Source organism: uncultured Friedmanniella sp. (assembly GCF_964244285.1).
In the GTDB taxonomy this organism is placed as follows: Bacteria; Actinomycetota; Actinomycetes; order Propionibacteriales; family Propionibacteriaceae; genus Microlunatus.
Genome location: NZ_CAXTHT010000005.1, coordinates 257523 through 309259, shown reverse-complemented (window position 1 = coordinate 309259; position 51737 = coordinate 257523). Strand labels below are relative to the sequence as shown.

At 66.0% G+C, this 51737-nt stretch carries 70 protein-coding genes and 1 tRNA gene (1 of these 71 only partly in view); 17 read left to right on the top strand and 54 right to left on the bottom strand.

Going from position 1 to position 51737, the window contains the following annotated elements; translation table 11 throughout:
- The 5 genes from ACFE7W_RS14645 to ACFE7W_RS14625 all read right to left on the bottom strand — a co-directional run.
- Window positions 1-34: the 5' end (the start) of a hypothetical protein gene (locus ACFE7W_RS14645; protein WP_375425541.1), read on the bottom strand. 401 nt of this gene lie to the left of the window's left edge; only the first 34 of its 435 coding nucleotides appear in the window; it begins with the start codon at window positions 32-34; the stop codon falls past the left edge of the window.
- A 476-nt stretch (window positions 35-510) separates the two neighbouring features.
- Entirely contained in the window at window positions 511-696 is a 186-nt protein-coding gene (locus ACFE7W_RS14640) for a hypothetical protein (RefSeq protein WP_375425540.1), read from the bottom strand.
- 408 nt (window positions 697-1104) lie between these two features.
- Window positions 1105-1362: a hypothetical protein gene (locus ACFE7W_RS14635; protein WP_375425539.1), complete on the bottom strand. Its 258-nt coding sequence runs from the start codon at window positions 1360-1362 to the stop codon at window positions 1105-1107.
- 103 nt (window positions 1363-1465) lie between these two features.
- Window positions 1466-1672 (bottom strand): hypothetical protein, encoded by a 207-nt coding sequence (locus ACFE7W_RS14630; protein WP_375425538.1) that lies wholly within the window; start codon window positions 1670-1672, stop codon window positions 1466-1468.
- On the bottom strand, window positions 1669-1833 hold the full coding sequence (locus ACFE7W_RS14625) for a hypothetical protein (RefSeq protein ID WP_375425537.1): 165 nt from the start codon (window positions 1831-1833) through the stop codon (window positions 1669-1671). The genes ACFE7W_RS14630 and ACFE7W_RS14625 overlap by 4 nt, the downstream gene beginning before the upstream one ends.
- 271 nt (window positions 1834-2104) lie before the next feature.
- On the opposite strand from ACFE7W_RS14625, the gene ACFE7W_RS14620 reads away from it, so the two are divergent.
- Entirely contained in the window at window positions 2105-3172 is a 1068-nt protein-coding gene (locus ACFE7W_RS14620; protein ID WP_375425536.1) for a DNA methyltransferase, read from the top strand.
- A gap of 12 nt (window positions 3173-3184) precedes the next feature.
- Window positions 3185-4114: a hypothetical protein gene (locus ACFE7W_RS14615; protein ID WP_375425535.1), complete on the top strand. Its 930-nt coding sequence runs from the start codon at window positions 3185-3187 to the stop codon at window positions 4112-4114.
- A 6-nt stretch (window positions 4115-4120) separates the two neighbouring features.
- Here ACFE7W_RS14615 and ACFE7W_RS14610 read toward each other — a convergent pair whose 3' ends face one another.
- From ACFE7W_RS14610 to ACFE7W_RS14595, 4 genes are all read right to left on the bottom strand, one after another.
- Window positions 4121-4645 carry a hypothetical protein gene (locus ACFE7W_RS14610; protein ID WP_375425534.1) on the bottom strand — a complete coding sequence of 175 codons (525 nt, stop codon included), beginning with the start codon at window positions 4643-4645 and terminating at the stop codon, window positions 4121-4123.
- A gap of 31 nt (window positions 4646-4676) precedes the next feature.
- Entirely contained in the window at window positions 4677-5291 is a 615-nt protein-coding gene (locus ACFE7W_RS14605) for an MT-A70 family methyltransferase (protein ID WP_375425533.1), read from the bottom strand.
- A 237-nt stretch (window positions 5292-5528) separates the two neighbouring features.
- Window positions 5529-6317: a hypothetical protein gene (locus ACFE7W_RS14600; protein WP_375425532.1), complete on the bottom strand. Its 789-nt coding sequence runs from the start codon at window positions 6315-6317 to the stop codon at window positions 5529-5531.
- Window positions 6318-6541: 224 nt separating this feature from the next.
- A complete protein-coding gene (locus ACFE7W_RS14595) occupies window positions 6542-6781 on the bottom strand; it encodes a hypothetical protein (protein WP_375425531.1) in 240 nt (79 codons plus the stop codon).
- A gap of 76 nt (window positions 6782-6857) precedes the next feature.
- Between ACFE7W_RS14595 and ACFE7W_RS14590 the strand changes: the two genes are divergently transcribed.
- Window positions 6858-7175 (top strand): hypothetical protein, encoded by a 318-nt coding sequence (locus ACFE7W_RS14590; protein ID WP_375425530.1) that lies wholly within the window; start codon window positions 6858-6860, stop codon window positions 7173-7175.
- A gap of 146 nt (window positions 7176-7321) precedes the next feature.
- Here the strand turns inward: ACFE7W_RS14590 and ACFE7W_RS14585 are convergent, their stop codons facing one another.
- From ACFE7W_RS14585 to ACFE7W_RS14555, 7 genes are all read right to left on the bottom strand, one after another.
- Window positions 7322-7552: a hypothetical protein gene (locus ACFE7W_RS14585; RefSeq protein WP_375425529.1), complete on the bottom strand. Its 231-nt coding sequence runs from the start codon at window positions 7550-7552 to the stop codon at window positions 7322-7324.
- Window positions 7549-7749, bottom strand: a complete 201-nt coding sequence (locus tag ACFE7W_RS14580; RefSeq protein ID WP_375425528.1) for a hypothetical protein — start codon at window positions 7747-7749, stop codon at window positions 7549-7551. The genes ACFE7W_RS14585 and ACFE7W_RS14580 overlap by 4 nt, the downstream gene beginning before the upstream one ends.
- Window positions 7746-8033 carry a hypothetical protein gene (locus ACFE7W_RS14575; protein WP_375425527.1) on the bottom strand — a complete coding sequence of 96 codons (288 nt, stop codon included), beginning with the start codon at window positions 8031-8033 and terminating at the stop codon, window positions 7746-7748. The genes ACFE7W_RS14580 and ACFE7W_RS14575 overlap by 4 nt, the downstream gene beginning before the upstream one ends.
- 107 nt (window positions 8034-8140) lie before the next feature.
- Window positions 8141-8512 carry a hypothetical protein gene (locus tag ACFE7W_RS14570; protein WP_375425526.1) on the bottom strand — a complete coding sequence of 124 codons (372 nt, stop codon included), beginning with the start codon at window positions 8510-8512 and terminating at the stop codon, window positions 8141-8143.
- Between the two features lie 148 nt (window positions 8513-8660).
- A complete protein-coding gene (locus ACFE7W_RS14565; protein WP_375425525.1) occupies window positions 8661-8789 on the bottom strand; it encodes a hypothetical protein in 129 nt (42 codons plus the stop codon).
- Window positions 8790-8815: 26 nt separating this feature from the next.
- On the bottom strand, window positions 8816-9343 hold the full coding sequence (locus ACFE7W_RS14560; protein WP_375425524.1) for a hypothetical protein: 528 nt from the start codon (window positions 9341-9343) through the stop codon (window positions 8816-8818).
- Window positions 9340-9525: a hypothetical protein gene (locus ACFE7W_RS14555; protein WP_375425523.1), complete on the bottom strand. Its 186-nt coding sequence runs from the start codon at window positions 9523-9525 to the stop codon at window positions 9340-9342. Before ACFE7W_RS14555 ends, ACFE7W_RS14560 begins: the two co-directional genes overlap by 4 nt.
- Window positions 9526-9746: 221 nt before the next feature.
- Between ACFE7W_RS14555 and ACFE7W_RS14550 the strand changes: the two genes are divergently transcribed.
- Together ACFE7W_RS14550 and ACFE7W_RS14545 are read left to right on the top strand one after the other, a co-directional pair.
- Window positions 9747-10490, top strand: a complete 744-nt coding sequence (locus ACFE7W_RS14550; RefSeq protein ID WP_375425522.1) for a hypothetical protein — start codon at window positions 9747-9749, stop codon at window positions 10488-10490.
- Window positions 10491-10495: 5 nt separating this feature from the next.
- Window positions 10496-10798 (top strand): hypothetical protein, encoded by a 303-nt coding sequence (locus tag ACFE7W_RS14545; RefSeq protein ID WP_375425521.1) that lies wholly within the window; start codon window positions 10496-10498, stop codon window positions 10796-10798.
- Between the two features lie 118 nt (window positions 10799-10916).
- On the opposite strand, the gene ACFE7W_RS14540 is transcribed toward ACFE7W_RS14545, so the two are convergent.
- The 9 genes from ACFE7W_RS14540 to ACFE7W_RS14500 form a co-directional block, all read right to left on the bottom strand.
- Entirely contained in the window at window positions 10917-11327 is a 411-nt protein-coding gene (locus ACFE7W_RS14540; protein WP_375425520.1) for a hypothetical protein, read from the bottom strand.
- A 183-nt stretch (window positions 11328-11510) separates the two neighbouring features.
- On the bottom strand, window positions 11511-13856 hold the full coding sequence (locus tag ACFE7W_RS14535; RefSeq protein ID WP_375425519.1) for a hypothetical protein: 2346 nt from the start codon (window positions 13854-13856) through the stop codon (window positions 11511-11513).
- Window positions 13857-13955: 99 nt separating this feature from the next.
- A complete protein-coding gene (locus ACFE7W_RS14530; RefSeq protein WP_375425518.1) occupies window positions 13956-15524 on the bottom strand; it encodes a DnaB-like helicase C-terminal domain-containing protein in 1569 nt (522 codons plus the stop codon).
- On the bottom strand, window positions 15521-16414 hold the full coding sequence (locus ACFE7W_RS14525; RefSeq protein WP_375425517.1) for a hypothetical protein: 894 nt from the start codon (window positions 16412-16414) through the stop codon (window positions 15521-15523). The genes ACFE7W_RS14530 and ACFE7W_RS14525 overlap by 4 nt, the downstream gene beginning before the upstream one ends.
- On the bottom strand, window positions 16411-16617 hold the full coding sequence (locus tag ACFE7W_RS14520; protein ID WP_375425516.1) for a hypothetical protein: 207 nt from the start codon (window positions 16615-16617) through the stop codon (window positions 16411-16413). Before ACFE7W_RS14520 ends, ACFE7W_RS14525 begins: the two co-directional genes overlap by 4 nt.
- Window positions 16618-17411: 794 nt before the next feature.
- Window positions 17412-17508, bottom strand: a tRNA-OTHER gene (locus ACFE7W_RS14515).
- Window positions 17509-17959: 451 nt separating this feature from the next.
- Window positions 17960-18148, bottom strand: a complete 189-nt coding sequence (locus ACFE7W_RS14510; RefSeq protein ID WP_375425515.1) for a hypothetical protein — start codon at window positions 18146-18148, stop codon at window positions 17960-17962.
- On the bottom strand, window positions 18145-18549 hold the full coding sequence (locus tag ACFE7W_RS14505) for a hypothetical protein (protein ID WP_375425514.1): 405 nt from the start codon (window positions 18547-18549) through the stop codon (window positions 18145-18147). The genes ACFE7W_RS14510 and ACFE7W_RS14505 overlap by 4 nt, the downstream gene beginning before the upstream one ends.
- Before the next feature lie 279 nt (window positions 18550-18828).
- Window positions 18829-19170: a hypothetical protein gene (locus ACFE7W_RS14500; RefSeq protein WP_375425513.1), complete on the bottom strand. Its 342-nt coding sequence runs from the start codon at window positions 19168-19170 to the stop codon at window positions 18829-18831.
- Between the two features lie 126 nt (window positions 19171-19296).
- Between ACFE7W_RS14500 and ACFE7W_RS14495 the strand changes: the two genes are divergently transcribed.
- Together ACFE7W_RS14495 and ACFE7W_RS14490 are read left to right on the top strand one after the other, a co-directional pair.
- Window positions 19297-19662: a hypothetical protein gene (locus ACFE7W_RS14495; protein WP_375425512.1), complete on the top strand. Its 366-nt coding sequence runs from the start codon at window positions 19297-19299 to the stop codon at window positions 19660-19662.
- 206 nt (window positions 19663-19868) lie between these two features.
- A complete protein-coding gene (locus ACFE7W_RS14490) occupies window positions 19869-20213 on the top strand; it encodes a hypothetical protein (protein ID WP_375425511.1) in 345 nt (114 codons plus the stop codon).
- A gap of 53 nt (window positions 20214-20266) precedes the next feature.
- Here ACFE7W_RS14490 and ACFE7W_RS14485 read toward each other — a convergent pair whose 3' ends face one another.
- The 3 genes from ACFE7W_RS14485 to ACFE7W_RS14475 form a co-directional block, all read right to left on the bottom strand.
- Window positions 20267-20542, bottom strand: a complete 276-nt coding sequence (locus ACFE7W_RS14485; protein ID WP_375425510.1) for a hypothetical protein — start codon at window positions 20540-20542, stop codon at window positions 20267-20269.
- Window positions 20539-21558, bottom strand: coding sequence for an AAA family ATPase (locus ACFE7W_RS14480; protein ID WP_375425509.1), 1020 nt, complete (start codon window positions 21556-21558; stop codon window positions 20539-20541). Before ACFE7W_RS14480 ends, ACFE7W_RS14485 begins: the two co-directional genes overlap by 4 nt.
- A 325-nt stretch (window positions 21559-21883) precedes the next feature.
- Window positions 21884-22426 carry a hypothetical protein gene (locus tag ACFE7W_RS14475; RefSeq protein WP_375425508.1) on the bottom strand — a complete coding sequence of 181 codons (543 nt, stop codon included), beginning with the start codon at window positions 22424-22426 and terminating at the stop codon, window positions 21884-21886.
- A 62-nt stretch (window positions 22427-22488) separates the two neighbouring features.
- Here ACFE7W_RS14475 and ACFE7W_RS14470 point away from each other — a divergent pair, with 62 nt between their 5' ends.
- On the top strand, window positions 22489-22740 hold the full coding sequence (locus tag ACFE7W_RS14470; protein ID WP_375425507.1) for a hypothetical protein: 252 nt from the start codon (window positions 22489-22491) through the stop codon (window positions 22738-22740).
- Between the two features lie 4 nt (window positions 22741-22744).
- Here the strand turns inward: ACFE7W_RS14470 and ACFE7W_RS14465 are convergent, their stop codons facing one another.
- The 22 genes from ACFE7W_RS14465 to ACFE7W_RS14360 all read right to left on the bottom strand — a co-directional run bounded on the left by ACFE7W_RS14465 (window position 22745) and on the right by ACFE7W_RS14360 (window position 43023).
- On the bottom strand, window positions 22745-23335 hold the full coding sequence (locus ACFE7W_RS14465; RefSeq protein WP_375425506.1) for a hypothetical protein: 591 nt from the start codon (window positions 23333-23335) through the stop codon (window positions 22745-22747).
- Between the two features lie 51 nt (window positions 23336-23386).
- Window positions 23387-23731, bottom strand: a complete 345-nt coding sequence (locus ACFE7W_RS14460) for a hypothetical protein (protein WP_375425505.1) — start codon at window positions 23729-23731, stop codon at window positions 23387-23389.
- Window positions 23728-25977, bottom strand: a complete 2250-nt coding sequence (locus tag ACFE7W_RS14455) for a collagen-like protein (RefSeq protein WP_375425504.1) — start codon at window positions 25975-25977, stop codon at window positions 23728-23730. The genes ACFE7W_RS14460 and ACFE7W_RS14455 overlap by 4 nt, the downstream gene beginning before the upstream one ends.
- Before the next feature lie 87 nt (window positions 25978-26064).
- Window positions 26065-27357 carry a hypothetical protein gene (locus tag ACFE7W_RS14450; RefSeq protein WP_375425503.1) on the bottom strand — a complete coding sequence of 431 codons (1293 nt, stop codon included), beginning with the start codon at window positions 27355-27357 and terminating at the stop codon, window positions 26065-26067.
- Window positions 27358-27507: 150 nt separating this feature from the next.
- Window positions 27508-27900, bottom strand: a complete 393-nt coding sequence (locus tag ACFE7W_RS14445; protein ID WP_375425502.1) for a hypothetical protein — start codon at window positions 27898-27900, stop codon at window positions 27508-27510.
- Entirely contained in the window at window positions 27897-28280 is a 384-nt protein-coding gene (locus ACFE7W_RS14440) for a hypothetical protein (protein ID WP_375425501.1), read from the bottom strand. The genes ACFE7W_RS14445 and ACFE7W_RS14440 overlap by 4 nt, the downstream gene beginning before the upstream one ends.
- Window positions 28273-28725, bottom strand: a complete 453-nt coding sequence (locus ACFE7W_RS14435) for a hypothetical protein (protein WP_375425500.1) — start codon at window positions 28723-28725, stop codon at window positions 28273-28275. The genes ACFE7W_RS14440 and ACFE7W_RS14435 overlap by 8 nt, the downstream gene beginning before the upstream one ends.
- A gap of 42 nt (window positions 28726-28767) precedes the next feature.
- On the bottom strand, window positions 28768-29001 hold the full coding sequence (locus ACFE7W_RS14430) for a hypothetical protein (RefSeq protein WP_375425499.1): 234 nt from the start codon (window positions 28999-29001) through the stop codon (window positions 28768-28770).
- Window positions 29001-30185, bottom strand: a complete 1185-nt coding sequence (locus tag ACFE7W_RS14425) for a hypothetical protein (protein ID WP_375425498.1) — start codon at window positions 30183-30185, stop codon at window positions 29001-29003. The genes ACFE7W_RS14430 and ACFE7W_RS14425 overlap by 1 nt, the downstream gene beginning before the upstream one ends.
- A gap of 8 nt (window positions 30186-30193) precedes the next feature.
- On the bottom strand, window positions 30194-30568 hold the full coding sequence (locus tag ACFE7W_RS14420; protein WP_375425497.1) for a hypothetical protein: 375 nt from the start codon (window positions 30566-30568) through the stop codon (window positions 30194-30196).
- Between the two features lies 1 nt (window position 30569).
- On the bottom strand, window positions 30570-33917 hold the full coding sequence (locus ACFE7W_RS14415) for a hypothetical protein (RefSeq protein WP_375425496.1): 3348 nt from the start codon (window positions 33915-33917) through the stop codon (window positions 30570-30572).
- A gap of 253 nt (window positions 33918-34170) precedes the next feature.
- Window positions 34171-34608: a hypothetical protein gene (locus tag ACFE7W_RS14410; RefSeq protein WP_375425495.1), complete on the bottom strand. Its 438-nt coding sequence runs from the start codon at window positions 34606-34608 to the stop codon at window positions 34171-34173.
- 87 nt (window positions 34609-34695) lie between these two features.
- Window positions 34696-35643, bottom strand: coding sequence for a hypothetical protein (locus tag ACFE7W_RS14405; protein ID WP_375425494.1), 948 nt, complete (start codon window positions 35641-35643; stop codon window positions 34696-34698).
- 55 nt (window positions 35644-35698) lie between these two features.
- A complete protein-coding gene (locus ACFE7W_RS14400; protein ID WP_375425493.1) occupies window positions 35699-36142 on the bottom strand; it encodes a hypothetical protein in 444 nt (147 codons plus the stop codon).
- Window positions 36139-36498 carry a hypothetical protein gene (locus tag ACFE7W_RS14395; RefSeq protein WP_375425492.1) on the bottom strand — a complete coding sequence of 120 codons (360 nt, stop codon included), beginning with the start codon at window positions 36496-36498 and terminating at the stop codon, window positions 36139-36141. The genes ACFE7W_RS14400 and ACFE7W_RS14395 overlap by 4 nt, the downstream gene beginning before the upstream one ends.
- Entirely contained in the window at window positions 36498-36860 is a 363-nt protein-coding gene (locus tag ACFE7W_RS14390; protein WP_375425491.1) for a phage head closure protein, read from the bottom strand. Before ACFE7W_RS14390 ends, ACFE7W_RS14395 begins: the two co-directional genes overlap by 1 nt.
- Before the next feature lie 2 nt (window positions 36861-36862).
- Window positions 36863-37195, bottom strand: a complete 333-nt coding sequence (locus tag ACFE7W_RS14385) for a hypothetical protein (protein ID WP_375425490.1) — start codon at window positions 37193-37195, stop codon at window positions 36863-36865.
- Window positions 37196-37291: 96 nt separating this feature from the next.
- Complete coding sequence (locus ACFE7W_RS14380; RefSeq protein ID WP_375425489.1) at window positions 37292-38149, bottom strand: hypothetical protein; 858 nt, start codon at window positions 38147-38149, stop codon at window positions 37292-37294.
- Window positions 38150-38220: 71 nt separating this feature from the next.
- A complete protein-coding gene (locus ACFE7W_RS14375; protein ID WP_375425488.1) occupies window positions 38221-38844 on the bottom strand; it encodes a hypothetical protein in 624 nt (207 codons plus the stop codon).
- A gap of 167 nt (window positions 38845-39011) precedes the next feature.
- Window positions 39012-40001, bottom strand: coding sequence for a phage minor head protein (locus ACFE7W_RS14370; protein ID WP_375425487.1), 990 nt, complete (start codon window positions 39999-40001; stop codon window positions 39012-39014).
- A gap of 2 nt (window positions 40002-40003) precedes the next feature.
- A complete protein-coding gene (locus tag ACFE7W_RS14365) occupies window positions 40004-41515 on the bottom strand; it encodes a hypothetical protein (protein WP_375425486.1) in 1512 nt (503 codons plus the stop codon).
- A 71-nt stretch (window positions 41516-41586) separates the two neighbouring features.
- On the bottom strand, window positions 41587-43023 hold the full coding sequence (locus ACFE7W_RS14360) for a phage terminase large subunit (RefSeq protein WP_375425485.1): 1437 nt from the start codon (window positions 43021-43023) through the stop codon (window positions 41587-41589).
- Between the two features lie 56 nt (window positions 43024-43079).
- Between ACFE7W_RS14360 and ACFE7W_RS14355 the strand changes: the two genes are divergently transcribed.
- From ACFE7W_RS14355 to ACFE7W_RS14320, 8 genes are all read left to right on the top strand, one after another.
- Complete coding sequence (locus ACFE7W_RS14355; protein WP_375425484.1) at window positions 43080-43718, top strand: hypothetical protein; 639 nt, start codon at window positions 43080-43082, stop codon at window positions 43716-43718.
- Between the two features lie 170 nt (window positions 43719-43888).
- Window positions 43889-44266: a hypothetical protein gene (locus ACFE7W_RS14350; protein WP_375425483.1), complete on the top strand. Its 378-nt coding sequence runs from the start codon at window positions 43889-43891 to the stop codon at window positions 44264-44266.
- Between the two features lie 163 nt (window positions 44267-44429).
- Window positions 44430-44612: a hypothetical protein gene (locus tag ACFE7W_RS14345; protein ID WP_375425482.1), complete on the top strand. Its 183-nt coding sequence runs from the start codon at window positions 44430-44432 to the stop codon at window positions 44610-44612.
- Window positions 44612-44734 carry a hypothetical protein gene (locus tag ACFE7W_RS14340; RefSeq protein ID WP_375425481.1) on the top strand — a complete coding sequence of 41 codons (123 nt, stop codon included), beginning with the start codon at window positions 44612-44614 and terminating at the stop codon, window positions 44732-44734. Before ACFE7W_RS14345 ends, ACFE7W_RS14340 begins: the two co-directional genes overlap by 1 nt.
- A complete protein-coding gene (locus ACFE7W_RS14335; protein WP_375425480.1) occupies window positions 44731-44949 on the top strand; it encodes a hypothetical protein in 219 nt (72 codons plus the stop codon). Before ACFE7W_RS14340 ends, ACFE7W_RS14335 begins: the two co-directional genes overlap by 4 nt.
- A 100-nt stretch (window positions 44950-45049) precedes the next feature.
- Window positions 45050-45262 carry a hypothetical protein gene (locus ACFE7W_RS14330; RefSeq protein WP_375425479.1) on the top strand — a complete coding sequence of 71 codons (213 nt, stop codon included), beginning with the start codon at window positions 45050-45052 and terminating at the stop codon, window positions 45260-45262.
- Window positions 45259-45507: a hypothetical protein gene (locus ACFE7W_RS14325; protein ID WP_375425478.1), complete on the top strand. Its 249-nt coding sequence runs from the start codon at window positions 45259-45261 to the stop codon at window positions 45505-45507. Before ACFE7W_RS14330 ends, ACFE7W_RS14325 begins: the two co-directional genes overlap by 4 nt.
- Before the next feature lie 367 nt (window positions 45508-45874).
- Window positions 45875-46153 carry a hypothetical protein gene (locus tag ACFE7W_RS14320; protein ID WP_375425477.1) on the top strand — a complete coding sequence of 93 codons (279 nt, stop codon included), beginning with the start codon at window positions 45875-45877 and terminating at the stop codon, window positions 46151-46153.
- Window positions 46154-46497: 344 nt separating this feature from the next.
- Here ACFE7W_RS14320 and ACFE7W_RS14315 read toward each other — a convergent pair whose 3' ends face one another.
- The 3 genes from ACFE7W_RS14315 to ACFE7W_RS14305 all read right to left on the bottom strand — a co-directional run bounded on the left by ACFE7W_RS14315 (window position 46498) and on the right by ACFE7W_RS14305 (window position 48239).
- On the bottom strand, window positions 46498-47133 hold the full coding sequence (locus ACFE7W_RS14315) for a site-specific integrase (protein ID WP_375425476.1): 636 nt from the start codon (window positions 47131-47133) through the stop codon (window positions 46498-46500).
- A gap of 677 nt (window positions 47134-47810) precedes the next feature.
- Window positions 47811-47999 (bottom strand): GNAT family N-acetyltransferase, encoded by a 189-nt coding sequence (locus ACFE7W_RS14310; protein WP_375425560.1) that lies wholly within the window; start codon window positions 47997-47999, stop codon window positions 47811-47813.
- A gap of 12 nt (window positions 48000-48011) precedes the next feature.
- On the bottom strand, window positions 48012-48239 hold the full coding sequence (locus ACFE7W_RS14305) for a hypothetical protein (RefSeq protein WP_375425475.1): 228 nt from the start codon (window positions 48237-48239) through the stop codon (window positions 48012-48014).
- Between the two features lie 683 nt (window positions 48240-48922).
- Here ACFE7W_RS14305 and ACFE7W_RS14300 point away from each other — a divergent pair.
- Window positions 48923-49177, top strand: coding sequence for a hypothetical protein (locus ACFE7W_RS14300; RefSeq protein ID WP_375425474.1), 255 nt, complete (start codon window positions 48923-48925; stop codon window positions 49175-49177).
- 1880 nt (window positions 49178-51057) lie between these two features.
- Here the strand turns inward: ACFE7W_RS14300 and ACFE7W_RS14295 are convergent.
- Entirely contained in the window at window positions 51058-51588 is a 531-nt protein-coding gene (locus ACFE7W_RS14295) for a GNAT family N-acetyltransferase (protein WP_375425473.1), read from the bottom strand.
- Window positions 51589-51737 lie beyond the last annotated feature (149 nt).

Here is a 51737-nt window from a genome sequence, read left to right as displayed (position 1 = left end):
TGGTGGTCAGTCGGGTGGTGATGATGTCGGTCACGCTGCGAGTCCTGGGCATGGCGCAGACAATCTCATGCACTCAGGACAGAACACGCTCACTGCGATCAAGGTGCCGGCCGCAGAGGCTCCGACAGTGGCCCGAATCTGTAGCGTAGGGATGCCCGAATCTGTAGCGTAGGGACGCCCGAAACGGGAGCGTAGGACTGTTGAGCGGTAACCAGCCTACGGGTCGTAGGGTGACCCAGGTCACTGTCACCGAAGATACTGTCATCGGTGATAGTGCCAAAACCGCACCGTTTCCGGAACGGTTTTGTCAGCTTGCGGCGCCGGGCTCATCCCAGGCGAACGCGGGCACAGCTGGCAGCTCAACGTCGGCCGGCCAGTCGAGGACACGCACCGGGTCGACCGCGGGCAGCCGCGGGGTCTTAGGGAGTACGGCGTCGGTGCTCATCGCAGCCACTACGGCCGGCGACACCAGGTATGGGGGCCGGTAGCTGCGAGGCCTGGACAGGAGCTTCACTCGACCACCTCCGACTGCTGAAGTACCCACTGCTGCTCGGCAGCAGTCAGGCGGTCGAATGCCAGCAGCAGCAGCGGCTCCAGGTGGCCGTAGACGATCCGGTCGACGTAGATGCGACGGTTGGTCTCAGCGCCGGCAGGTGTCGGCAGGTGCGGTCGCCCGCACGGGACAGCGGTGCACATCAGAGCCCCGCGTCTCGTAGAGCACGCTCGGTCGACTCGACGCACTCAGCCCAGAGGACCGAGTCGACGGGTTCGGCCGTCTCGTACCCTCCTGCCGGGTAGTCGGGCACTTCAGGGCGACGGTCGACGTAGTGACCCGGGCGCAGGTCAGCTACTGCTGCCCAGTTCGGCCCGAGACGTAAGTCGTCACGATCGGCTTCGCCCTCAGAGCCGAACCACTTGTCGAGGCGGGTGGTGTCTGCCGGCTCCTGCCCGTTCAGTTCCTCGTCGGCCTCCTCCTGCCAGTTGCGGGCCTCACGCCGGCGCGCCAATCTCCGCAGCTGCGGTCGGTGGGCTCGGGCGCAAGATGAGCACGCGCACGCCTCGTAGCTCATCGTCCGGCTGTTCGCCAGCAACTTCCAGTCCACGTCAGAGCCCCGCGTCTTCGTCGAGCAGCCGCAGCTGAACGTCGGGACCGTCGATGGCGGTGATGACCGCACGAGCGTCGTCGACCGTGTCGCCCTCGACGATGACCTCCTGGCCGACGGACAGCTGCTCGCGGTCTGTCTTGCGAAGCCGGGCGGTCACGAGGCGGCTGCGTCCGTAGATCGTGTAGTCGACCCAGATGCGCGGTGTGGTCACGTTGTTGATCTTGCCTGACTCCGTGAGCCAGGTCGGCGGATTCACGGCTGCTGCCTCGAAACGGCGGGCGGCTCCGGCCTGTATGGGTCCGCGGGCGATGACCGCATTCGGGGCATAGCGGGTGCCTGCGGTGAGGGATGGGAACACGTCAGGCTCCGCAGTCGTGGACGAACTCGATCGGCTCCTCGTCGAAGTCCTGACTCGGCTGCGGCCCGACGCCACCCATCGCGCCACAGACGCACCTTTCGGAAAGCTTTAGCAGCGCCAGCGCCTCGTCGGCTGCGGACTCGAGCAGGAACGTGGTCAGGGCGAGGTTGCGTCGCAGCCGGGCAGTCTCGGTCTCCTGGCCGCTCACAGCAGGGCCGCCTTCTGCATTCGACGAAGCATCTTCCGCTCAGCACCCGACCGGGTCCACGCCCGGACCGCGTCTAGCTCGGGCCAGAAGACCGCCTCAGCCTGCCAGCCACGGCCGAAGCGGTGGCCGGGCGTGACGCGATAGGTGTCGATGTGGACCATGACGATGACCGTGAGCGCGTCGCCGTTCGGGGCAAACGGTCCCGCTAACCTGGTCGGATGCCGCCGCAGGACTGGGAACGACAGGAGCGGCGCTTCGTCCTCACCGTCATGGGGCTGATGGCAGCTGCCGTCATAGCCTCCGCCGTGCTAGCCGTGCTCCTCAGGTAGGACGCAGCAGCGCCGACATGTGCACCCTCTCCAGGACAACGGGCAGGCGACTGCGGGCGAGCCAATGGTGGGCACCGTCCCTGGTCGCCACTACTGTCAAGACATGGAGAGGCCCGACGTGAGCTACCACCTTCACCGAGGCAACGCCCTCGACGCCTACCCCGACTGGCCGGCCCCCGCCACCATCATCAGCGACGGAGCCTACGGAGTCCGCGGCTTCCACGGAGACACCGTCAGCACCGACGGCCTCGTCGATTGGTACCGCCCACACGTCGAAGCGTGGAGTGAGGCCGCACACCCGTCGACCACACTGTGGTTCTGGAACACCGAAGTCGGATGGGCGACCGTCCACCCATTCCTCGCCGCGCACGGTTGGGAGTACGTCCAGACGGTCACGTGGGACAAGGGCATCGCGCACATCGCCGGCAACGTCAACGGACAGACCATCCGTCAGTTCCCCGTCGTCTCCGAGGTTGCCGTCCTCTACCGGCGCAAGTTCGCCATCGACACTCCATCCGGACCCCTGCCAGTCAAGCAGTGGCTGAGGCACGAGTGGCAGCGGGCAGGCATTCCGCTGTACCTGGCCAACGAGGCTTGTGGCGTCAAGAACGCCGCCACCCGCAAGTATCTGACGCAGGACTGGCTCTGGTACTGGCCGCCAGGAGACATGGTGGAGAAGCTCGCCGAGTATGCGAACACGCACGGGAAGTCCGGCTGGCCGTTCTACAGCGTCAACGGTGAAGACCCGGTGACGGCGAAAGAGTGGGACGGGCTCCGCTACCACTGGACGCACCAGCACGGCCTAACCAATGTGTGGCAGCGCGGCCCTCTTCACGACAACGAGCGGCTGAAGGGCACGCTGCGTCGGGCAGCCCCGCGGGTCTACAAGCCGGGTAAGGGCAGCTCAGCTCACCTGAATCAGAAGCCGCTCGAGTTCATGGAAAGGCAGGTGCGGGCGGTCACCCAGCCCCGAGACGTCGTGTGGGAGCCGTTCGGCGGGCTCGCGTCGGCTTCGGTGGCGTCTGTCGCGTTGGGGCGGGTGCCGTTCGCAGCGGAGCTCGACGAGAACTTCGCCGACATCGCTGCTGAGCGTCTGGCCGAAGCAGCCGCAGCTGCTGAACCCGACCTCGAGGAGATGGCGGCGGAGCAGCAGCTGCCGACCCTCACATGATCGAATGCGGTTATGACCGACGCGCCGCAGCACTCGCCTCAGCTTCCCACTGAGCCTGACCTCGATCCGGACGACCCGAAAACTCAACTTCAGCTGCGCCTCCGGACCGTCCTGCTGGGCCTGCCGTCGTTCTTCGAGTTCAACAACCACATCGCTGGGGTCGAGGCCACCGACCTATTTGCGCTGAACACGCTGCTCGGTGCCTCCATCGAGGGTCAGGTCGTCAAGGCGCTGAATCAGCAGCGCGCCCTGTGGGACCCGTACGACGAGTGGCTGGGCTACGTCTTCGTTCGACAGTCCCAGCGGTTCCCCGACGTGCTGCTCACCAAGAAGGGCGGCGCGGAGGGGCCAGCTATCGCCCTCGGTATCGAGCTGAAGGGTTGGTTCCTTCTGGCGAAAGAGGGCGTCCCCTCGTTTCGCTTCCAGACGACGCCGGCTGCGTGCGCACCACACGACCTGCTGGTGGTGGTGCCCTGGTATTTGGACAACGTCCTGTCGGGTTCGCCGGTCGCGGCTGAGCCGTTTGTCGTGTCGGCCCGATGGGCTGCTGAGTATCGCAACTACTGGTGGTCGCACTTGCGCCGCACGAAGGACGACTCGTCGATCACCTCACCTGCGGCTGCGAAGCCGTACCCGTCTTCTGATGCTCAGATTGTCGACTCGCCAGCTAGGGATGGGGGCGGCAACTTCGGCCGGCTGGCACGCGTGACAGGTCTGATGGACAACTTCGTCGGGCAGTCGAACGGCCTGGATGTCCTAGGGATCCGCATCCTCGATTGGTTCATGTTCCTCCGGGCGCACAGCGATCAGGCTGACCGTGCCGAGGTGACCTCGAAGGTGTTCCAGACTTACTTCAAGCTGTCGGGTGCGAAGTCGGATGTCCGAGCGCAGCGGGTGGCGGCTGCGTTGACCGAGCTCGCTGAAGCGTTGGGCGCCGACTAACGACCGCTACCCGCAGTTGGTGGTCCACGGCTGGGTGAGGTCGGCTCCCTGCGTCCAAAGCTTCTCGTGTTCGGTCAGCGCGAGCTCGGGGTCCACTGCGGCGATGCGGTCCCATACCGTCATGATCGCCGTCGGGCCCAGTGCAGGCTCTCCTTCGGAGAAGAAGCTCGCTGCTTCGCCGTCCGGCTGTATCCCGTGCAGAGCGTGGAGGTAGCCGGCGGCCACTTCGGCTCGGTTGAGCCGTGCCTGGACTGGCTCCGGGTCGAGGCTGTAAATGCGGGTGCCCAGGTCCTTCCTGCGCGCTGGCCGTGACGGCATCCCAGCGGCTTTGAGCGCCACTTTCTGCTCCCGGGTCACGAACGGTGCCCGTTGTCGGCCCGACAACCCCTCTTCGCGCTCGGCACCCAGCTCCCACTGGATGCGGTGCCACACACCAGCTCCCCGGAGGATGAGGATGTCGTCCACGGTCAGCGCTCCACCCAGCCGTTCGAGCAGCGTCTGCGCCATGGTCAGGTCGTCGTCGAAATCCACGCGGTGACCATAAGCGGAAAGCAGGCACCCGTCAGCCGAACAGGTCCAGCTGCTCGGCACCGTCAGACGTGACGAGCGGCACGAACTCGCCAGCGCCGGGCACGTCGACGGTGGGCTCGACCTCGTTGCCCCACACCGCCCAGCCGGGCGAGGCGACACGGGCGAACATCTCCAGCCTCTTTGCGTGGGGAAACGCGGAGACGATGTAATCACGAATCGCCGCTGGCTTCTCCGAGTGCCGGCCCGACTTGATCGAAAACACAGACGAGCGGCGCAGGGGCTGGGCCGGAGGGCTGAACTTGCCCTTGACCCCCACCAGCAGGAGCTCGTGCTGACCTCTCCACCAGTAGCCCATGCCCAGCCGCTGCTTGTCCCAGATCGAGCACGACTTGTAGGTGAAGCCCCAAGCCGCCATCACCTCGAGCGCCTCGGGCAGCTTGGGAGCTACCGCCCACAGGTAGAGGACTGCGTTGTCCGAGGCTGGCACCTCAAGTGCGCAGATGTCCTCGTGGGTCATGGTCGGGTACTGGTTCTCGATAGCTCTGGACGCGGACCTTGAGAAGCCGTAGCGCCAGGGCGGGTCGGCGTAGATGAGGTCGAAGCGGGCAGACTCTGGGGTGGCCGTAGTCGGCGCAGTGGGGCTCATGTACCGGACCGTTGGCGCCTATCGACCAGCCCAATGTGACGCTGCTAACACCCGGCCCAGGCCTGTTTTTCGGTGCCGATTCAAGAACGCGGATCACGGTCAGCGACCCCTATCGCGTCAGTTTCAACCTCGTTTTCGCGTCCCCAGCGCGACGAAAACGGCCCCTGGCGGCGAGGTTGCGGAAGTCGGCCTACCTTTCGCGACTTTGGCGGTATCTGTACCTACCGCCGATCGCCGTCAGGAGGATGGCTCCTGTGGCGGCTCCTCGTCGTCGGCGTGCTGCCAGCTCCACGACCCGTACGCGTCCTCACTGGCCTGACGGACCTTCCCAGCTGACGGTGGCGGGCCCTGCAGGACCGAACCCAAGTCAGCCGGCCTGATCTGGGTGTCCTCGTCGAACTCGAACTCGAGCGACTCGTCAGCAGCCCTGTCCTCGAGCAGGTCGTCAGGAAGGGGCCCTGTTTGCCCACTCTGACGCAGGCCCTCGACCACGTCCTCCTGGAAGGCGGCGAGACGCCGTGCACGATACGACTCCATGCTCCGGTTCGCCCAGTCGGAGAACTCCTGGCTGTAGCCGTTCTCGTCCTCGGCCCACTCGCCCACGGGTTGCTCGTCGTCGCTCATACCGGTCACTGTGCGCGCGACGTGCGGTTGGCCACTCGCACCGCCCCGCCACGTCGGGTCATCCTCTGGAGGTCCGGTCAGCCAGGCGGGCGGGTCGACCATCTCCTCCGTGTCCGCTAACAGCCACGCGAGCCGGGCCCAATGTCGGGCCTCCCGCAGCTGACGCACCAGCTCATGAACAGCCCGCAGCCCATGGTCGAGCGTCTGCTGCCGCTCCTCCCCGCTCATCTTGGCGCCGGCCAGCTCGTGCAGGGCAGCCTCCGCACACGTGTCCGGCTCGTCCTCCGGATGGTGCTGCCCGGGCGGCTCCAGCGGGATTGGTGAGACCCGCCATGGAGCGGCGGTGACGGACTCCCAATCGGTGTCTTCGTCGTCCATCGGGGGGATGCGGCGGGTGGCCATCCACTTCCGGTACGACTCGTCGGAGTCTCGATCCGCCCACCCAGATTCGGCTGACATCTCCTGGCGGAACTTCGGAACGTCGACGGAGTGGTCTAGGTGGGACAGCGCCCCGCGCGTACCAGGGCGTTGGGCAGTCTCCGGCCGCGGATCGGGCGACGGCTCGCGTTCGCTCGCTTGTGGGGCATGTCCGTCCTGCTCACTCATGCCCGGATCGTACGATCGGATCAGAAGTCTTCGTCGGTGTAGCCCTCGGCGGGGGCGATGCTCGCCAGTAGCGCGTCACGTCGGGCGGTCTCGGCTGGTTCCTCGTCTCCAAACCAGGCATCCGTGATGGCCTGCTGACTGCGCTCCGGCCGTGGCACGGGCACCGGCTCGTCCAGCCAGGTGAGGTCGCGGCCGTTCGGGTCGATGCCGCGAGCCTCTGCCTCGGCGGTGGACCGGTCCGCGTACTCGTCAGCGTTCATGCTTCACACCGTAGGCGCGAGCCGGGACACCGGTACGCTGTCCCGGCTCGGGGATGAGCTGTAGGAGACCACACCCATGCCTGACACTCTCCGCTGTTGCTGGTCCGGCTGCGACCAGGCACCCGCCTTCGTCCTGTCCGCGATGCACACCATCTCGCTGAACGGCCGTAGCGAGCGCATCGTCTGCGCTGATCACCTGGCCGGGCTGGTGGTGACCCTCGACGACGACTTACTGGAACGGAACCCTCTCGACACCTTGAACGTGGCCCACCTGGGCCGGCGCCCACTGACCGAGGAGGACGTCGACCGCGGTAACGCGGCGATGAAGGCTGCCCAGGCGCAGTTCTACCAGCGGCACAACCAAGCCGACGTGACAGCACCCCGCACCGGGTAGATGCGGGGTTGCTGCGGTTGGTGAGGGTCAGAGCCGAAGTAGTCGCCGGACCAAACGCCTCAGGAGCGACGGCGGCACAGCTACCGGGTAGCCCAAACGGCGAAGCAGTGCTCTGAACTCCGGGTCGACCTGTGGGTTCTCGACGCTCACAGCGCCACCCCGTACTTTCCGGCCAGGTCCTCGAGCGCCCGGACGATGACCTCCAGTTTGGCGACGTGGACCGGGTCCGGATAGTCGCGTCCCTTCTCCTCCGACCGCTTGGCTGCGGCCAGGATGCGCTGATGCTCGGACAGTGCTCCGACCAGGTAGCCGGCGTACTGGGCGTGCGCTGCGGTGATGGCCTGGTCGCGGTTGTCGACGGTCAGGGCGGTGCTCACGACTCGTCCTCGTCTTCCAGCTCCGCGAGAAGCCGCTCGGCCTCCTCGACAACCCGAAGGCCGGCGTGGTCGACTCCGAGAACCTGCTCGGCCTCAGCTACGACCAGCTGCTCATCGAGTCGGGCGCGCCAGCCACCCGGGGTCGTGTTAGCCCAGTCGACCCAGGCGCGGGCCTCGTCTACCTCAGTCCAGCTCACGACTTCTCCCCTGTCACCGCGGTGCTCCTGGTATGAAGGCTGTTGAGGAAGTTAACCTGCGCGACACGCTCGGCCTCGAAGGCTGCGTAGTCCTCAGCGCACGCACGCAGGTCGGTCTTGTCGGCCTCGAGCTCGGCGACCTGCCCGGTGAGGCGGGCGTTTTCCTCGAGCAGCCACGCCAGGTCGGCCGGGGCGTTGGCGATGAAATCGACAAGCTCACCGTCTGCGTCGTCGATGGTGAGGACGCGCATGTCGTCCCAGCAGTCGAAGATGGCAGCAGTCATGGACTTCCCGTCGTATCGAGGAATCCACCAGGGAGCGGTGGCCGGAGGGTCTACGACCCCAGAGGCCACGAGCCGGGCGCGGATGGCGTCGACGCGGTCAGTAATGCTCACGACGTCACCACGACCCGCTCCGGGCAGCCCTCGCCGTGGTAGGTGCCGTTGAGCGTGCAGCTGTTGACGTGGTGACCCTTGCGGGCCCTCTCGGACTCTGCCAGCTCCTTCCGCAGCTGCTCCACCTCGTCGGCGAGCGCGGCCAGCAGGGTCGGCGCCTGCGCGATGAGCTCGGCGTCCTCCAGGCTGCAAGCCCCGTACTCACTGTGCGGGTCTCGGGCGACTGCGTCTCCCCGGTGGTCGTACGTGGTGTTCTCGGGCAGTCCGCGCACGTCGGCCCTCTCATCCTTGCGCACTACGTACCACGGTCCGGGGGTGGCCTTGGAGAGCAGTGCCCGCGCCGCTGCCACGTTGTCGGTGTCAATCATGGTGGTGGTCTCCTGCAGCCGGCGGTAGGTGGGGTTCCGGCTACAGAGGTCACCGTTCGCGCCAAGGCAGGGTCAGCAATGGCTGCGCGCTGATGTGATGCAACGCACGGACCCCCAGCCGGGATGGCCAGGGGTCGTAGCGGGTCGGTCAGTACAGCGCGAGCGGGTTCGCGGTCACCAGGTCGATGACGTGTGCGATGGCGAACGGCACGCACAGCAGCAGGTAGAGGCAGCTCAGCATCGCCACGGTGAGGAACCCGACGACAGTCTCCTGCATCGACTCAACCATCAGCACGACCATGGTCAGGCCTCCGTCTCTCCGAACTCGCCGGCCTCGATGCGGTGCCCCATATCGACCGCTTGCCACAGCACCAGACCCTCGGGGAGGCAGCTGTCGTTGGCGATGGCTCGGACGACCCCGTGCGCGGCCCACGGCAGCAGCTCGGCCACCTGGCCGCGCAGATTCTCGGCTTCGTCGGCAGCCGCCCACTGGGCCGCAGTGACCGTGTTGACCGCATCCTCCAGCTGGCCAATGGTGTCGGCAGCGGACTCGAGGTCGGTGCGGGCGAGCCGCAGCTGCGCTTCGACGTGAGCGACCCGAGCCAGCAGGAACGTGATGTCGGCGGGTGCGTTGGCAACCGCGGTTTCACCGTCGTAGGTCTCGGTAGCGGCCGCAGCACGACCCCACTCCGAGCCAGGCCACGGGTCGTCGTACTCGTTGGCAGCGTCGAGCCGAGCCTTGATGGCGACTAGGCGCTCACCGGCCTGGGCGTCATCCCGAGTGGGCAGCAGCGACGTGAGCAGCGTCCGGAAGCGGGCTGCGGCGGTCACAGCAGGCTCCCGTCGAGGTCGTCGTAGCAGACGGGGCAGTCGATCTGCTCTCCGGCGAGGAGGGCACGGAAGTCGGCCAGGGTGACGGAGGGCTCGCAAATGGTGCGACGGTCGAAGCCCTCGTTGTCGTACTTGGTGGCTGTGTGGCAGAGGCGGACTCTGACGGGGTCGTGCTCGTCCATGGGGGTCGTGTCTCCTGTGCCGGGATAGGTAGGGGTCCGGCTCACCTGACCGTTGCTGCCACCGCACCCGTGCCTAGAGCTGGGAGGGAGACAATCGTCCGGCTCCGTGTGGCGTGCATCACGCCGTCCAGGTCACAGCTTCAACCGTTCCCCTGCGGAGAACCTGAGAGCCGGGTTAACGTTGCCGGCCGCTTCGCCAGCCGACCGCCGAAGGAATTGTCTTGCGCACCGCCCGCCTCATCGCCACCGCCGTGGCCACCCTGCTCCTCAGCGCCACCGCAGTCCCCGCCCACGCAGACGACGCACCCGTCGACCCGCCCGCCCCGGTCTGCACGTTCAGCAACGCAAAGGTGAGCCCGTCGGGTGTCGTCCTCGGCATCAAGAAGATCAAGCATGTGAAGGTCACCGCCACCGCTGCCAACTGCGAGAACGAAGGCCCTGCGGCAGTCGAGTTCGACGGCAACATGGACGTTGCCGGACCGTTCGAGCCGTCCGCCACAGACCCCACCAAGTGGTCGGGCACCGTCCGGCTTGTCCCGAAGTGGCTGTACAACTCCGACGCCGGCAAGGGTAAGGGGATGGTCGTCTTCGAGGACGGCAGCACCCCAGTTAGCTTGGGCGCCAACTTCACCCTCAAGCGCGCGTCCCGACTTGACGTGGGCGGTCTGCCGAGCAAGATCAAGAAGAACAAGAAGTTCTACTACGGAGCGTTCCTTGATGTCGCCAACTGGGAGGGTCCCTGGTACGGCGCCCAGGAGGGCAAGAAGGTCCGGCTTCAGACCCACACCAAAGGCCACAAGTACAAGACCATCAAGACGGTCACGAGCTTCTACGGGCAGAACGGCGGCTTCCTTCCAGCCACGGCCAGGCTGAAGAAGACGACCTGGTTCCGGTGGGTGTTCGACGGCACGGCCACGACGTCTGCGGTGACTGCTTACGCCGGCCACGTCACGGTCAAGAAGTAGCCGCCATGTCTGAGACTCCCCGGCAGCTGCCGTTCAAGTGGTACCGCTCTTCTGACATCGACGGGTCTCCGCACCTGATTGTCGACGCGGCTGTAGCCGACCTGTCCGAGTGGCGGGTTGAGATTACCGACCGCTTCGGCAACCAAACGCTGAAGCCGTTCGAGCTCAGCACCGCCGACCGACGCCCTGACGGCTCCATGTCGCTGAACCCGTACGTGTTCAGCTCGGAGATGGTGCCGGCCTGGCTGCTGTGTCTGGAGTTGGATGTGGGGTCGATTATCAGCCCGGACGGCACCCGCTACCTGTGAGCAGCTCTGAACCGGAGCAGCTGGAGCGGGTGGAGCCGGAGGCGACAGCAGCGCTCGGCGGGCAGTTCACGCTCATCCAGTAGGCGACAGCGTTCGTATGCCACAGTGAGAATTCGCCTCAGGACGCAGCCTCGAGCGCCTTCCTGACAGCGGCACCGAACGCCTGAACCTGAGCCGGCGTCATCCCCACCTCCGGGTCAGCAGCAGCAGCCTGAACGGCCGCCAACACGGTCGCAGCAGCCTCACGCGAAGGCCGCTCCTGCGCCACCTGCAAAGCCTTCGCATCCAGCCCCAGCCGGACCATGTTCCCCAGCGTCCGGTCACACTGCGCCACCGCCGCCTGATAGACCCCGATGACCGCACGAGCCTGCTCACCCAACAGCGAGTCACCCGGGCCAGTCAACGTCAGCTCCCACGACGACAGCTCCTCCATCTGCTGAGCCGCCAGTTCCTTGAACGCCCACATCTCCCCAGCCAACCGCGCGTAGTAGGCGACCGGGTCCGTCACCGGCTCCACCAGCTCCTTCACCAGCTGACCCTGAATGCGCGCCGTCAACGTCGTCCGAGCCGCCTTCGCCCTCACCTGCGGGCTGTTCCCCCCGTGGACGCGACACACCGTCGCGCCCTTGATCGGAGGCAGACCGCACGGCGAACCGTCCTTTTTGTGGCCGACGCACTTCACTGGTCTCACCAAAGATTGTCCGGTCATAGGTCACAGCCCCGGAACACGGTTCAGGGTGACCGTGCGCTTCAGCGACTTGCCGCCCTCACGCATCCCGAACACGAGATGGCCGTTCAGCCACGACAGCGACTCCGGCTCCGTCTGCGAACCCGGACGCACCGTGCTCAGCGACGTGTAGCCCGCCCACAGGAACTCGTGGACACCGCGGCTCTTGCCCGTCTGCCCGGTCAGCACGTAGACCCGGTCAGCGTCGAAACCGAACCCCTGGAATACGCCCAGGTCGGGGGTAGTGACGGTAGCGAGGAGCTTCCCCGCGATGCTGTAGCGGCGGAACGTCCACGTGCTGCCAGTGGTCGCCTTGGTGGCGTAGCCAGCGACGCCAGGCTTGCCGAGGGTCACGCACAGGCTGCCATCGGAGACTCCCGGCAGCTTGGCCACCCCGGAGGAGCTCTTCGTGACGGTGCCTGCCCGGTAGATGACCGTGTACGCGTCGCGACCCCACGGCGTCCACACCCGGAGCTGCGGCTTCCCGGCGACGGTGACGACATCCACGGCAGCCTGCGACGGGTGACCTCCACCCGACAGCACCATCGTCGACTTGAGCTTGCCGTTCGAGTCGATCCAGTGCCAGCGGCTGTCGGTCTTGTGGTACTGCTGCGCGATCAGAAACTCCGACTTCCCGTTCCACTGGAAGGGGTAGACACCCTGAATCAGGCTGATGTTCGAGGCGAACTTGCCGGGCAGCTGCGCCAGCTTGATCGTGGTGACCGGACTCGTGGTGGGCGCCGTGGTCGGCTTGGGAGTCGTGGTCGGCTTCGGGGTGGCCTTCGGAGTCGACACGACGACCGGCGACTTCACGGGGACGGCCGGGGTGGCATCTGCTGCTCCGGCGCCGGCGGCAGCGACGACGACGATCGGGGCGACGATCTTGATCGGGCTTTTCTTCTTGACCGGCGTCTTCGTGTCCCACAGGGTCGCGTAGTCCAGCTTGAGCGCCTTCACCTTGGCGGCGTTGGTCAGCAGCCGCACCCGAGCGATACGACGAGCTGACGTGGCCGAGCCGGGGACGGCCTTCGCAGCCTTCGTCCAGTCCTGCGCGAGGAACGCGGCCCGGGTGTTCGCCCAGACGTACTGACCCTTAGCATTCTTCGCGGATCCGAACTTCGGTCCGTTCTGCCACATGAGGTCCATCGCGGCGAGCTGGGCGTCAGCCGGCCAGGTGCCGAACTGGGGGAAGTCGGTCGAGAACGTCTTCAGGAACTCGGCGGTCTTCGCCATCAGCAGTTTGTTGATATCGGCCGCGGTCAGGTGAAGGGTCGCATAGGTCCGGTAGACGTAGCCTCCCTTGCTGCGCAGCGACTGCCTCGCTTTGGTCTGGCGCCACTCCGCGGCGACCTGGGCCGGGGTGGCTTTGGTCCCAGCCTTCGTGTACCAGGTGAGCTTCTGGGTAGCTGCGACACTGTCGATCAAGTTCCCGGTGCCGGTGGTGACGAGACCGCGAGTATCGAGGTACATCCACGAGCAGACGCCCTCGTACCGGGCACACATGGCCGGCCAGGCCTTCGCCACCGACGGACGCAGCCCGCTCGTCGTGGCAGGTAGCTTGACGGGCTTCGGTGACGGCTTCGGCTTGGTCGGGGCCGTCTTCGTCAGGTACGGGGACTTGGCCGAGCCGATCGCGTAGTAGTTGCCGGCGACCGTGACCGCGTTCCAACGACCGAACAGGTAGACCCGCTTGACCGAGTTGATCTTGAACTCGCGCTTCCGGACGTGCTTGACCTGACGGGCCGAGTTGACGGCGATCAGCTCGTCGACGGCGACGTACCAGGTCTCGGTCAGCTTCTTGGTGGGCGCGTTCTTCAGCTGGTTCTTCGGATTGAGCGGGCTCTTCGCCCAGGAGCCGAGCTTGGTCGACGGGCCGGTGTAGCCGCGGGAGCCGACGAGTCCGTCTCCACCGCGCTTCCACTCGCGGACCTGAGCCTGCGCCTGCGGGTGGAGCGAGTCGTAGGACTCGTTCGAGGCGCAGTGGATGTGTTCGTTGCCGTCGTGGATGTTGCTGACGGTTCGGCCCTGGAAGCTGTCGACGCAGAAACCTCTCGGGAACGCGATGATTCCGCAGCTGATGAGCAGGGACGCTAGGTGCCACACTTGGCTCTTGGTGAGCCCGCGGACGGAGATGTCGAACGCCCCGAGTCCGAAGTGCGTCTTGGCGCTGGCAGCCACCGCACCTGACAGGCCGCCTTGGGTCAGGACGATCTTGTGGCCGAACTCCTGCTGGACGGCGGCGAGAATCTCGGCGTCGCGCACGGGGACGCGTCCGCCGTTGAACCAGACGTAGTGCGTCTTCCAGCGGGAGGAGTAGTAGGTGGTCGCCATGGCTCTGACCGTCCGCGCGACCAGGGGTGCGGCAAGCTGCCGGAAACGCAGCGACCGGACCAGCCGCGAGGGCCCGTCCGGTGCGTGCGCCGGGGGTGGTCAGAAGGCAAGCCCCGACTCTCGGGCCGCCTGATCGAGGTTCCTACGGACTGCGTCTCCGCCACCGCCCCCGAAGCCCTTTCCGGAGGACTCGAGCTCCCGATGCTGAGCAACTCGCAGCTTCCACTTAGCCCCAACGGTTCCGACAGACTTAAGCTTGGCGGGAGCTTCCGGTGCCTTTTCACCCGAGTTCGCAGCGTCCTGGACTCCGTCGACGTAGCGCTGCCATTTCGCCTTCACCTCTGCGTAGGCAGCCATCCCGCTCAGCTGCTCCTTTGAGACGGCGTCAGGCTTCTGCCACTTGGTCCCCATGCCGGCGCCGAGGTCAGCGACGCGGCTGTGCTGGCCCTGCCACTCGACCTCGACCTTGAACCCGCCGGCAATGTGGCGCGCGACGGGAACGCACATCCACATGCGCTCGTCGGTGTTCGGCACCGTCTCAGGCTGGCCGGGGCCCGGCTCCGGGTTGACCAGCCGCTCGGGCCGCCACGGAATAACCAAGGCGTCGAGCTTGTGGACAATGCCGCGGCTGTCCCGGATGGAGCGGACCGTCGGCTCCTCCCAGTCTTTGTCGTTCTCGTTGCGCTGGAGGGCAAGGATAACCATGACGTTCCACCTGCGGGCAATCCGTTGAAGCATCGCGGTCTGCCACTCGAGCAGCTTCACCGTGTTGTCCGGGTGCGGCGGAGGCGTGTAGCCGGGGAAGCGAGCCTTAAACGCAGCCGGGTCGTCAGGAACGACGTGGGAAAGCTGGTCGACGACGACCACACCGGCGGGTGTCCCCGCAGGCCAGGTTTGCGTCCAGTCTCCGACCTCGTAGCCCATCTGCGAGCATGACGCCTGGGTCGGCGAAACCTCGATATCGAGACCGGACAGGTACTCCATGCCCTTGTCGTAGTCCTCGGGGACGTCCTCCTTGACCCCGTCCTTGATGAAACCGGCGCGGATGTCGCCAATGTTGCCCGTGGCGACGTTCGAGTTCCACCGGTTAACGGTGTCAGTCGGCTCGTCCTCAAAGGTAAAGACGAGGGTGGGGATGTTCTGAGCTGCGAAGTTGACGAGCCACTGACCGAGGATGGTCGTCTTGCCGGTCTTGGTCGATGCGGCGACCCCGATGACTCGACCCGGCTGGAACATCGGAGCTGCGAGCTTGTCGAACGACTCGACGCCAGTCTTCAGCCCTACGACGCCGTGCTCCCTCCGGGCCTCCAGCTCGGCGACGGCCTGAGCTGCCAGGTCGCGAACCTTGATGCGGCCGGTACGCATCGGGACCTTGGTGGCGAGCTCTGCGTCGACGACCTCCTTCGCCCGACGCCGGTTCCGCTCCTGCTCGATGGCCTGCTGCTCTGGGGACGGGCGGGCGATGAGGGTGCCGGTGTGGTCGAACACCACGTCCTCTCCGGGGTTTCGTCCCGCGACAGCGATGGCCGCGGTGATGGGGCTGGGCCCGAGGCCGGACGGCGCCTCGACCTCTCCGGACAGGACCTGCAGCTCGACGACGGGACCGTCGACGTCCCAGGGGTTCTCGTCGGGTGCCGGCCCGAAGCCGGACTCGAACATGCTGCTCATGCCGACAGCCCCTTCGAGCGTGCCCGCTGGGCGGTTCCGGTGAGGGAGTTGATGATGTGGTCCTCGTCGGCGAACTTCCGGCTGGCGGACGCAACGCACGCGTGAACCCACCACTTGTGACCGTCGTCTCCGAGGGCCTTCGCCGCCTTGTTCGCCCGGGTGATGGCTGGGTAACTGATGCTCTCGTCGACAAGGTTGCGGAGGGCGTGTGCGAGGACCTCGTTACGCAGGGCTCCGAGGGGTTTGTCGGAGAGCTTGAGCTCTTCGGCTACAGCTGCCAGGGTCTCGGCCTCTCCGAGCGCCCTGATGTAGCCCTCGAACGGGGAACCGCTGGCGGACAGGAACTCGGGGATAGTGACAGTGCGGAAGTCGGCCAGCATCTCCGTCATGGTCGGCTCGTCGTTGGTAGCTGCCTTCGTGAGAGACTTGCGGGCCGCCTTGACGGCGGGCGGCGCCTGCTGGCAGAGCTCGCACTTCTCCTGCGGCTTCTCCGCGTGCTTCCCCTCGTTGTGGTAGCGGATGAGCTGACCGCGGGAGGAAGACGCGGGGCGGGTCTCGGAGCCACCCTTGTCGGGGCGCTGGTTCTTCGACCAGCCGCTGATGAGCAGCTGCTCGTCGTCGTCGGTGGTGACGAGCAGACCGCAGGAGAGCAACTCGGCAATGGCCTGAGCAGTCGCGTCCTCCCCGCCCTTGAGCCGGATGACGAACTGGACGTCTCCGGCGTCGGACGGGACGAGACCATTGAGGCCCTGCGCTGCGGTGAGAGGCAACAGCAGCAGGAACGCGAGCCGGGCGGAGTCGCTGAGGCGCATGAACCGGGCGTCGCTGAGAATCTTGGTGTGCAGGGAGAGCCACGTCATCGAGGTCGACGGGGTGTTGTTGGTGGTCACTGGGCGTCTCCCGCCCCGGAGCAGAGTGAGCAGTCGGAGTTGGCGGTGCCGGCGTGCTTGCCGGCGTTGTGCCAGCGGACCAGGGCGGAGGAGCGGCTGGTGGCCGCGCGACGCTCGTTGCTGTTCTGGACTGCGCCAAAGCTCTCCCAGTCAGCCAGCTTGCCGAACGTGTCGGTCTCGGTGGCAAGAAAGAACCCATTCATCCGGAGCTCTTCGACATCGTCGGTCCACCGCTGGACTGCACGGTCGCTGTACGTCTCGTCCAGCCAGTAGAGGAGGCTGAGTCCGTCTCGAGGGATGCGGGTCCAACCGTGGCGGGAAGCCTCCAGCCACAGCCGGATGAGGGAGTGCTGAGCGGTTGGGGTCAACCGGATGAAGCGTGGGTTGGCGTAAAAGTGCGGCACGGTCGCGTAGGGCGTACGTGGTGCAGTCGGTCGGGTGAAAACCTCCATCATGCGGGCCCTCCCAGACCCGGCCGGTCGGGGTGTTCCCGATTCGCAGTTGCCGGCTGACGGGGACCGTGTGCGCCCGGGCGCCGAGCACAAGTAGGTTCTTCAGTAAGAGTTGAGCCGCCCCCGGACTGCGACTCCGGGGGCGGCTCGTGAGCATAGATGAGGTGCTCGACGGGGACCGTTGCGGGCTCAACCATGAGCGCAACCAGGTCGAGGTGGTGCGGTCGTGACTCGTTGAGGCCGGTCGAGGGCAAACCTCAGTCAGTCAGTCAAGTCAATCTCTCAGTCCTTCTCTCTCTCCAGGTCAGTTACTGACAGACAACTGAGATGACTGTCAGTCAACTGAGATTTGGGTCAGTCACTGTCAGTTGACTGACAGACAACTGAGCAACCGGAGACAGCAGAAAGCCCCCAAGTCGCTGTGACCAGGGGGCTTGTGCTTGGGTGCCCGGCTTTTCACCGGGGTTGGACCTTCACGGCGTCCTGCCGCCTGGCTGCCTTGCTCCCCGGAGGGACGGCCGACTCGAACGGCTACCACAGGACCGTGCACAGAGCTGGACTCGAACCAGCAAAGGTCAATGGCCCTGACCTCATCCACCGAGAGCTACCCGGTGGAGCCTCTACCAATTTGGCTATCCGCGCATTTTGCCAAGACGGACGACCTGCCGCGTCTCGTTGAAGTCAGGGGGGCTGAGGCCCTGTCGCTCTTGGCTCACCATGGGGTCGCCCCCGGCGTAGTCCCTACCGTGTCCGCCGGCCCGTCGTCGGCAATGGTCCAGACGCGGGGAAGCCCTCGCCGGGGTGAGCCCAGCGAGGGCTTCAGAGTCCGGCGAACCGAACGGCCCACTCTCCCCAGGACGGGAGGCAAGCGGAGCCCGGCGACGGTTCCTGCGCCACCAGGTGCGAGAAGAACGCTACCGACCGCGAGCCGGGTGCGGGTAGGGACCAAAGTCCCGAGTTCGGCTACTTGTCGGTCACGCTGTTGATCTTGCCGCAGCGGCCGGACACGACAGCTGCGCATCCGTATCAGGTAGATACGGATGCGCAGGCCTGTGGCGCTCAGGGGGTGGTCGCGGCGAACACACGGGGTGGGTCAGTCGAGGTCCCAGGGGTTGTCCGGGTTGTAGGTGCTGCTGCCCTGGACGGCCTGGTGGCGTCGGTGGAAGCCGGCGTCGACCATCGGCTGCAGCTCCCGGGTCTTGCGTGGGTTGCGGACGACGCTGCCGGCATAGACGGGCTGCTGGACGACGAAGCCGACCGTGTCCCAGTCGCGGGTGTTCATGCCGCATCCAAAGCGGCGTCCGCCTCGTCGTAGGCGGCAAGGGCGGCAGCGTTGTTCTGTCCGAACACCGCGAGGACCCGAGCTGTCTTCACGACGCGCATGCGGTAGTCGACCAGGGCGTTCCAGGCGAGGTTGTGAGCCCTTCCCTCCGGGCTATGGCGTGGAAACTTCGCTCCCCCAGCAACCAGCTGCGGCACCTCCGGAACGGTGCAGGTGCCCAACGCGTGGTGGGTGGTCCAAGACTCGATGCCGCCGATAGTGGCGAAGCCGGCTCCCGCCTCGATGTCCTGCTGGCAGACGAAGCAGCGGCCGGGGAAACGGTTGACGATCGTGCGGACGTTCGATGCGGCGGTGGCCGAGGTGACAGTGAACCGGTCGAAATCTACGGTGTGGGTGGTCATGGGGTCTCCTTCATGGTGAGGCCGGGGGTGACCTCTGGTAAGTACCGTGTCGGCTTCGTATGCCACGACAACCACTTCAGGCCGATCCGCCGTGTGAGCTACGTCTCCTTTAGCCGTTCGTATGCCACGCCCAGATTTTGCCCTGTAAGCCGCTAACCCCCTCGCGCAACCTGGCACAAGCGGGGGGCTCTGAACGCCAGCGGGCGCTACCGCCGCGCCCGCGTCAGGAACGGCAGAGCCCCCAGCCGCGGTGTGCGACTGGGGGCTCTCCGGGTGGGGTCAGAACGTGGCCCCCACCATTCGCGGCTCGTCGAGCTCCGCGGAAGGGTCGGCCGACTCGGCGCCGGTCACCAGGTTCAGCGTCGGGACGGGCGTGGAGCTCGCCTTCCGCTTGCGGCTGTGGACGGTCGGGTCTAGCTTCCCGACCCGGGCAGCCTTCAACATCGCCGACGCGGTGCTCGGGGCGATACCCAGCTCCGCGGACAACTGCCGGTAGGTGATGCCCAGCGACAGGGCGGCGGCACGACGGCGGTCCGCTGCCGCCTTGTACGCCAGTCGAGCCTCCTCCACCGCCTCGTGGGCTTCGTGGAGCTCGTCGTACTGAGCGTCTCGGGTGGTCATGGGGTGGTCCTCTCGGGGGGTGAGGGTCGCAGGAGTGCGGCCACCCGTCACCGTGCGCGCTTCGTGGCATACGGCAATGGCTGGCGAACCACCGAATCTGTCGGAGGAAATCCCTACGCTGTCGCCATGGCGAAACCGCAGTGGGTCCTCGACCTCGAGGCCAAACATGGCCTCCCCTACCTGGAGATTCCGGGCACCATCTACACCCTGTGTTACGACCCGCCCGTCATCGTCAGGTCTGTCAGCCGCAACTACGCCGGCCCTTCACCCGTCTTCGCCCGAGGCGGCTTCGAGTCCGCCACGCCCATCCGTCACTACGTCGGCTGGACCCAGCAGGCGGACCCGCGGAAACGCATCAGCAGGCACCACCGGGCGGCGACCCCGGTCACGGTCACCCTGTCGACGGGGACGATGCTCGACGAAGACCACCTCCAGCAGACCGGCCACTGCCCCACTTGCGGCGGGGCGTTCGCAGACTCACTCGCCGTCTGACCCCGCCGGAGAAATGGCGGAAGCCCCGGCACACAGCACCGCGGGAGATGCGCGGAGAGGGCCAGGGCTTCCTACAGGCGGGAGCTTGTTCCCCCGAACTACAACCGCCTGCCCAAGTCACAGTGAGGGCGGCCCCGGACAGCGCAAACGCCTCCGATGACGCCGAACCGGGCACGGCAGCAGGCGAACGACGATAGCGTCCGGCCATGACTGACGCGCCTACCCAGACCTCCGCTGTCGACGATTGCAGGCAGGGCCATGTCTCGCCGAGGAACGGGCGTCAACACAAGGGCGCTTACGAGGAGTGCGTCTGGTGCGGGCCGCCGGCGCGCGAGATCGAACGCGACGCCGCGAAGAAGCTCCAGACGAACCTCGCCCGTACCATGCTCGACGCTGGCCGGACCATCCACGAGACCGCCTACATCGTCCCGCCCGACCTGTGGGACAAGGCCGTCAAGCGGCTCGAGCGACGCGAAGGTAGTGATCCCGCGGGACTGCTCGAGGCGGTCCTGACCGACCTCGCCATCCCGTACGTCCGAATTCAGCCGTAGCGCCCAAACCGGCCCGCCCCCGCGATGGGGACGGACCGTTCAGCAGTCGTACGTCAGGCGGAGATGAACCCCTCCACCGCCTGCGAGTAGCCGAGGCGCCTCTCCACGGCTCCGTGCCGCCGTCGGGGAAGCTCCGGCAGGTTGTCGGTGAACCCGGCGAGTACCAGGTCAAACCCGACCGCGTGCTTAGGGCACCACTGGAGCGTCACCCGCACCAGCTCGCCGTCCTCCGTCAGACCCGGCATCACCGGCGACTCGTGCCCGACCGTCACCTCCTCACAGCCGGGCACTGCGCAGTCAGCGTCGCCCCACTCGACTGAGGTGCTCATGCGGCCGGAGCGTTCGCGTCGTAGTCGCCCAGAGGGTCGGCCACGGGAGCGACGCCGGCCGCGGGCTGCGACGCCTTCTCCAGCTCGGCAGCCTCAGCAGCCTTCGTCGCCGCGACCTTCTTGGCCAAAGCCGCCTGAAGCCGACCGATGACCACGTCCGCCTGCTCCGGAGTCAGGAACGTCACCTGAGAAACGCCCACCGCCCCACGGAGCCCAGCCTCGAGAGTGGCGCTGTCGAACTGAAGCTCGTCAGCGAGCTCCATGATGGTCGAGATCTGGTCGGGGCGCGCCGTCTCGACCGCGTCGGCGTTCAGTGCGGCCAGCATCTCGGCGGCAAACGCTGCTGCGTCTGGTCCGCGGAAGACGCGGTTGGCGAGCTCGGAAAATCGGGTCTTCTCGCAGGCTGCGCTGTGCTCGAGGTCCAGCTCGACGGCAATGTCGAACTCGTAGACGAGGTCCTCGCTCTGAACCGACTTGACGCCCTTCTTGATGACCTGCCGGCCCTCCTGAACTGTGTTCACCTTCGATCGGGCGGTGCAGATGACGTGCAGAGGGGCGTCCTTGACCAGCTGGTAGAACGCGAACTGGACCGGCTTGCCGGTGTTCCAGCCGCTGAAAGAGTTGCCTCGACCAGCCGCCTCGACTACCTCGAGGACACCGCCCGGACCAGACCAGAAATGGGTGAGGGAGTCGACCACGATGGCCTTGTAGCCGGCGGCTGCGGCCTCGCGGAAGACCTCGCGGAGACGCTCGGGGTGGTAGGGGGCAGCGATCTCGAGGACGTCGAAGTTGAACTGGTCTGCGTAGAGGCTGGCCGAGCCCTTCTCGGTGTCGACAAACGCAATGCTGCCGTCCGCGATGTTGGCGCGGTACTTGACGCCGTCGTGAGTGACGGTGCCGCCGGCGAGAATGGTTGCGGACACGAGGGCCCACATCGTCTTGCCGGCTCCGGACGGACCGCTGAATACGGTGCGGGAGCGGGAACGCTTGCGGGTGGCCTTCTGGAACATGGACATGGTGCGGTCTCCTGGGAGTCTGCGCCAGCGGGGGTGCTGGACATAGGTGACCGTGAGAGCGCAGCAGGCAAACAGTAGTAGTAGGACTGTGTGATCAGCATCACATCCGGCGGCTGTCTAAGAGATCACCTCGGCCTGGTCTGAATCCTGTTGTTGTCCCGCCATCGGTTCCCTGGTTGCCACATGTCACTTTGGATTGACGCCCTTGTCGCAGGCGGCGAGAGCTGTTGGGAACGTTGTCCGCAGCAGGGCGACAACTCTGGGGTTGAGCTACCGGTTCGGCATGCTCCGATTGGACCCGCTTCGCGTTCGAGAAGAGCCTCGGCTACTCGACGAAGTACGTGCGACCGGGGTAGCCAGAGGAGCGCGACGACGAACCCTCGCGACCACCGCTGCGGAGTACCCGCTCCAGTCGCGACCGCGACCGGTGGTTCCGCATGGCGTTGCCGGCGAGCAGCATCAACCACAAGAGAACGCCAGCACCACATAGAAGTTCGCTGAGGTGACTCCTCCAAACCATTGGGTCTGATAGGTGCGAGATTCTCAATCCGACCGCAACAATCGGTCCGAGCAGCGCTAGAACAACACCCAAGTCTTGGAGAGCCCTCGACTCCAGCTGCCTGTTCCGGTCGTCGCGAAGAATGATGGCGACCGCGAGCGCCACGGGTAGAACGGAGGCGCTCGCCAGCCGGCCCCAGCCGCTGCTCAGCCATGCCCCGGCTGATGTGAACACCCCTGTCCACCGGACTGCGCAGCCGTCTCCTCCGCACTTGGAGTCGAGGCCGGTCGAGACCAGGTTGATCGCGATGCCGACAACAACGATGCCGAAGAGCCAACCGAGCGCGACTCTCACCCAACGCAGCAGCATCAACCCAGGGTAGCGGCACACCAGGTCCTGAGGTTATCGAACGCCTGTTCTACTGTTGGCTGATGGGCCAGTCGAACAGCGACAAGCACTGGCCACGACCGACCACCACCCGCCACTGCTGGATCAAGAGCAGGGACCGGCTCACCCCACCCGTCCAGGGATACGTGCTCGAGTGGCGCCGGCACTCGTACCGCTACACCGCTCTCGTCATCTACCTGGAGCCGGCCGGTCGCATCGTCCAGGAGTGGCTGCCGCTCGAGCAGCTCGCGCCCGTAAGGCCGAGACCCACCGACCTACCCCGCGACAGCTACTGAACGGTCAGAAGCGCCCAAGACGAAGGCGCACCTTCACCAAGCGGCTCTGAACCGGCTCCGAGTGGTAGAGCCGTCGAGTCTCCGCGGCGAAGAAGCGGCAGTCGTTCATAAAGTGACTACCGAGGTAGCGATAGAACCATTTCCAGTGTGGGGTCTGGTAGCGCCAATCCATGATCAGGATGACCGCGAGGGCCACGAGACAAGTAAGGAGCGTGAGCGCTGGAAGCCCTACCGAGTCCGCGGCAGGCGCTGGACCGACCACGAGCATCGCCGCCTGCGCGAGAGCAAGCCAAAGCACCACAACCCCGCCCAGCAATTCCGGGACGTGAGGTTCGTCTCGACTGGCGATGACGTAGGCCAACACAAGGCAGCCGAAGTAAAGCAGGAAAGCCGTGACCAGGAGGAGACCGTCGCGGTACGGGTTCGACAGCCACCGCAGTACCGGCGGGCCGTACTGGTGAAGTAGGGGCAGCACCTCGCCCGAACAGCCCTGCGGCCCACAGACGGGATCTAGCCCGTCGCCCAGCCAGCTGACAAAGACTCCGCCAGCGAGGAAGCAGATCAAGCCCCAGCTCACCCGTGAGAACCACCTCATGCCTCATTCTACGGCGGTGGCGGGTCTGTCAACCGGTTCTGGCACTACGACTCACAGCCCGCCCAGCGCCTCGATGATGGCGTCCAGGTCAGCCTTGGCGGCGGCATAAGTAGCCAGCTTGGCCTCGAGCTCGGCGATGCGTTCGGTGAGATTCTGCGCGACTACGGGATCAGCGGGTACCTGCGGCTCCCCGGCCTCGAGCGTCTCAGCCTGTGCGGCAGCGATGGCGTCGACGACGTGCTGGCGAGCGTGGTCGGACACTTCGGTAGGGATGTCGACCGCCCTCACGCCAGCGTCAGTCGCCTCGTAGGTGACGGTGAGCACGGCACCACAGATCGGGCAGGAATCGTCGCGAGTGAACGTCACCGCAACAGTCTCGGGGGCATCGGTGGTCACAGGGTCACTCCGATCGCGGTCGCGCGCAGGGCGACCGTTAGGCTGGGCTGCGGGTCGGTCTGAGATGCGTCGGGAGCGGCGTTGCCGTTACGAATGTAGGCAGCGAACCCCGACGGGGTCCGGGTGATGCCGAAGATGTCGCACTGCGTGTTCAGGACCTGCTGAGTCAAGTAGTAGTCGTAAGGGCCTGCCTTGAAGCTGACGAACGCGTTGTTCCTCACTTCCGGTGCGGTATAGCCGGCACCGTCGAACACCATCGTCGACGTCGGGTGAGCGCCGTTCAGATCGGCCACGTAGATGACCGGGCGACGGCAGTCCCTGTCGGTGCCCACGGTGGTGATCGTTTTGTCCAGTTGAGAGGACCAGACGACTCCCCCGAAAGCGAACTTGTTGTTGCCCAGCGGCGCGAACACGATCTGACCGCCGTTGAGAGTCTGCGGGAAGCCGCCGTCGTCGAAACTGGCCGGGACGAGGCCGGTAACGCTGGTCATCTCGCGGGTCGACGGGTTAGCCCGGATCATCGTCACGCCCCAACAGGAGGGCTTTCCCCCATCGGCAGCCCCTGCCGCTGAGACGATCCAGCACAGTTCACCGTCGGGAGTGATGCCCATCTGGGAGTGGTTGAAACCCGGTGCGGTTCCGACCAGCGTGAAGTTGGTCGTCGTGTCGTCTGGCTTGACGCACCACACGTACGAACTGCTGCTCGTCTGGTACACGGCGGCCCAAACCCATCCGCCGCCGCTGAACATTCCTAGAACCTGAAGGGTCGCGCTGGACTTGGTGTTGTCGACGCCGGCGATGGTGTGGAGGCCGAAGTTGTTCGCGGTCCACGAGGGGCCCACCACGTCGGCGTTCTGGTAGCACACCTGCTGCCAGGAGTATCCGCTGTCGGCCGTGTTCAGCGGGGAGTAGTTGAGCACCCAGCACCGTCCACTGTCGGCCACTGCTCCATAAATGCCGTTGAGGCCAGTGCTGCCAAACGCGGCCGAGACCGCAGTGCCGTCGTCGTGAACCCGGATCAAGCTGTAGCCGCCGAACAGCAGTGCGCTGCCCTTACCGACGGCCCAGTCAGACATCCGGTAGTTGTTGCCAACGATGACTCCCTCGGTGCTGCCGGGGGTGACCATCAGTAGTGTGCCGGTACCAGCGTCGCCGCTGTCGGTGCTGGCCCGTCCGTCTACGCAGGCAAGTGCCCCGACCGGGCAGCCTCGGAACGGGAACCGAAGCGACTCGAGGTGGTTGTATCCAGTCCTGGCGCCGCTGAACCGGGCCGCGTTCCACAGTGACGGGCTGCTCGCAGCCAGGTCGACCGGATAGTTGCTGGTACCGACCGCGCGAGTCGTGCCGAGGCCGATGTTGGTCCCGCTCGCGGCCGGCGGCTGCTGGGTGTAGCCACCCCGCCACACACCGGAGTCCTTCACGTAGAACGCCATCGGTGCCGACTTCAACAGCCACACGTCACCGTCGCTGCCGTCACCCGCAGCCGGCTTGTGGTCGGAGACCGTCAAACCGCCCGAGCCGCCACCAGCGGCACCATCAGCCAGCAACGTCCACTCGGTGTCACGAATAGCCGACGGGGCGAACGGCGTGTCCTTCAAGCACAGCCACAACTTCGAGCCCACCAGGTCAAGATCGTTCTTCTTCCACGGGCTGGTGGTGTTGTAGTGAACGGCGGAGGTGTCCGAACCGCCTGGCAGCGCCTTCCACTCGGCCACCGTCGGCATGTCCTCGCCGTACGTGTCATCGTCACCACCCTGCGTCGACGACGCACCCGGCTGCTGGTTGGTGTCCTTCAACGCGATGTAGGTCTTGCTGCCGACGATGCGGACCGCGCCCTTCGTGTAGCTGGTCGGAGCCTTGCGTACGTCCAGGTGCATGTCACCGCCGCCACCAGCAGACGTCACCGTGACCGTGTCGCCGTCGTTCACCGCGGTCAGACCAGCGCCGAACTTCACCGTCGGAGCGGTCACATCGGCGTCGGAGGCGTTCTTGATGTGGGCGACGACACCGTTGCGGCCGTCGATCCCATCAGTTCCCGCAGTACCGGCAGGACCGACCGAACCAGCAGCGCCATCCTTGCCGTCTGCGCCCTTCTCTCCCTTCGGGCCAGCCTTCGACGTCTCCACCTTCGTGACGCGCTTCTCGACAGCGTCCAGGCGTGCCTCGTGAGCAGCCTCCACAGCCTCGCTGGTGTTGTGCTGAGCAGCGTGGCGGTCCACCTGGTTGGTGCTGTTGGTGACTCCCACCGGGCTGCTCCTTCAGGTCCTCGGACGCAGCTGCGCCCTCCATCGGAACTGTCCGGGGAGGGCGGCCGCAAGCGAGGGGCTGATGTCTTAGAGAGGGTTGCCGTCCATGTCGACCTGGGCCACGTACAAACGGCCGCGCCAGATCGCCTGGCCGTTCATGATGCGGATGTGCTCAACGCCCGGCGTTGCGTTCCTGTCGTTCGGATCGACCCACAGGATTGCCACCCCCTGGGACCAGGCCTCCTGCCTCCTGGCCGGCGCACCCGTCGGCAGGACGGCTCCCCGGGCGCTCGGGACAGCACCATCCACCCGACACAGAGCACCCGGGGATCCCGACACGATGAGGCGCCAAACTCCATCGACGAGGACCAGCTTCTCCGTGTAGCCGGCGCGGTGAATGTGCCCGTAGTGCGTGCTGTTCGTCGGGTACTGCGCCAGGTACTTGTCGCTCGTCTGGTTGTTCGTCGGCCGGCAGCAGTCCCCGTGGTGAAACAGGTTCGAGCCGATCCAGTGCTGAGCTGCGGGCCACTCACCGCAGCTACGCCAGCCGGTCTCAGCCTGACGCGTCAGGTACTCGACTGTGAGCACAGGCTCTCCGAGGTCCGCACCGGACGGTGTGGCCCGCCGGACCCCGATGAGGGGCGAGTTCGTCCCGGTCAAGTGCCGCGTAAAGCGGGCGTCGTGGTTGCCGCCGACGAAGACGTGGTCAGCGTTCGGAGTGACCGCGGCTAGCTTGGCGTCGAACTCGTAGGCCGTCTGAAGGCTGCGGTTCAGAGCTCCGAAGGCGAGCACAGCAGCTGCGCTGTCGTGCTTGGACAGTGACGGGAGGTCCAGATGGTCGCCGAGGTTCACCACGTGCTGCACGCCGTGCTCAGCTTCCGCGTCAGTGGCGATCTGTATAGCCACGTCCATGGCTCGGGGGTCGTGGGTCGGGTGCCAGAGACCGGTGTCGGGGTCGAACCACCACCCGATCTGGCAGTCCCCGAACTCGAAGACGCACTCCCTGTCAGTGACTTTGCGACTGGGCAGACGGGCCGGAACCTTGATCCGGACCTCGATCGGGGTGGCCTGCCGAACCTCAACCTCGGCCTCATCCTCGACCGGCTTCACCCGCAACCAGTGGTCACCCACCTTGATGGTGCCGGCGACGAAGCCTGGTGGGACGTTGATGTCCTGCTGCCGGAACCAGTCGGCCTGCGTCTCCTCTGCCCGCTCCACCTCCCGGTCGATAGCGGTGAGCACGGTCGGCTCTTCGACGAACGGCAGCCCGGCCGTCGCGGCGTCAGAGGTGTAGTGGCGGGCGTGGGTGCGGTAGGCGTCTCGGTACAGCCGGCCGCCCAGCATCTGCTCGGCTACTGGCCAAGCGTCCAGCTGGGACATGGTGGTCAGGTGAGCGAGCTGGGCGTCGCTGAGAGAACAGACGCGACAATCGGGGGTTCTTGTCATGCCGGAACACCTCGGCGCCCCGCCGAAACCGCAAGGGGCCGGACTCCGAAAAGCCCAGCCCCACGCAAGACTGATCCCATTCCGTTATGAGCCCGTGGTGTCGTACCGATGACGCAGAGCCTCGAATGCGGCGGTTACCTCGGCAAGTTGCTGCTGGGTAGCTCGCAGCAGACGGTTTGCCTCGGTGAGAGCGTCCTTCAGCTGCTCGAAATCCTCGTCCTTCACGCGCAGCTCGTCGCGGACACCCTTCAGCTCGTCGCGGGCAGACTTCGCGTCAGCGACAGCATCGTCCCGCTGCTGGTTGGCCAGCCGAACCAGAGTCTCCGTCGACCCGAGAATGCGCTGGTCGCTCGCAGCCCCGTTGTCGACGGCTGTACGGCGACGGTCCTTCAGCAGCTTGAACAGTGCCGCGATGGCGGAGAGCACGGCACCGACGACCAACGTCGGAATGCCCGCCTCCTGAAGCCAGCCGATCATGACCGCCTCCCCGTGAAAAAGGCCACGAGAGCGAAGACGACAGCAAGTACCACGGTCTGCGCGAACCCAGTCGCAGTAGGCAGCCCGCCACTCTTGAGAATGGCAGCCGCATAGAACGCTTCCGTCAGGGCCATGAGGCTGCTCCCGAACAGCAGCAGAACCGGCCGCTTCCACAGCAGGGAGACCAGCACAGCCGCCCCACCGGCCAGGTAGATCCACGACCAGGCGGTAGCGGCATCGTGGCTGAACGCCTCACCGATGGCTCGCGAGGGCGCGTCGAACACGAGCTGGCCCGCACCGACAAGTACGGCAGATGCGGAGACGGCGAAGAGGAAGACCAGCAGCACCAGCGGTGCGCAGCGGCGGACGAGCTCAGTCATCGCGACCAACCTGAGCGAGCTGAGACTGGGCTGACTCGTGGCGAAGACGCTCGTACCCGCGGTACGAGCCGAGCAGCAGCAGTCCCAGGGCGAAGCCGAAGTAGCCGGAAACGGCCGGCGAGTCGAAGCCGGACACGCTCGTTCCGGCGAGCCCGAAGTACGCCGCTCCGGCCGCACCGAACAGCAGGCCGACCTGCTCAAGGATGAACAGCCGGAACGGCTCCCGTTCGGTCCGCGACAGCACGCTCACGGCGATGAGGAGAGCACCCAGGCCGTAGTAGGAGACCCAGAAGTACTGCCAGCAAAGCGGAAGAGCCTGCCCGATCGCCTTTGACGACGGGCCGGCAATGAGGGTGTAGACGCTCCACAGGACCGCGGCCAGTGCGGTGCCGAGTTCGAGGTTGAACCTCAGCAGGGCAAAGCCGACGTGTCGTAGGGCGCGCATGCCCTCTACCGTCCGGACCGCCGCACGGGAAGCCGTCAGCTGTCAGGCAAGTTTGCCGAGCACCGCCCACATGCCCGGGCCCTGCTGAACCACCAGCACGTCATCGTCGACCGTCGGGCTGTAACCGGCCAGGTAGCGGACCCACGCCGTGTCGGTGAGCGTCAACTGGACCGCAGGCGGGGACGACCGGACCGCGATCACCGTCGCCATCCGAACCACCGCCACCTCAGCTCTCTCACGCTCCGGCCGGCCCAGCTCCCAGACGAACTCGTCCATCACATCCTCCTGCTCACCGTGACGCGAGTCGGGGTCTTCCAGTCGAGGTCGAAGACGAGCTGGTTCACCTGGTAGAGGTCGTCGTCCAGCTCGAGAACATCGGAGGTGGCTGCGGCCAGATCGCCCACCTCAGCGTGCGGCGCTGGGGCACACGTGATCTGGATCGTCTCGGTAAGCACGTTGCGTTTGCGCAGCTGAGCAATGCCAGCGTTCTGAGCCTGGGCCAGCGTCTTGATCGACGACGAGCGGTACTCGATCGCCACCACCCGCCCAATCGTGTTCACCCCGTAAGGCCCGTTCAGGTCCTGGACGGTGGCGGTCACCGGCTTCGACCCGGACGACTCCGCGTAGACGACGACCGTGTTGACCAGGTCGGCACCTGAGGGGGTCTGCTCGAACCGCTGGGCGGTGCCGGTGTCACGCAGCTCCCAGTCAGCGGTACCTGTGGTAGCAGAGGCCGCCTTCTCAGCGACGGCGTTCCCGTTCCGGTCGATGTACAGCCCCCAGCCGGCCGAGGCAGCCAGCGCCTGCGCGTCCTGCCACGGGTCCCCGCCTTGGCCGTAGCCGGGGGCGTAGATGAGCTGCCCGGTCACATCCCCGCCCGACGACGGGGTCGCCAGCGAGATTCCCGGCAGCCGGTTCGACAGCAGCGCCTGCAGTGCGTCAGCCACCGAAGTGCCGTCAGCGACGACGAACGCCCGCTCCCACCGGGCAGCCGCAATGTCGGCGGCCGCGTCGTAGCCGGTGATGCGGACCGTCTGCCCATCGTCCCCGTCGACGAAGGTCGGGTCGGTGACGGTGAAACGGCCGAGCGGAATCGTCTCCCAGGTGGTGGTGCCGGGCAGCAGGCAGCGCTGGAACAGACGCAGCTGCGTGGTCAGCGGCAGCAGCAGCCCTCGCAGGTACCGTCGGCGGTAGTCCCCGTACGTGCCGGAGCCGTAGGTGCCTTCTCCGTAGCTGCGGTTGTGGCCGGTGACACCCTCCTCAGGGGTGAGGCCGTCCAACGACGCGAGCGTGACGGTGCACGACCTCCGGATAGCTGCTGAGCGGTCCTGGGTGATAGAGCCGCCCTCGACGGCCACGCCCGCGAGCTTGGTGCCCGTCTTCAGAGACCACAGCTCCCCGTACACCTGAACCCGGTCCGGTCCTGGCCCCTCCAGGGCAGCCTTCAGGGCTGCACTCACCGGGTACATCAGGCGACCCCGACCAGCGACAGCTTCGCGTAGAACAGGGGCAGCACCTCGCGGTCGGGCACGTCGACGCTGCGGTAGGTGAATGACCCGGTGAACCGGCACGGCCACTCGACGCCCATGTCGTCGGTTAGGACGACCCGGCGGCTGAGCTTGCGGATCTGCCGCAGCACCGCGAGCTCGGACTGGCTGCGGAACATCACCTCAGGGATGGTGATCGTCGGGATCTGCGGGTCGCCCTCGGTCACCCAGACGCTGTTGCCGCGCAGGGACCGGTGGACGGCCGTCTCATACCCCTCGTCGATGGTGATGTCGCCCGCGACCGGACGCAGGACGACCGTGAGCCCGGACACCGGCTCGGTGATGCTGAACCCCACCTCAGTGCCCCCTCTGCTGTCGGACGGTCACGCGACCGCCACGGTTGATCTCCGCGAGCACCGCCCGCACCTGGTCAGCAACCGGGACTGCGTCGGCTGCCTTCACCGTCGCCGGGATCGCGATCGTGTAGTTGTTGACCGTGCTGCTCGAACTCCCGGAAGCCGTCAGGCTCCGGACCGGGGAGGTGTAGTCGAGAGAGCCGACGTTCGCCGACATCGCCAGGCTTGGCTGAACTTTCGCCAGAGCCGTGGATAGGGCGCCCTTCAACGCCGGCACCCCAGCCTCAGCACCTTTCCCGAGGTCACGCATCAGAGCGAGCCCGGAATGTGTCGTGTAGCCGGATCCGGAGAACGGGCCCTCCTTCGCCGGGGAGAACGGGAACAGGTTGCGGATGTCGGACAGGACGCCGACTACCGCGTCCTTCACGTGGGAAGCCGTGTTGACGATGCCGTCGATGAGGCCCTGAAGGATCGCCTTTCCACTGTCGTAGAGCCACCGACCCGCGTTCGACAGGGCGCCCTTCACCCGAGCACCCAGCCCGGCAACGAAGCCGATCACCTTGTCGACCGAACTGCGGACGAACCCGACAATCTGGCTCCAATGGGAGAGGACGATACCCAAGGGGTTGAAGCGGAAGAAAGCGTTCTTCACAAATTCCAGCGCCGTTGGCACAGCCGCCTTCAGCCAATTGACTACCGCCCCGACCGCAGTCTTTATAGCTCCCCAAACGGCTAGTGTGAGAGCGCGGAATTTTTCATTGTGCTTCAATAGATACACACCAATCGCAATTAGCGCCCCGATGGCCACGATGATTAGCCCGATCGGGTTCGCGGTCATGGCGGCGTTCAGCAGCCACTGGGCAGCGGTCATGACCCCGGTCGCCGCGGCGCCGGCCAGCATCACCGCGCGGGACGCGACGAACGCGGCACCCTGCGCCACCTGGATGGCGATGGTCCGAGCTCCGGAGGCGACCCATACAGCTGCTGTGCGAGCTGCCGAAGCCGCGGCAGCTGCCGCGGTGGCGATGAACTGACCGGCGATGCGAGCCCCGGACGCGACCCAGGCTGCTGCCGTCGTGGCGGCGTTCGCAACCGCAGAAGCTGCCGTAGCCACCCACGAGGCAACGGTGGTCGCAGCGGTTGCCACCCACGAGGCGGCTGTCGCGGCCGCTGAGGCGACCGCCGAAGCGGCCGCGACAGCCATGTTCGCCACCCACGTGGCAGCGTTCGTGACGACCGCAGCCGTCGACTGGAGCAGCGTGCGACGCTGGGCAGCCTGAGCAAGAGCGCCTGCCCGGGAGCTGGCCGCAGCCGCGTCCTGAGCTGCGGTCTGCGAAGCCAGCGCCAGCTGGTTCGCTCGAGCCGACGCGGTGTTCAGGTTCGCCTGGGCGGTCTGGACGCCCAGAGTGGCCGCGGACCGCTGCTGGGCGGTGGACGACGCAGACACGGCCACGGCGACAGCACGCTGACGAGCCGCCTGCAAAGCCGCCTGAGCGTTCGAGACAGCGACCTGCGCCTGAACCAGGCGAGCTGCCGCGACCTGCGCTGCCGCGGAGGCGGTAGCGGCAGCACCAGCAGCAGAGGTCGCAGCAGCCTGGGCGGTGGCCTGGGCAGCAGCAGCAGTCTGGATGGCGCCCAGGACCGTCTGCGCAGCACCCAGCGCAACAGTGGCCGCCTGGAACGCCTTGAACCCGGCCACGATGATGCCGACCGAGGCAGCGGCCACTAGCACGCCGTCGGAGTGCCGAGTCATGAAGTCGGTCACGGACCGCAGTGCCGGGATGACAGTTCCGGACAGGAACGACGCCAGCACGGTCACGTGCGGCATCAGCGACGACGCCAAGGCGAGTGCCAGCTTGGTCACCGACACGATGAGCGGACCCGCCGCAGCCGCCGTCTTGACGATCGCCGGAATGAGCTTGTTCACCAGGGCCGGTCCCTGCTGAGCCAGCGCAGAACCCACCCGGGACGCGACGGGGAGGATCCCGAGCAGGGCGCCCACGAGCGGCCGGAAGTTGACACGGGACAGGACCGGTCCGAGCTGGGAAAGCCCGGCGGTCAAGGTTTCGGAGACCGCGCTGCCGACCTGCGTGAGGACCGGCAGGAGGGCCAGCGCTGCCGGGATGACAGCCGAGGTGAGCACCGACGCTATCTGGGCGAAGCTGACCATGAACGGGCCCGCCGCAGAGACGATCGCACCGAGCAGTCCGAGAAGTTGGGGTGCCATCTGCGCCACGGTCACCAGGACCGTCCCCAGCGATTCGCCGAGGATGCGGGCTGCCGGACCCAGCAACGACGCCTTCGACGTGATCGCGGCCAGGAGAGCAACGACGCCAGGGCCAGCTCCGGTCGCCACCGAGATGAGCAGCGGAGACAGCTGCCCGACTGCCAGCACCGCCTGAGTGAGGACGGGGAGGAGCACCTGTCCGGCCTGGGCGGCGGAGTCGAAGAAGGACTTCAATGCAGCCTCGCCGGCTGCCGTCTTCAGGAACGTGTCGGCGGCACCCGTGACCTGAGCGAACGTGGTCAGCAAGCCGGCACCACCGCTGGCGGCGAAGACCGAGTGGAGAATGCCGACGACGTTGCCGAGGGTCTGACCGAGGACCTTGGTGGCCGTGATGCCGTCCTGGATCCAGTCCGCGATCCCGCCGCTGGCCCGGCCGGCGGCCACCATGTCGCGCAACTTCTCGGTCACGCCGGTCACGCCGGTGGCCAGCCCGGGCAGGAAGCCGGACGCGACGACGGTCAGGTCGCGCATGATCTGGACGACGGAGACGACGGCCGGACGCAGGTTCGCGAATGCGTGCCGGACGTTCAGCATGATCGTCTCGAAGTCGCGCAGCGACTGCCCGGTGACGAGGAACTTGATGACGTCCTGGGTGGTGACGCGGAACGTGGAGGCGAGCGCGGTCAAGTGCTTCTGCAGCAACGGCAGGTAGGCGCCGGCGAGGGTCTTCACGGAGCCGCCGAGGCCGTCGAACAGCGACTGCTGCACCGAAAGCGCGAGGGTGCGGAACGCCGGCTTCAGGCTGTTGATCGCCTTGACGAATTCGCGTGCGGCCGGAGACAGCTTGGACAGCTCGACCTTGAGCTTCTTCGGGTCGCTCTCCTTCAGGGCGTCGCCGAGGCCGAACAGAGCCAGCTTGAGGGTGCCCGCCGCGGCAGCACCGGCGAACAGCACACCGGGCAGCAGCCCCGCGGTACCAAGGAGCGGCAGCAGCGCATTCGTCAGGGCGACCGCCCCACCAGCTGCGGCCTGCGCACCCAGGACGGCGAAGCCGGCAGCGGCCGCCTTCAACGAGCCCAGCAGCGTCTTATTCATGACCTTCGCGGTCGTGCGGGCAGACACGCGAGCAGCAGCAAGGGCACTGAGAGCCCCTGCTGCTGTGCCGTCGACGACTACTCGCAACCTCGCTGCGTACACGTCTCAGACCCCCGGTCGGCTCACTGCGACCGCTTCTGCCGCCACGCTTCGTACTGTCCGTACGTCTGAGCCGCAGTCAGCCAATAGAGGCCGAGCGGATCCTCGATCAGCTGGGAGGCGTAGTAGGCGTTCCCCCCGCAGGCCCCGATCCAGGGCAGCCATGCGGGGGTGAGCCGCCTCAGCTCTTCCGGGGCTTGGTCGCCGACTTCGTGGAGGGCCTTGAGGACTTCGAGCTCGGCTTCCGGTCCTGCGGTGTCAAGCGCTCCGGGCCTTTTGGGTCCGGGGTCAGCGCCTCGGTGATGGCGGCGACCAGGACGAGCAGCTGGAGCAGCTCGAACGTCTCCAGCACCTCCTGGGTCGGCTCGAGCGGACTGTCGTCCTCGTCGAGGACCTCGTCCCAGGACTTGATGACCGCGGCGAGGAACTTGGCGATGACCGGCTTCGCCTCGTCCTCATCGTCGAAGTCGGCGATGTTCTCGAGGCTCTTGCTGGCGGCCTGGAACGCAGTCGTGCGCACTTCGACCTCGATGGAGTCGTCGCCGTCGAAGTCGATGACGATCTTGCGGGTCAGGAGCTCTTCGGCCCGACGGCCGGTCGCGATGGCGGAGCGCTTCATGGGGGTCCTTACGGGAGAACGGACGCACCCCCGGGTTGGGGTGCGTCCGTCACCGTTACGGCGAAGCCGCGTCTGGCAAGCCGGGTCTCAGGCGACCGAGTTGACCAGTGTCACCTTGTGGCTGAACCCGTTGGCGTCGACGACGATGCGCAGACCGTTGGTGGCCGCGTACACCGCGTCCTCCTCGCCGCGCTCGTGGCTCTCGCCGTTCACGCAGAAGTCGAAGGTCAGCTTCTCCTTGACAGCCCCGTCGAGCACCAGGCCGGTAGTCTCAATGCGGACGTAGCGCGGGGTCGAGGTCCGCAGCGATGCGAGGAACGACCGGCCGGCGGTGTCAGCCACCGACAGGAGCTCCACGGTTCCGTCGATTGCGGTGTTCACCGTGGTGTACCCGCCGACGAGTCGGATGAGGTCGGCCAGGTCACCAAACTTGATGGTCTCCTTCAGTCCGCCGGCCAGGAGGGTCGTGCCCAGCTCCTCGAACGTCGGGTCGACGTACACCTTGGCGGTTCCGCCGAGGACGGGCCGGGCGGGCAGCTTGGTCGACCCGGCGGTCCGGGTGATGCCGTCGGTGATGGCACCACCTTCGAGCTCCATCTTGAACGAGCTGTCGCCGGAGTTGTTGCCCAGCTCGAACTCGACGGACTTGGCGATGACACCGGCGACCTCGAAGGCGCTGACTGCGTCACCGACCTGGACGGTCCACGTGGGCCGGCTCGCGCTGAGCACATACTCGTGCTTGAACGCCTTGTCGGCGACGACGACGGTGGTGGTAGGGGCGCCGAACGCGAGGGCCAGCTGGTCTGTGAGGCCGTTGTAGCAGGCGACGCCCTCGAGAGAGCCTTCGGAGGTTTCGCGCTTCACATAGACGAGATTGTCTACGTACTCTCCGGAGCTGCGGTCACGCTCGGTGTCCTGCTTGGGGTTGAACTCGAGCTTCCCGGTGGACGGACGGCTGGTGGCGGGAACAGCAGTGCCGGCAGTGGCTTCCTTGCCGTACTGCGCCCTCTGCTCGACGTACGAACGTGCGGACATGTGCTGCTCCTTGCAGGTAGTGGGATGTCGCTGTCTCAGACGGTCCGCTGAGGTCTCACTCAGGCAAGGCTCCGACGACGACGGTGAACCGTCCACCGAGCGCCCGGACGACGTTGCCGTCGCGGAACTCGGTGCTCGCAACCTCGGCGATGCGCTCCGAGGAGCAGATGACGCCACCGGGTCGGACCACGTTGTAGACAGGTGACAGCAGCGCGTCGATGCGGTCAGCTGCCGGGGCGATGCGTCCGGCGCTGGACGGCTTGCTGTCGGGGACGGAGTCCCAGACCCGGACGATGACTTCGACGGTGGTGAGGGCGCGGGAGCCTTGGTAGTTGGTGTCGACGGGGTCGCCGTACGACTGGACGGTCAGCAGTGGGTAGGCCGCTGCCGACTTGGGCGCCAGGCCTTCGTACACTCGGTCTCCGACGACCGCGGTCACCTCCGGGTCGGCGAGCAGGGTCGTCACCGCCCAGCCGGCCGCACACCGATAGGCGTTCACCGCGACACCCCCTCGAGGATGCGGGCAAGTCTCAGCTGCGCCTCCGGGGTGATGTCGCGGATGGCTTCGGTGAGGAACGGACGGGCCTCCATGTACTCGGTGCCGTCGTGAACGTAGGAGGCGTACTCGAGCGGGGAGTAAACCTCGCCGTGGGTGCCGGCAGCGGTCAGCTCGACGGTAATGCTGCGCCACAGGTCACCGGTGATGATGGCATCGTCGCGGATGATGATCTGCCGGGCCCGGTTGCGGGTCGCGTTCACGGCGCGGGCGACCTCCTGGACGACGCCGAGCCGGATCGCGTTCTCGAAGTGCTCGAAGTTGTCCTCCGCCATTACGACGGCAGCACGGCGGGCCATCAGCCAGCCACCGAGCACAGGCAAGAAATCTGGGCGGCGTAGCTGTTGTCCGGCACGAGGTCGACCTCGTAGCGGACACCCCCGACGACGAAAGCGTCTCCGGACGTGACGTTCGTCCCATAAGGCACAGTCACCTTGTAGGTGGACGAAGCTGACAGGGCGGCCGCAGTCGCCAGGTCGCGGCCGGTCAGCGCAGACCTGGAACACGGCACGGTGGCAATCACCGACTCCGTACCGGTCTGACCTCCCTCACCGTCGGGCTCAGAAGTACTCCGCAGGACCTGGGCGCTTTCGGGCATGAACTGGAGAACGACCTTGCGCAGCCCCGCCAGCTGGGTGTCCGGGTCGAAGATGCCGGCCATGTTCAGGCCCTCCGCGAGGGCACTGAGCGGAACCCTGCCCGGGTCGTCGCGGCCACGGTTGCCACGCCCGCCTGAACAGCCCAGTGGTCCCTCTGCGCGATGCAGTGTGCGTACACCTGAGACGCCGACTGCGAGACATCACCAGCTTTCACGTCGACTCCCGGGGCAGCCTTCGCGCACTTCGCTGTCCAGCCGCGGTACAGCGCCATGGCGAGCCCGTAAGAGGCCGCAATCGTCTGCACTCTGACTCGCTCGTCGGCCGTCAGTGCAGGCTCGGAGGTTGGCTGGAGCAGCAGGTCCAGCTCTGCGGAGGCAGCAGCGTCGAGGGCGGTCATGTCTACGACTGTCCGGTCGTCGTCGGACCGGTCACGGATATCCGGGCGCGCCAAAGCCCCGCCCCTCCAAAGAGGGGCGGGGCTTTGGCGTCAGGCTCAGGACTTGTTCGCCCAGGTGGCCACGGCCAGGTTCGCCGGACGGGTCACCTTCGCGCCGTAGACCCGCAGGCCGGACACGCGGGTACCGAACCAGTTCTCCGACTCCATGCCGCGCACCTTGACGATCTGGTCGGCGACCGTGGTGGCGTTCCCGACACCGGCGACAGCCTTGCCGGCGATGGCCGGAGCGTTCGTCAGGATGACGGTGAAGCCGGCGGCCTTACCGATGACACCGTTCTGCAGACGGTCGTCGGCAGCGTCCGCACCCGAGGCGACGAAGCGCTTGTCGAGCAGGAGCTTCGCCTCAGCGTCGGCGTCGACGAGGACGAACCGAGCGGCAGTCGGGCACTCGGCCTTGTTCAGCCGGGTACGCAGCGGGATGAGGATCTTGTCGTAGAAGTCCTCGGCCGCGTCGATGCCCTGGGCACCGGTCACGGTGATCTTGTTCGCACCGGTGGCGTTACCGGCGCCGGCGACCATGACACCCAGCACGAAGTCGTCCTCGACGAGGGCGATCCGGTAGGCGGAGTCGTCGGTGGCCGAGGCCAGGTACTTCGGGTTGGTCTGAACCTTCTCGATGTCATCGACGAGGAAATCGAACGACTTCGCCTGGTCGATGGTCAGCGTGGTCCGGTTGGTGGTCAGACGCTCGGGGGCTCCGAGGCCGGCGGTGCGGTCGTAGTCCTTGACGGTGACCGGCTCGAGACCGTTGATGTGGACGGAGTCGCCCTGGTTGGCGACATCACCCTCGTAGTCGTGGTTCACGACTCCGGGCTGAGCGGCGACGAGCGCACGCTTGACGCCGAGGGCGATCTCCTTCGACCAGATGGTGGGGACGAAAGTGTTGGTGGACATTGAGGGTTGCTCTCTCTGTGAGTGGAAGGTTGCTGCTTACTGGGTGGAGTGGTGCGGGTCTTGCGGTTGGGTCACCAGGTCTTCATGGACGCGAAGATGTGCTCGCGGTTGGCCGCGTACTGCGCGGTGTCCATGTCGTCGACCTGCTTCTTGGTGAAGTAGGGCCGTTTCAGGTCGGCGATGTTCGGACCGTCCTGCGTGCCGAGTCCGGGCTGAGCCACGGGCCCGAACAGGTCGGCGTACTCGGGGTCGTCCTTGACGGCCCTGACGAGCTCTTCGGCGTTGCCCTTGTCGGCGTCGAACGCGCCCAGGTCTGCGAGCCGGGCGATCAGGCCGGGCTTGCGGGCACCGGCAGCGACAGCAGCGGCCTTGATGGCCTCGGTGGCGTTACGGGTGTGCTCGGCCGCACGGAGCGTGTCGAGTTCTGACTTGAGCGCGTCCCGCTCGGTGGCGACAGCGTCGTGGTCAACCTTCGACACTGCGGTTTCGCGGAACGCGGCGAACTCTCGCTTGAGCTCGCTGTGAGCCTCACGCTCTGCGCTGAGAGCCTTCTGTCCGCCTTCTCCCAGAGGCTTGTCCTCCGGGTCAGTCACGGCTGCGGGCTCGGTTACGTCGTCAGCAGCTCCAGTCGGGACCGCGGCCGCGGTCTCCACAGGTGCGCTTTCGTCGGGTGTAACAACTTCCGTCGCCTCCACGGCCGCGGTCTCGACGGTGACGTCGGTCGCGCTCGGGATGGTCTCGGTTGTCGGTGCTGCTCCAGTAGCAGTCGGTGGCATCGTGCCGCCCTCCTGATCAGAGGTGGCATCGTGCCGCTCCTCTTAGAAGGGACCGTCCCCAGTGCTGAGGGGCACGCAAGCAGCTCTCAGCGGTTGCGGACAGCGGCAAGGTAGGTGGCGCGCACGTCGTCTCCGAGGAGCTCACGCAGCGACCGGACGCGTCCCGTGCGCCCCCAGTGCGGGTGCTCGATGTGCCCAGCAACATCGGCCAGGGTGAACAGGCCGTCTCGGTATGCTTCCGCGGCTGCGGGTCCGAGCACAGCGTTCTGGGCGGCTTCGCTCAGCTCGGCGAACCTCTGCTCTCCGGTACGCCGGCCTCGGGTCCGAGCGGTCACCGGAACCATTCGGCACCGGCAGCTGACGTGTGCGGCCGGCTTCTCCTCGAGCAGGAACTCGAGGCCGTGCTGGCTCCAGCAGAAGCCGCAGGTGCGTCGGTCAAGGTTCGCCACCCACGTCCACCCGGTCACGCCTTCGTCGGCGAGCCACGTCTGACGTTGAGCTTCCCGGTACGCCCGGTACTGCTCGGTGCGGGCGATGCTGAGGGCCTGCCAACGGGGAACGTCGAGGACCTGGCCGAGGAGCTTCGCCGTGCTGCGGACGTCACGGCGGGTGGCAACCGACTCGAGCAGAACCTGACCAGCAGCAGCAGATGTCTCGCGTGCGTGTCTGGTGAGGATGGCGTCGAGCGGTCCCCTGTCGAGCTCAGCGACCATGGCGGCAACTCGCGCTTCACTCAGCTGTGACCCGTCCCCTCCGAGCGACTCCGCCAACGACGCAGCCTGGGCCGCCCCGGCCTGGGTCGCGTGAGTCCGCAGTTGGACAACCGAGTCGCCGACGAGCCGGGCAACTCGCCCCAGTCCGACATCGAGCAGGCTCACGGTGTGCTGGTAGGCGCTACTCCGAGCCACCCACCGCTTCGTCACGGCAAGCCCGAGAGTCGTGCGGCGGGCAGCGTCTGAGTCAAGAGAGAGGTAGTCCGACCGCAGCTGTCGAACGACGTCCGCAAGACCCAACACGACCCGCGCTACGGTCAAAGCTTCCCGCTCGGCCAGCTCCTTCTCCGGGTCGTCGGCCACCGTCAGGCCGCCATGTCAAGGCCACCACGGGCGAAGACCGTCGCCGAGGCCTCGCTCTTGCGGTCTGCCTCCTCGCGGACCAGCTTTTCGATCTCGGCAGCGCGAGCCGGGCTGTAGTCCATCGAGTCGGCCAAGATCACGCTCACCGGTGCGCCGATCTGGATGAGGGCATCCAGACGTGCCTCCTCGGTGAGCCCCTCCTGCGTGTGCGGGTCCTCCCACGTCAGCTCGAGCGCCGGCATCTCAGCCAGGCCGATGAACTCGCCGCGGCTGTTGTGCGACAACTCGGCCTGGACGGCGAACGCGAACGCGTCTTCCCAGCTGTTGCCCCACGCGATCATGCGGGCGAGCACCTTCGCGACGAACTGCGCCTCAGCGGTCTTGAGTGCTTTGCCGGACGGGAAGTCTCCGGTCGTCATCATTGCCAGGTGGGGCGGGATGGACGTGTCGCGCAGGACAGCGGTGCGGAGGTTGTCGAGCAGCTTGATGGTGCCCTCGAGCTCGGCTGCGGGAAGGCTGCCGGCCTTCGCCTGCGGGTCGTCGAGGAACCACGTCTGGTCGGGTCCGGTCTCGATGTGGAGGCCGTCGATCTCGTCCTTGCCGGGCTTGCCGTCGAGGTAGTTCTCTGCCAGCGTCAAGTTCAGGTCCGGAGCTGGAGGGTTCAGAGGCGGCGGGACAGGGGCGGCAAACTGCCCGAGGCCAGGAGCCGGTGCGGGTGCGCTCTCGTCGACCGGGGCGGCACCCGTGACGTAGCGCTGCGGTGCCCCCGCGGCCCGGCTGAGGATGAGCAGGTCGCACAGGGCCATGTCGAGGGCCGGCTGGAGCTTGAACACCGGAGACAAGTCGGACTTGTCCAGGGCGAACTCGAACCATGGCACGCGGCCCATTGGGTTCGACAGGACCGAGTCTTTGCCGTCGTCGTCGAACGGCCGGAACGCGGTCGCCTGCTGCGGCAGCTTCGCGCCCCAGGTGTTGTTGTTCGTGATCCAGCGCTCGGTGTACGTCGGGTAGTACAGGTTGACCCGCACAGCCCCTCCGACCGTCCACACGAACCCGGTCCAGGCGACAGTGCCGGGACTCTCCGGGTCGTACTGGAAGTGGACCTCGTCGCCCTGCTTCGGGTAGAACACGGCCTGCCCACGAGAGTTCACGCCAACTAGCACAGCGGCCTTGCCGACTTTTCCAGCAGAGCGGTGGACTTCGGGTGCGGTCTGGTCCCAACGGGACCGCTTGGCGATGTCGTTGGCCCCCGTAGCTCCGGTTTCATCCGTCGCGTCCTTGCTTCGGGCGATGAACTCCTTCGGCTGAAGGCGGGAGACGACGGTGTCAACGACGAGTGGGCACATGTTGTCGCGGGGCTGCGCGACGTTCGGTCCGAACTGGTTGCGCCACTTCTTCGCGTCGTAGACGTCGGGCTGGTCGCCGTCGTAGAAACTGCGTGCCTGGGAGGCCGGGCCGATGCGTGACTGTACGGACGCCAACGCGATAGCGATGTCGGGGTTCTGCTCAACCATGCGCGAAAGCCGTCCTCTGAGTGGTGGTGCTCAGTTGGACGGTCCGGGTCCGCGGTGCCGGGTCAGGCAGCTCAGGTGCGGGCAAAGCGCCTTCGACGACGGGTCGGAGCTAGTTCTCCGTCGTGGGCTCCGGAGACGCCTTCGAGTGCCCAGACGAGCGCGTCAAGGCGGTCGGGGCTGTTGCTGGACGACGGCACCCAGGTGGTCAACTGCTCCTCGAGCTCGGGGAACTCTCCGACGTGGTGGACGGCATGGTTGCGGTACAGCTGCGCGGCCGGGTCGGCTCGGGTGGCCTTGCCGCGGGTCGCGTGGACGGGCACGAAGCGCGGCAGCATCGTCAGCTTTCCCTCGCGGACCATCGCCTGCGCTTCGGTCGTGAGGACGTAGATGAGGCTGTCGGAGCCAGCGCCGGCAGTTTTCTCGACCACGATCGCGTCAGCCTGGAGCTGGATGTACAGGTCGAGTGCCTGTCGTGCCCACGCTCCGGGGTCAAACTTGCCGGACGCGTCCGCGAGGACGTAGCCGTGCCCGTCGTAGCCACGACCGGCCGCGATGATGCCGGTCTCGTCGGCGTACGGCCCCGTGGTACCGGCGGGGTCGATGGCTACGACGACGCGGTACAGGTCGGCAGCGTGCGCCACCCGATCGGGCTCGATCTGCGACAGCGACCAGAGCGCTCCCTGTACTTGGTCCATCGCTTCCCAGTCGCCGTCGAGCAGGGCCTTGCGCTTGCGAGCGTCGGGGATGGACTGGAGCTGGAGGATGTAGTTCGGGTTCGCAGCAAGCAGCGCCGGATTGTCGTAGACGGTCGCCGGGACGAACACGCGGGACCGGGCGAAACCTCCACCGCCGGGCAGGGGTGGCCTCCAGGGAACAAACTCCTTCGGCTGCTCCTGGTTCTCGGCGAGGTCGGCGGGCTTCGGGCTGACGAACCGCCTTTTGACCCACGCGTACCCGACACCCTCAGGGTTCGACACGCAGATGGCGGTTACTGGGTGACCGTGCTGTGAGCGGAGCCGGGACAGCATGTAGGTGTACTGCGCTTCGGCAAGCTCGGTGACCTCGTCGAAGTAGAGCCGGTCGAACTCGACGGACTTGTAGTTCTGCTCGTCGCCGTCGTGCTGGAGGCTGATGAAGCGGATCACGGAGCCGTTGGAGAACGTCCATGTCGACTCTGTGCGGTTGTGTACGGCGAGGTCGCGGCAGATGTCGCGGAGGGGCCCGAGGTGGGTCTGCTTGAGCATCGGCATGGTGCGGCGGACGATGCCGACGTGCGCTCCGGAGTGCCGCAGTGCGAACCGGACGGCGTCGTTGCGGATCCAAAAGCTCTTGCCTCCTCCGGCTGCACCGCCGTACAGCATCTCGAAGATGTCCGGGTCGTCGGCAAGGTCCTGGGCGATGAGCTGCTTCGGCTGAGGCTTCCAGCCGGGGACTACCGCCTCCACCTTCGGCGGGTCGATGCCGTCGAGGAACGCGTCGAGGAACGCGCGGTCGAGGGCAGCTGGCATGACCTAGACGGTCCGAAACCTCAGCCGCTGCGCCGTGCTCTGGTTAGGGTGCCGGGGTGCCTCATCGGACTGGTCGCTGGACGCAGCTGCTGCTCGCCCGGCTGGAGCTGGAGCCAGCGGTCGGGGTGAAGCGCGCCCTCGAGGAGCAGCTGGGCCGGCCACCGACGACGGCGGAGCTGTCCGCGGTCCGTCGGGCCGCTCACCATCTCGCCGATGAGGGCAAAGCCGAGCTGCACCGGGTGCCGGTCGCGGTACCGCACAATCGCGGGACGAGCTCGTACCTGGTGGTGGCCCGTCCGGGCGTTGAGTTGTCGCAGTCGGAGCTGGCGGATGCGATCGTCGTGCTGCCGCACCGTGCCCGCGGCGATGACCGGGAGGCGGTCGAGCGGCTGGTGCGGCTGGTGGGCCGTGGTGCTGCTACTGCTGAGCAGGTGCTGGTCGAGGCGGTGGACCCAAAGGCTGCTGGTGTCCTGGCCGAGGAGCTGGGCCGGTCGGTGGCGGAACTGAACCGGCTGCGCCGTCAGCTGGTCCGCAGGTCGGCTGTTCCGGTGCGTTCCCAACGCAAGAAGCAGCTGCGGTCGTCGAGGGGGAAGCTTGCCCACCTAGCCGACACGCTGGGCACCGTCGACATCGCGGAGGTGCGGGCGGAGCTGACACGGCAGGCTGACCGCTCCCTGGACGAGCAGGAGTGGTGACACTCAGTCAGTCCCTCAGTCAGTCAATCTCTCCTTCCTTCTCTCTATCGGGGTCAGTTACTGAACGTGTCTGTCAGTTGACTGTCAGTGACTGAGATCCACAGCCGGCTGGTTGTCAGCTAGAGGCCGGCGCGAACGGTGGGCAGCACCTACTACCCAGGAGCTCACCTGTGTCCACCCCCATCTCTCCGAAGGTCGTCATCGGAGCGGTCGTCGCCATTGGCGCCTACGGCCTGCTCGCTCTGCTCGGCTACTTCCAGACCCCCGACGGTGTTGCCGTGCTCGCCCATCTGCCTGCCCCGTTCGTTGCGGTCCTGAAGGCGCTCATCCCTCCGGCTGCGGGCGCTGTCGCCGCCTACCTGAAGACCGACCCGTTGCGTCTCGCCGGCCAGGCTGCCCTCGAGTCCGGCCAGCACGGCTACGGCATCGACCCGTCCGACAACGGCGAGCCCGTCGGCGGTGAGGGCTATGGGTACTCCGACGAGACCTCCGAGCCGCAGCCGAAGATCGCCGACGGGGAGCAGGTCGACTACCGACCCGGCGCCTGACCTACAGCCGACAGCCCCCGCACCTCACCGGTGCGGGGGCTTCGTCGCGCCTAAACAGTTGCTGAGAAGAGGGCGGATCTGGCTTTCTCCTGTGGCGGTAGGGGTGCCGGCGCGGACGGTCCTATGCACCGGCACCCCCGCCGGAATGACCCCGGAGAATCCCATGCCCCGCCACCCCGTCAAGCCGTACCCCACCGTCATCGTCGAGGTCTACCAGCGCGTCGAACAGAAATCGTTCGTCACCGCTGATGAGGCCCACGACTACCTGGACACGGTCGCCGACCTGCAGGACAACGGCATCCTGCCCGCCGAGCTGACCGCCCGCATCATCCCGCTGGTCTCCTGATGTACGACGACGAGACCGACGGCTGCTGGACCTGCCGCGGCACCGGCACTGTGACCGTCGAAGGTGGCACGTGGGACGAGCGCATCGTCGACATCTGCCCCGTCTGCGAGGGCGACAGATGACCGTCGCATTGACCGAGGCACCCAACGCCGACCTCTGCCGCACCCCGGGCAAGCGCAGCTACCTGCGCAGGGACGGAGCCACGTCAGCTAGCAAGTTCTTCAACGCCAAGTACCCGAATAGCCCGCAGAAGCTGCCGTACCTGTGCCGCTGCGGCCTGTGGCACATGACAACCCACCCGAAGCTCCGCGACCGGCATGAGATGGGGTTGGCGTGAACGGCTCCATCGTCCCGTTCATCGTCGGCGACCTCGCGATGACCGTCGGCCTCCTCGTCTACCTGGTCTACCTGCTGGTGACCGGCAAGGGGCGGGACTGATGAGCGCCACCAGCCTCGGCTATGTGGAGCCGACCACCGCCCACCTGCCGTGCCCGCACTGCGCCGAGTACGTCGACTGCCCGGTCACCGTGGTGTTCCTGCCGGCTGATCTCGGACAGGTGCGGTCGGTGACCAGCGTCGACGACGGTCCGCTGTGGGACCACGTCGCGTTCGAGCACGGGGTCGCCGCGCTATTCGGTGGTGTGTCGTGATCGGCTTCGCCGTCGGTCTGCTGTCCGTGTGGGGCGTCTGGTCGGCGTTCGTCATCGGTCGGGTGCTGCTGTCTGCACGGTCGGTCACCTGCGACTGCCGGCGCTGCGCATCAGTCCCTGCTCCGCTGTTCGACCCGGCTTTGGTCCGCACGTGCCCGCACGGCAACTGCCGCTGCCTCGTCATCGACTCGCACATCACCCGCTGCCCGTCCTGCTGGACCGTGCTGCCGGAGGCTGCGCTGTGAGGTGGGCGTGGCTGGGCGCTTGGGTGTTCGTTACGTGCGGCACCTACCTGCGGCTGTCAGCTCTCGGGGACGCTGCCCCGCTGTTTGGCGCCCTGTTCCTCGGCGTGACGGTGTACCTGCCGCTGTGCCTGCTCTGGTGGGCGGCCACGCGATGAGCTGGCCGGATGCCTACCGAGCCGTCTACGCCTGGTCCGCTCAGCACGGTCACCGGCTCCGCAGCCACGTCAACGGCGTCTGCCTCTGCGGATGGAGAAGCCCCGACGGCACCGCGGGCGAGATGTCAGCCGCCGGCCGCCAGCATGTCGTCGACGCCTGGTGCGTTGCCGGCGAATCCTGTGGACTGCTCCCACACGGGTCCCGACCGGTCGTGAAGTCGATCATCGACGGGTTCGACGGCACCTACAACGATCTGATCGACACCGTGAACGGCATCCTCGACGGCAGCTTCAAGGGCTGGCTCGCCCACACCGAGGACGGCGACCACGTCCACGTGACCCCGTTCAACGACCTGCTGGAGCATGAGGTCGACGACGACGGCAGTTGCGTGTGCGGTCCAACCATCGAGCCCGCGCCTCGGAACAACGGCAGCTACGGGTGGTCGATCATCCACCACACGCTCGACGGACGGGAGTCGGCTGAGAGCTGAGCCGGTTGCGCTGCGCGCAGTGCGCCCGCGACATGCCAGAACCGGCGCAACGCTGCGAAGGCGATCGTTCCCTCAATCCCTCACGATTCCCCTGACGAAGAATGACAGTTCGTCGCAGACTGGGACAATCTTGTCGGCATAGTGCCTACTCACACGTCCCTCAGCAGATGTCAAGCCGAGCGTGAGCACCAGAAGCCGTCACCCTGACACGGAAGAGGTCACTGGTTCGATCCCAGTATCGCCCACCAGCATCGCGCCTGGTCAAAGCCGGGTTTGTCACCCCGGGGGAGGGTGACAAGCGGCGAGGGAGGCCCGTTGACCCCAACGTTGACCCCAACGTTGACTCAGTCCCTTGTGGCGAACGTCTGCGACAGACCTTGCAGAGCCGCGCGTGCCACCTCGTCGCTGAGGTGGGCGTATGTCTCGGCGGTGATGCGAACGTCAGCGTGGCCGAGCAGGCTGCTGACTCCCTTGAGATGCACACCCGCCTCCAGCATCGCCGTTGCGGCACTGTGCCGCAGTGAGTGGACGCTGACGTTTGCTAGTCCGGCGCGGCCAGCGGCTACCGTCACGGCCCTTAAGACGTTGCGGGGATCCAACGGCAGACCAGTTTCGGTGGTGAACACGGCGTCGGTCTCGACCCACAGATTGGCTGCCCGGAGCCGGTCTTCGTGCTGAGCGTCCCGCTGCGTCGCCAGGAGATGCAGGACTTGGTCGGATAGGGGTAAGGATCGCCGCGAGTTTGGCGACTTGGGTTCGCTCCGACAGAGACGGCCGTCCAAGCGGGTGAGCGTTCCGTTGATCCGCAAATTCCTTCGGCGCACATCGACGTCGCACCAACGGAGGGCGAGCGCCTCGCCCTTCCTCAAACCGAGACAAACGATCAGCGTCACAAGTCGCTCGTAACGCCCGCCCGCGAGTTGTGCGAGAAGCTCCCGAACCTCGGTGGCGTGAGGTAGCGCGCCTCCTAGGGCGACCATGCTGCGGTCGTACGCGGTGTCGACGAGTTGAACCTGAACGGCCGCCAGGTAGTTCGACTGCGGTGGGAGCGCACGCTTTTGTCTCGGCCGCAGGCCCGACCGCGGCTCCAGCGGAGACGTTCTCGGCCACCAGCCGGAGTTACGACTCAGCCGCGGCTGAGACTGACCACCAGTACCTGCTGGTGGGTGCCTGGTGGGATGCCCAGCAGAACGGACAACCCAGCTATCTCCCCCTGGAACTGCTTGCCTTCGACGACGGTGTGGTCGGGCGCGGGAGTGCAGGATGCCAACCGCGACAGGCCGACAAGGACTCTGGTCGCGCGGCTCTATGGGGACAGGGCGAGACGAGTGTCGTCGATGTGCTGAACCGCACCCCAGCCGACCCTGAAGCGTCTAAGTTCATGGCCCTCGGACCAGACGAGCGCTGGCAACGAGTAGCCGCGGACCGCAAGAGCGAGACCCCCGGCTCTCCGAGACAACAGGGCCTGGCACTGCGCGCGTTCCTCCCGACCATCTTTAAGCTCGCGCGGCCTCTGACAGCGGACGCAGGGCTCGACATCATTCCTCGTGAGCGCTAACGACGTCCGCACGAGGGTCGTCCACTGAACGTGCTCCGCACGAGTGTCCGAATCTGGTACACCAACCGCTCGGCGGTAGACAGCGCTACGCGGGCCATCTCAGCGCCGTCGCATGGGGGCCGTGAAGCCCAGATCGAGGTAGAGCGCTCGGGCTTGTTCGCTCGCGTGGACGTCGACGACGGCGATGTCTTGCTCCACAAACCAGTTCAGCAGGGCCCGTAAAGCTAGCCGCGCGATCCCGCGACGGCGATGAGACGGCAGCGTTCCCAGCCACTCGACGTACCCGATGCGTCCCTGCGGTCATCGGGGGCTCGGGAGGCGCTGGTCGACGATGCCCGCCGCGACGCCTACGACCTGTCCTTCCTCTACCACCACAAAGATCGCGGCGGACGCTGCCCTTTCAGCGAGAGCCTCTAGGGCCCGGTCACGCCAGCCCTCCGTGCTGTCGGGCGTACCGAGGTCACCGAACATCTGCCCCACGACCTCGAGCGCCGCCCTCATGTCCTCGCGAGTTTCGACGCCCACCACGCCGAGCTGGCCAAGTCGATCGTGAGACGGCTAGATCTGGTGGAGCATAGCCCTGAGTCTCTTGTCGTGTTCCTCGGGCCAAAGGAGGTCCGGCTGCGCGAGCCGCGCCGGGTCATCGATAGTGGCAACGAGGCAGAACGTCGAATGTTCACGGTGCTACTGGCCGAGGATTGGGTCAGGCACCTCTTATAGCGTTGCTCATTCCGCTACGGAAATAGTATCGCCGTTGCGAACCGAAGGGCGCATAGTATAGAAGTAATAGGAACTATGATGGAGAACGCGACGATGAACGGATTTACCTGTGAAGACTGCAAGGAGCTAGCAACTCCTGCAATGCCGTGCTCGTGCGGGGGTGATGAATTGAGCGATGAGTATCTCGAGATGCTGGACCTGATGCACTCATGAGAGAACCGCCGAGGACCCACAACGTTCTCACGCCTGCTGGCTGGACGCGCGTTGGTACCGGCGATATCGACACCAAGCCGCTGCGACGATCTGTAAGCCGCTCTAAGCGCTACACGCGCCGAAGCCGACCCAACACTCATTCCGAAGTAGCGGGCTGGCTCATAGCGGAGCTTATGGCATTCCTGTTAGCTTGCTGCTAATGAACTGATGCAAGCGCTGAGCTTCGGTACCGAAAGTGGGCCTACCCAAAGAGTTGTCGGTGGTGCTAGTCTCACCACATGTACCCCGCAGTTGTTGTGCGCCTGATCAAGCTCCTTGCCGTGTTGTTTTTTGGAATTGCGGGTGGCACGCTCTCGTGGTACTTGACTCGAGTTGTTCTGACCGACCCTTCGCAGATCGAATCTGTCGTATGGATACGACTGTCGGGAGTAGGACTGGGCCTGGTTGGCTTCCTAGCCGCGATCGCGCACATACTTCTTGACATCCATACCAGGTTCTCCGAGCGCTACGAATACCGCATGAACCGGTACTGAGTAATGGCCGACGATTCTACCAAGCAGCAATTGAAGGCCGCGACACGCAGAGAAGAGGCGCAGCGACTTGAGATTAGTCGGTTGAAGCGGAGCTCTAGGACGACTCTGGTAGTAGCGGTACTCGGTCCCCTGGTCGCCGGAATCTTCGGGCTAGGCGGGAACATCATTGATCACCAACCTCCCGCCACCACAACCGATACCGTTTCTGTCTGCACGGTCGCCATGGGTAATGTAAAAAAGGCTCTCGACCTAGGTATTGCTAGACCTGCGCTGCTGGAGAAAATAAATATCGAGGAGATTGACTCACAGTGCGGCGAGGAGATCGAGATTGCTGCTGACATTCAGGATGGGCAATAAGAAAAGCCCACAGACACACAAATGTCGGGCTTAACCAATGCGAGGCGTTTCTGAGAGTGGGATCTCAGTAGTACATTCCCTGTATATCGCGGATGTAGCTTTTCCTAGAAGTCTGCACGCTCAGCCTCTAGGACGGAGAGCGTACGAGGGATGATGAGCTGCGGGACCTTGATGCGCTTACTGATCAGTTTAATGGTGTTGACTTGCATGCGCTCATTATGACTCACGATTGCTATTGATGGAATGGTGCGAGTGTGAGAAAATCAGAACTGCCATGCGCTACTCTGATAAGCGGCGCGCGGGGGCATAAGGCAGCAAAAGAAAGAACCAGCAGTGATGCCGGCTCTCGTCGCCACTCTGATGGGTCTCAATGTATCAGAGTCGCACCCTTATGCAATACCTACACAAGACATCAGTTCGTGGTCTGACCAAACCGCACGTGCGACTGTTGTCAGGGATGGCCTACCGTGACTAGATGTCGACAGGCCAGTCTCAAAGGCGAACTGGAACTACCGAGAAGCACCAGTCGGGATAGATCCGAACTAGCAAGGCGGTGGCAGCACGTAAGCACTTAGCAGGGGCGTGAGTTTAGTTTGTCAACGGCGCAGCTCGGCCGGCTTCCTCAGTAGTAGGGAGGTATGCCCATGCCCTTAGATCTGGATAGGTGGAAGGTCGTCGAAGCCTTCCGGAGAAGGTAACCGAACAATGAACGGATTGTCGATGAATTGATCGTCGGCGGTTCCTTCTTCGATGGAAATACTCACGACATTACGCAGCTTGATATCCAGACCTGGTCGCTCCTGCTGCGGAACCTCTAGCGATCGAGTGAAGTCTTCATAGAACGCTATGGTTGCATTTTATGGAAGCATGCTGCTCTCGCGCCTCCTCAAACTTGTTGAAGGCGTTGGCCCGCGCTGCGATCACCCTGTTAAACGCGAGCACCGAGACCGTCACGCTCGTTCCGACCATGAACACAACCTCGAGCGGGCTATGGTACGAGATCTCCGCTATGTCTGTTTCTGTGCCTTGCGTGGTCTTTGGATCTGCACGGTTAGAGTCGATTGCTATGCCCTCCCGGATCAACGACTCGATGCCACCCAGTCTGTCGACCAGACCGAATAGGGGAAGTCTTTGCGTGTCGCTATACCTAACGCGAAGTCGGAGGGAGCCGGCCTGCTGGGATACCTCTGACACTCGAACCCCTAATCCTATTGACTATTTATCAGCACGACCGCATAGTGAAAACCTTAACTTAAAGTCGTAACCGGCAAAGAACACAACCAATGCAAGATCGAGTCAAAATAACATACATCATCGTAGTAGGAGTGATCCTCCTTGTCGTCCTCACCATCGTGGCTTTCGCCATAGCGCTGAACCCGTTCGCAGGCGACATGCCGACCAAGACGACACAGAGTGCGCCAGCGGCGTCCGCACAGCCCGCCGGACTGTTGATCATCCATGCGACGAGACTGCCAGCGGCTGCCAGGTCGAGGCTGCTGGGCCGGTGGACGCCGGCCGGGCCGTCACTCCGGTGGTCGTCCCTCTTGCGGTACGCGTTGAGCTCGGTGCTGGCTGGGAATGGGCGACCGATCGAGCTCGAGGATGCGTTCGCCAGCGGCGAGGTCAGCCGTACGTCCTGTCGGTCGGTAGCCGGAACCGAGATAGAGCCGTTGCGCGCGGTTGTTGGACTCGCGGGTCCACAACGTCGTGCGGAACCAGCCGAGCTGCTCGAGGCTCGCATGCAGTCCGGCGAGTAGAGCCGTCCCCAGCCCTTGACTCCAGTAGCCAGGGTTGACGAAGACCATGGACACATGCCCTCGCCCTGGCACGACTGAGCCGGCTCCTGCGTCGGTACGCCACGGTTCGGCCAGCACCATCGCCCGTACCTCTGGGTCGACCCAGCCGAGTAGCACGATGGCTTCGGCCGCCTCGAGCTTCTGTCGGATGCGGTCGGCCCGTTGAGGCGATGGGACGACACCTCGAGCGACGTTGGCGGCCTGCCACACCTGAACCGCGGCCGGCAGGTGCGCCTGTAGGGCAGGGCGGACTTCCACACTATCCATCTTGATGGGCCACCGCTTCCAAAGCTTCTCGCTGAGCCTTCCTCCACTGACGTGCTCCGCACGAGGGTCGTCCACTGACGTGGCCCCGCACGAGGGTCGTCCACTGACGTGGCCCCGCACGAGGGTCGTCCACTGACGTG

What these genes read in the sequence shown, in the direction of transcription:
- ACFE7W_RS14595 (WP_375425531.1), bottom strand. Translation starts at nt 6,781, where the DNA reads ATGAACGCTGACGAGTACGCGGACCGGTCCACCGCCGAGGCAGAGGCT.
- ACFE7W_RS14590 (WP_375425530.1), top strand. Translation starts at nt 6,858, where the DNA reads ATGCCTGACACTCTCCGCTGTTGCTGGTCCGGCTGCGACCAGGCACCC.
- ACFE7W_RS14605 (WP_375425533.1), bottom strand. Translation starts at nt 5,291, where the DNA reads ATGAGCCCCACTGCGCCGACTACGGCCACCCCAGAGTCTGCCCGCTTC.
- ACFE7W_RS14555 (WP_375425523.1), bottom strand. Translation starts at nt 9,525, where the DNA reads ATGGACGAGCACGACCCCGTCAGAGTCCGCCTCTGCCACACAGCCACC.
- ACFE7W_RS14520 (WP_375425516.1), bottom strand. Translation starts at nt 16,617, where the DNA reads ATGAATGGGTTCTTTCTTGCCACCGAGACCGACACGTTCGGCAAGCTG.
- ACFE7W_RS14565 (WP_375425525.1), bottom strand. Translation starts at nt 8,789, where the DNA reads ATGCAGGAGACTGTCGTCGGGTTCCTCACCGTGGCGATGCTGAGCTGC.
- ACFE7W_RS14570 (WP_375425526.1), bottom strand. Translation starts at nt 8,512, where the DNA reads ATGATTGACACCGACAACGTGGCAGCGGCGCGGGCACTGCTCTCCAAG.
- ACFE7W_RS14345 (WP_375425482.1), top strand. Translation starts at nt 44,430, where the DNA reads ATGCCCCGCCACCCCGTCAAGCCGTACCCCACCGTCATCGTCGAGGTC.
- ACFE7W_RS14475 (WP_375425508.1), bottom strand. Translation starts at nt 22,426, where the DNA reads ATGCTGCTGCGTTGGGTGAGAGTCGCGCTCGGTTGGCTCTTCGGCATC.
- ACFE7W_RS14505 (WP_375425514.1), bottom strand. Translation starts at nt 18,549, where the DNA reads ATGACCACCCACACCGTAGATTTCGACCGGTTCACTGTCACCTCGGCC.
- ACFE7W_RS14395 (WP_375425492.1), bottom strand. Translation starts at nt 36,498, where the DNA reads ATGGCCCGCCGTGCTGCCGTCGTAATGGCGGAGGACAACTTCGAGCAC.
- ACFE7W_RS14480 (WP_375425509.1), bottom strand. Translation starts at nt 21,558, where the DNA reads ATGTCCATGTTCCAGAAGGCCACCCGCAAGCGTTCCCGCTCCCGCACC.
- ACFE7W_RS14615 (WP_375425535.1), top strand. Translation starts at nt 3,185, where the DNA reads ATGACCGACGCGCCGCAGCACTCGCCTCAGCTTCCCACTGAGCCTGAC.
- ACFE7W_RS14510 (WP_375425515.1), bottom strand. Translation starts at nt 18,148, where the DNA reads ATGAACACCCGCGACTGGGACACGGTCGGCTTCGTCGTCCAGCAGCCC.
- ACFE7W_RS14360 (WP_375425485.1), bottom strand. Translation starts at nt 43,023, where the DNA reads ATGCCAGCTGCCCTCGACCGCGCGTTCCTCGACGCGTTCCTCGACGGC.
- ACFE7W_RS14530 (WP_375425518.1), bottom strand. Translation starts at nt 15,524, where the DNA reads ATGAGCAGCATGTTCGAGTCCGGCTTCGGGCCGGCACCCGACGAGAAC.
- ACFE7W_RS14470 (WP_375425507.1), top strand. Translation starts at nt 22,489, where the DNA reads ATGGGCCAGTCGAACAGCGACAAGCACTGGCCACGACCGACCACCACC.
- ACFE7W_RS14315 (WP_375425476.1), bottom strand. Translation starts at nt 47,133, where the DNA reads ATGGTCGCCCTAGGAGGCGCGCTACCTCACGCCACCGAGGTTCGGGAG.
- ACFE7W_RS14445 (WP_375425502.1), bottom strand. Translation starts at nt 27,900, where the DNA reads ATGATCGGCTGGCTTCAGGAGGCGGGCATTCCGACGTTGGTCGTCGGT.
- ACFE7W_RS14405 (WP_375425494.1), bottom strand. Translation starts at nt 35,643, where the DNA reads ATGTCCGCACGTTCGTACGTCGAGCAGAGGGCGCAGTACGGCAAGGAA.
- ACFE7W_RS14435 (WP_375425500.1), bottom strand. Translation starts at nt 28,725, where the DNA reads ATGCGCGCCCTACGACACGTCGGCTTTGCCCTGCTGAGGTTCAACCTC.
- ACFE7W_RS14330 (WP_375425479.1), top strand. Translation starts at nt 45,050, where the DNA reads ATGAGCGCCACCAGCCTCGGCTATGTGGAGCCGACCACCGCCCACCTG.
- ACFE7W_RS14535 (WP_375425519.1), bottom strand. Translation starts at nt 13,856, where the DNA reads ATGGCGACCACCTACTACTCCTCCCGCTGGAAGACGCACTACGTCTGG.
- ACFE7W_RS14340 (WP_375425481.1), top strand. Translation starts at nt 44,612, where the DNA reads ATGTACGACGACGAGACCGACGGCTGCTGGACCTGCCGCGGCACCGGC.
- ACFE7W_RS14495 (WP_375425512.1), top strand. Translation starts at nt 19,297, where the DNA reads ATGGCGAAACCGCAGTGGGTCCTCGACCTCGAGGCCAAACATGGCCTC.
- ACFE7W_RS14450 (WP_375425503.1), bottom strand. Translation starts at nt 27,357, where the DNA reads ATGTCCCAGCTGGACGCTTGGCCAGTAGCCGAGCAGATGCTGGGCGGC.
- ACFE7W_RS14575 (WP_375425527.1), bottom strand. Translation starts at nt 8,033, where the DNA reads ATGACTGCTGCCATCTTCGACTGCTGGGACGACATGCGCGTCCTCACC.
- ACFE7W_RS14465 (WP_375425506.1), bottom strand. Translation starts at nt 23,335, where the DNA reads ATGAGGTGGTTCTCACGGGTGAGCTGGGGCTTGATCTGCTTCCTCGCT.
- ACFE7W_RS14385 (WP_375425490.1), bottom strand. Translation starts at nt 37,195, where the DNA reads ATGACCGCCCTCGACGCTGCTGCCTCCGCAGAGCTGGACCTGCTGCTC.
- ACFE7W_RS14485 (WP_375425510.1), bottom strand. Translation starts at nt 20,542, where the DNA reads ATGAGCACCTCAGTCGAGTGGGGCGACGCTGACTGCGCAGTGCCCGGC.
- ACFE7W_RS14640 (WP_375425540.1), bottom strand. Translation starts at nt 696, where the DNA reads ATGTGCACCGCTGTCCCGTGCGGGCGACCGCACCTGCCGACACCTGCC.
- ACFE7W_RS14545 (WP_375425521.1), top strand. Translation starts at nt 10,496, where the DNA reads ATGTCTGAGACTCCCCGGCAGCTGCCGTTCAAGTGGTACCGCTCTTCT.
- ACFE7W_RS14300 (WP_375425474.1), top strand. Translation starts at nt 48,923, where the DNA reads ATGTACCCCGCAGTTGTTGTGCGCCTGATCAAGCTCCTTGCCGTGTTG.
- ACFE7W_RS14410 (WP_375425495.1), bottom strand. Translation starts at nt 34,608, where the DNA reads ATGAAGCGCTCCGCCATCGCGACCGGCCGTCGGGCCGAAGAGCTCCTG.
- ACFE7W_RS14365 (WP_375425486.1), bottom strand. Translation starts at nt 41,515, where the DNA reads ATGGTTGAGCAGAACCCCGACATCGCTATCGCGTTGGCGTCCGTACAG.
- ACFE7W_RS14390 (WP_375425491.1), bottom strand. Translation starts at nt 36,860, where the DNA reads ATGGCCGGCATCTTCGACCCGGACACCCAGCTGGCGGGGCTGCGCAAG.
- ACFE7W_RS14500 (WP_375425513.1), bottom strand. Translation starts at nt 19,170, where the DNA reads ATGACCACCCGAGACGCTCAGTACGACGAGCTCCACGAAGCCCACGAG.
- ACFE7W_RS14380 (WP_375425489.1), bottom strand. Translation starts at nt 38,149, where the DNA reads ATGTCCACCAACACTTTCGTCCCCACCATCTGGTCGAAGGAGATCGCC.
- ACFE7W_RS14335 (WP_375425480.1), top strand. Translation starts at nt 44,731, where the DNA reads ATGACCGTCGCATTGACCGAGGCACCCAACGCCGACCTCTGCCGCACC.
- ACFE7W_RS14625 (WP_375425537.1), bottom strand. Translation starts at nt 1,833, where the DNA reads ATGGTCCACATCGACACCTATCGCGTCACGCCCGGCCACCGCTTCGGC.
- ACFE7W_RS14430 (WP_375425499.1), bottom strand. Translation starts at nt 29,001, where the DNA reads ATGGACGAGTTCGTCTGGGAGCTGGGCCGGCCGGAGCGTGAGAGAGCT.
- ACFE7W_RS14620 (WP_375425536.1), top strand. Translation starts at nt 2,105, where the DNA reads ATGGAGAGGCCCGACGTGAGCTACCACCTTCACCGAGGCAACGCCCTC.
- ACFE7W_RS14490 (WP_375425511.1), top strand. Translation starts at nt 19,869, where the DNA reads ATGACTGACGCGCCTACCCAGACCTCCGCTGTCGACGATTGCAGGCAG.
- ACFE7W_RS14600 (WP_375425532.1), bottom strand. Translation starts at nt 6,317, where the DNA reads ATGGCCACCCGCCGCATCCCCCCGATGGACGACGAAGACACCGATTGG.
- ACFE7W_RS14440 (WP_375425501.1), bottom strand. Translation starts at nt 28,280, where the DNA reads ATGACTGAGCTCGTCCGCCGCTGCGCACCGCTGGTGCTGCTGGTCTTC.